Below are 57671 nucleotides of genomic sequence, written 5' to 3' on the forward strand. Positions count from 1 at the left end.
TCTTCAATTAAAAGTTTTTTGTCTTTCGACAGCTCAATGAATTCTGAATTTATTTAATATCTTTCGATATTGAATTGACTGTGCCGAAGCAACTTATAAATAAGTTACTTCTGTTGGTCACTCAGCTTCTCTTTCGAGAAATCACATTGAGACTCTAAATTTTTTGCTTTGCTTAGCGAACTAAGCTTGGCTGTTAGAACTCAATCTGTACGAGTGCCCACACAGATGATTGCTTTATATTGTTAAAGAACGTTGCGGTTAAAGTTAAACTTTATCTCGCTAGGGCTGCGCATACTACGCTTTCCTATTTTTTTGTCAACACTTAATTTTAAACTTTCTTAAAAATCTAAACTCAAGTTTTACTCGACTAACTGATTAACTCTTGCAGCTTAAGCGTTGCTGTCTGCCGTCTCAGTGGGGTCGCATTATAGGGCGCGGCGAATTTTACGCAAGCGTTTTTATCATTAAATTCGCATTTATTTTATACCCTCAAGATACCCAAAAGAAACTGACACCTTACCCACAGAAGCCTGTGGATAACCTCGTTTTTTTCATCGTTTCACTAAACTATCTGCTTTGCTTATGGTAAGTTGCCCGCTGTTTTTTAAACTCGTTCATTAGGCATATAACATGATAGATATAATAAATAGTATTAGTGGGCTGCTTTGGGGTCATATTCTCGTCTACCTATTAATAGCGGCAGGACTCTTTTTTACTATTAAACTCAAGTTCATTCAATTTGTTCAATTCCCCCACATGATTAAAGTCATGTTCAATTCTCGTCAGTGTGATAAAAACGGTATTTCATCTTTCCAAGCTTTTTGTACTTCCTTAGCCGCACGTGTTGGTACCGGAAATATGGCTGGTGTTGCTGTTGCACTGTATTTAGGTGGTGCTGGGGCTATTTTCTGGATGTGGCTAATTGCCTTAATAGGTATGGCAACGAGTTTTGCAGAAAGTACTTTGGCTCAAGCTTATAAGATTCGTGATGAACATGGTAACTTCAGAGGAGGCCCTGCTTATTATATGGAATATGGTTTGGGCAAACGTTGGATGGGGGTGATTTTCTCACTCTGTTTGATATTGGCATTTGGCCTAGTATTCAATGCAGTGCAATCTAACTCTATAGCCGCTGCATTTAAAGTCGCTTTTGACATTCCAAACTATGTTGTTGGTTTAGTACTAGTCGTTGGCTCTGGCATTATTATATTTGGTGGCCTGAAAACTATTTCTCGCTTTGCAGAGTTGGTTGTACCATTTATGGCATTAGCTTACTTACTTGTAGCTTTATATGTGTGCGCTATTAATGCAGAGCAATTACCGACTGTATTTATGCGTATTATTAATAGTGCATTTGGAATTGAGCAAGCGGGTGCCGGTGCGATTGGTTATGGCGTTATGCAAGCAATGATCCAAGGAATAAAGCGCGGCTTATTCTCAAATGAAGCAGGTATGGGTAGCGCAGCAAATGCGGCAGCGACTGCGACGCCAAATCCGCCCCACCCTGCCTCACAAGGTTATGTGCAAATGCTTGGTGTATTTATTGATACGGTTGTTATATGTAGTGCAACAGCCGCGCTGATTTTGCTCTCTGATCAATTAGTAGCTGACTCAGGTGTAACTGGTATTGCATTAACTCAGGCTGCTCTTGAAGAACATGTTGGAAGCTGGGGCACAATCTTTGTTGCGATTGCTATATTATTCTTTGCTTTTACCTCAATTGTTGCTAACTATTCATACGCAGAAACTAATCTATTATTCTTAGAGCATAATCATGAGCATGGTATGTTGATCTTTAGACTTATAGTATTAGGTATGGTGATGTTTGGCTCTGTGAGTGAACTGGGGTTGATCTGGACCTTAGCTGATATTTCGATGGGCCTCATGGCAATCGTGAATGTTATTGCACTGTTTATGTTATCAGGCGTGGTGATCTGGCTTGCGAACGACTACACCACACAGCGCAAAGCTGGCAAATTACCAACATTTGATCCAACCAAAAATACTCAGCTTGATCAAACCATCCCGAAAGGGATTTGGCATAAAAAGTAAATAAGCTTATTTACAATCAAAGAGGGAGTCTATGTGCTCCCTTTTTTTATCAAAATAATAATGCCTTAGTAGTTATTCAGATTTGCTATCACAAGCGTCTAATATATTCATCGCTAAAGCACGGCCCTTATTGAGTGCTTTATAAATCTGGCTACAGCTTCAACAATGCTTCAACAATGCTTCAACAATGCTTCAGCGAAGCGCCACACAGGAGTGTTGCTCTGAATCTATTGGGTATGCATGCGGCTGCAATTGGCATAGTGACGCTTTACTGTTCTCAGCATTGGCCATTTATCAAGCGTCACCACAAAAGTAAAGCCTGCTGCTTTTTATACCAATCTGCCAAATTATGTGATCTAATTAGCGCACAGATACTTATCTACTTTTACTGAATTGAACTTAAAAGAATCCAAACAACTTTTAGTTTTATCACGTAAAGAGCCTAATGCAAGAAAACGCATACGCCTGCTTGCTGTTTCATTATTCTTTGAGGGGGGAAACAGAACGAATATTGCTAAGCGGCCAAATACAGCACGCTGCAGTGTCAAAAATGGATTTCAAACTACCTTAACAATTGAGTTGGATACGACAACACTGTCTATCTAATCGTGTATTTAGTGGTTATGAAGAAATAGTCGAACAGGTTTCGCAAGCGTGGAATAAATTCATCTCCGTCCCTGATACGGTTAAAATTATATGCTCTAGAGATTGGATCAAATTTACTTAATCTTTATGCAGATTGGTATTAGTGTTAGTTAAGCTAATTTCTCTGGCATCAATCAACAAAGTGATTTGCGTATATTTTGGTATTAAGATTGTCCGTACGCGCTATGGATAAAAGTTAAACGCATACAAAAGCTATAAGGTGAAAGTTTAATTTAATAGATAGATAAGCAATTTGGGGTGTGTTTTTTTACGCTGTAGGTATAAATGAAGTAATAGTGAATATAAAGTGGTGCCCGAGGCCGGACTTGAACCGGCACGACTTGTTAGTCGAGGGATTTTAAATCCCTTGTGTCTACCAATTCCACCACTCGGGCATCGAGTTTGCTAATTAAAGCGTGTGGAGTAATTATTTGGAGGCGGAACCCGGAGTCGAACCGGGGTAAACGGATTTGCAATCCGGTGCATGGCCACTCTGCCATTCCGCCTAAATGTAACAAATAATTTGGAGCGGCACACGAGGCTCGAACTCGTGACCTCGACCTTGGCAAGGTCGCGCTCTACCAACTGAGCTAGTGCCGCATAAAACTTTGTCAGTAATTTGTACGTTGGTGCGCGACTATGTCGCGGTAAACGTTCTGGCAACTGAGCTAGTGCCGTATAATTAGATATAATTCTTTGTAAGAAATATTTTTTATCGCCCTTAAATTACCTTGGTTGAGTAATTTAAAGTGGTGCCCGAGGCCGGACTTGAACCGGCACGACTTGTTAGTCGAGGGATTTTAAATCCCTTGTGTCTACCAATTCCACCACTCGGGCATCGAGTTTGCTATTTAAAGCAAGTGGATAAAACTAATATGGAGCGGCACACGAGGCTCGAACTCGTGACCTCGACCTTGGCAAGGTCGCGCTCTACCAACTGAGCTAGTGCCGCATCATATTAATTCTAATTACTACATTTTTAAAAGTTACATTTGGTATATGTAACTAAACCACAAAGTGGTGCCCGAGGCCGGACTTGAACCGGCACGACTTGTTAGTCGAGGGATTTTAAATCCCTTGTGTCTACCAATTCCACCACTCGGGCATCGAGTTTGCTAATTAAAGCGTGTGGAGTGTTGATTGGAGGCGGAACCCGGAGTCGAACCGGGGTAAACGGATTTGCAATCCGGTGCATGGCCACTCTGCCATTCCGCCTCAATACTGGGTAACCTTTGATAAACTGGAGCGGCACACGAGGCTCGAACTCGTGACCTCGACCTTGGCAAGGTCGCGCTCTACCAACTGAGCTAGTGCCGCATAACGCATGTAAGTATTAATATGTTTCATCGCAACCTTGTCGCGGTAAAACATTCTAGCAACTTAACCAGTGTCACTTTGTTTATCTAGGGGGCTATGCCCTCTCAACACGGACGCATTCTACAGAGATTATTAAACGCGTCAATACAAAAAATGCTAGTTTTGAACTGTTTGATTATTTTTTATCTAAAACGGTGCGTTATTATACGTTTAGAGTCAATTTTTAGTCAATTCAGACCACGCTGCTATCAAATATTGCAGCATAGAAGTAACCGTTAAGAAGGTCGCAATGTAAAGTAAGCCATAACTTAAGTACATCATCCAACTATCGTATTGCCAAATGAGTCCAATAATAGCTAACATTTGCGCAGCAGTTTTAAACTTACCCATATTTGATACAGCTACATTACCACGCTTGCCTTGCTCTGCCATCCATTCTCGAAGTGCTGAGATAACAATTTCTCTGCTTATTATGATTAAAGCAGGAATAGTCATATACATTGATTGATAATAACTAGCTAAAGCAACCAATGCTGTACACACCATCACTTTGTCAGCAACAGGATCTAAGAATGCACCAAATGGCGTAGACTGCTCAAGCTTGCGCGCTAGATAGCCATCAAGAATATCAGTGATCGATGCAAGCCAGAAAATAAAAGCTGCAGCAAAGAAAGCCCATGAATAAGGCAGATAAAATACCACCAAAAAAATGGGGATAAGAAAAAGTCTAAATGTTGTGAGTGTGTTTGGAATATTCCACATAACTACTTGGGGATGTCTTTTTTTCTATATTCGCACGAAGGGCTAGCCCTTGTCATGCAAATGGTTAAATATCTTCTCAGCCATGTCAGAGCTGATCCCGGGTACTTGCTTTAATTGATCTATATTAGCAGCTTTTACTCCCTGCATACCCCCTAAAAATTTTAATAATGTTTGGCGTCGTACCGAGCCGATACCACCTATCTCTTCTAATAGTGATTGAGTGCGTTGTTTTTGCCGCTTGTTACGGTGCCCTGCAATAGCAAAGCGATGTGATTCATCGCGAATATGTTGGATCAAATGTAGCGCTGGTGCGTCTGAATCCATTGGGATTGTTTTCCGGCCACCATCAATTAATAGTGTTTCAAGGCCTGGCCTACGACTGGTGCCTTTTGCCACACCGACTAACAGCGGCATTTTTGCATGTGGCCAATTAGCAAAGTACTGCTCGGCACGAGAAAGTTGTCCTTTACCACCGTCGATAAAAATCACATCAGGAATTTTATCTTCGTCAACCAACTTGTTGTAACGCTTGTTTAACGCAAACTCCATTGCAGCATAATCATCACCTCCAGTGATCCCTGTGACATTAAAGCGTCGATATTCTTTATTATTCGGTCCTTGCGAATCAAACACCACACAACTGGCAACTGTGTTTTCTCCCATTGTATGGCTGATATCAAAACATTCCATACGATTAATATCATCAAGCCCTAACGTCGCTTTAAGTTGTGCGTAACGCTTATTAATCGAATCCTGAGTGCTTTGCTTCACGGTAATACTATTAAGCGCATTCTTATTAGCGAGCTGTAAGTATTGCGCACGCTCACCGCGTGTAACTGTTTTTAAAGTTACTTTGCGTTCACTCACTTGGCTTAATGCTTCACTGAGTACATCAACTTCATCAAGTGCAAATGGCAAAATAACTTCTTTAGCAATTCGCCCTGTTGCACCTGGCGCTAAATAATATTGCCCAAGAAATGAAGCCAGTATTTCTTGTGGCTGTGAATCTTTCGGTACTTTTGGAAAGTACGTTTTGCTACCGAGTACTTTATGATCGCGGATCATCAACAAATGAATGCCATTAAGGCCATTTAAATGAGCAAAACCCACAACATCCATTTCGGCATAATTACCTGATATTGATTGTTGCTCTTGCATTTTACGCAGTAGCATTATTTGATCGCGTACTTTAGCTGCCAATTCAAATTGCAAAGCGTGGCTCGCAGCTTCCATTTTAGAGATCAACGCTGCGATGACTTCATGAGATTTGCCAGTCAAAAATTTACGTACAAAATCAACTTGCTGATTGTATTCATCGTCACTCACTTCATTCACGCAAGGTGCAGAACAACGTTTTAGCTGAAATTGCAAACAAGGTCGACTGCGAACGCGATAATACGCATCTTCACATTGACGAACAGGAAATATTTTCTGCATTAACCGCAAACTTTCAGAGACAGCGCCAGCGCTTGGAAATGGCCCAAAATACTCGCCTTTCACTTTGCGGCTACCGCGATGAAATGCAAGTCTTGGATGTTTGTGAGCAGTTAATAAAATATACGGATAGGATTTATCATCACGCAGTAAAATATTGTAACGTGGCTGATATTTTTTTATTAAGTTATTTTCAAGCAGTAAGGCTTCGGTTTCAGTATTGGTTAAAGTGATGTCAATATCACTAATGTTACTGACTAAAGCGCGAGTCTTGCCATCCGTGACATTGCTACGAAAATAGCTACTAACACGTTTTTTAAGGTTTTTAGCTTTACCAACATAAATAACTTTATCATCACTATCAAGCATCCGATAAACGCCGGGTTCGCTTGATAGTGTTTTTAAGAAATGGGCGTGATCAAATTCTGCCATGGGGCAACACTAGTGGGCGCTGTCGATGTCGATCATCTTATGACGAATAGCCAAATGAGTTAGTTCAACATCACCACCCACATTCAGCTTTTCAAACATTCTATAGCGATAACTGTTCACTGTTTTAGAACTTAAATTAAGGCGTTCGGCAATGTCTTGCACCTTTTCACCTTTAGTGATCATTAACATGATCTGTAATTCACGTTCAGATAAACTCTGAAATGGACTTTCATCAGTACGACCCGTCACTTGCGCAAGGGCAATTTGTTGAGCTATTTCTGGTGCAATATAGCGTTGTCCTGCATTTACTGCGCGAATTGCATTGACCATTTCATCAGAGCCCGCCCCTTTGGTTAAGTAACCATGAGCGCCAATTTGCATCACTTTACTTGGGAATGGGTCTTCACAATGTACAGTTAACACAATAATTTTCACATCAGGGCAATAGCGACAAATTTTCTTGGTCGCTTCTAATCCGCCAATACCTGGCATATTCATGTCCATTAGCACAATATCAGGAGAATGCTGACGGCAAAACTGTACCGCTTCTTCACCTGTTTTAGCTTCACCAATTACTTTAAACCCACGAACATCATCTAAAATACGTTTGATACCCGTTCGTACGAGTTCATGGTCATCAACTAAAAGTACATTAATCAATGGGACACCCTCATATAACCTAACAGCATGTCAGTATGACAATTTAATTCGTCACACTAACACAGAAAATCTGAAACGATAACCCAATTATCGTTTCAGATAACTAATTTAAGATGGCGTTTTTTCACTGAAGCGGTCAACCCACAAGGCAATTACCCCATCACCGGTAACATTACAGGCTGTGCCAAAACTATCCTGAGCCAGATAAAGCGCTATCATGAGTGCCACAGCACCTTCATTGAAACCGAGCATGCTGGTTAATAAACCCAGCGCAGACATGACTGCCCCGCCCGGAGCACCCGGCGCGGCAATCATTACCACACCTAGCATCATAATAAACGGCAACATCCCAAATAATGATGGTACATCCATATTTGGTGATAAAAACATCACCGCCATCGCGCAAGTTACGATAGTGATCGTTGAGCCAGATAGATGAATAGTCGCACACAAAGGTACAGTAAAGTTAGCAACATCTTCTTTTACATTATTTGCTTTGCTTGAGCGTAAAGACACTGGAATAGTCGCAGCGCTTGACATAGTGCCTAAGGCTGTAAAGTAAGCTGGGAGCATATTTTTAATTAATTCAATTGGGTTGCGTTTTAATAAAATACCCGTACCGATATAAAGAATACTTAACCATACCCAATGCATTATTAATGCAGCAATCAACACCACACCAAACGTTTGTAAGGTATCAACAACAGTGCCTGCAACTGTCATCTCAGCAAACACACCTGCAATATAAAACGGTAATGCTGGAATAATAACTTTTGCTAGCAAACCATCAATCACATCGCGGCCCTGATCCGATACTTTTTTCAAGGTCTCTAGCTCTAATTGGCTCATACCGATGCCAAACACAAACGCTGTGGCAAGCGCGGTCATAACACCCATCAATGGTGGGATCTCTAAATCAATAAAACTTGCCACTTCGGTTGCTATTTCAGCTTCAAAGGTTAAACCGCCATCAAATAACGGAATAATTGCACTAACAACCATCACAGCTAATGTGCCTGCAATAATGGTCGAACCGTAGGCGAAACCAACGGTTTTACCTAACAAATGGCCTGAACCTTTTGGTAAACCTGCAATTCCTGATGCTATAAAAAATAAAATAATTAGTGGAATAGTAAAAGTGATCAGCTGACCAATTATTTCTTTTACCGTGTAAAGGAGTTCAACACCTGTTAGTGGAACATATAAGCCCACTAAAATACCGGCCAATATACCGGCAATTAATTTTAAGATTAACGTCATTGTCATCACTTCATAAATTTTGATGGGTGAGGTTTTAGCATGTTTTTAATTATATGTATCATAAAACCGCTCAACAACAGCCTGTTTGCACAAAATACAATCACTTTTAGCGTTAAACGCCCGTCTAATTTGTTCATTATAATATCAACTAGGCAATTCATTATGATCTAGCGCATATAAATTTTGGTCAGTATTTGTATCCCTAATAATCCTATGTCAGCATAACTGATAGTATTTTGGTCTTAATAACTATACTTACAAGCAGTCGCTGTTTTTATTTCATTCAGTTATAAGCCGAATAGATATATCTTATAGCCAAACTTTACTTTAGTTTTTTTAATTCAGCAGTAAAGTGTCACTATTACAGATCGATTACATAAAAATCGGTCACGATTGAATAAATTGCACCTAAGGGAACATTATGTCTACTTTTTTTGAAGATAACTCACTAAGCATCGGTAACACACCGTTGGTAAAACTTAATAGTGTTACAGGTGGGAATGTATACGCTAAAGTTGAGTCGCGTAACCCAAGCTTTAGTATTAAATGCCGCATTGGTGCATCGATGATTTGGGAGGCTGAAAAATCAGGTCAACTTACCAAAGACAAAGAGCTCATCGAGCCTACTTCAGGTAACACAGGTATTGCACTGGCATTTGTTGCAGCCTCTCGTGGTTACAAGTTAACGCTTACGATGCCAAACACTATGAGCTTAGAACGTCGTAAACTATTAAAAGCACTTGGTGCAAACCTTGTACTTACAGATGGCGCTAAAGGTATGAACGGTGCGATCGCTAAGGCAAAGGAAATTCAAGCATCAGCCCCTGAAAAGTTTATTTTATTGCAACAATTCGAAAACCCTGCAAACCCTAAAATTCACTTTGAAACAACAGGCCCAGAAATCTTTAATGCATTAGATGGTAAAGTTGATTTCTTTGTGGCTGGTGTGGGTACTGGAGGTACAATTACTGGTGTCAGCCGTTATTTGAAACTTGAAAAAGGCCTTAATGTAAAATCAATCGCTGTTGAACCAACTAATTCGCCAGTGATCAGCCAAACACTCGCGGGTGAAGAAATTAAACCTGGGCCACATAAAATTCAAGGTATTGGCGCAGGCTTTATTCCTGGTAATTTAGATCTATCAATGATCGATGGTGTAGAGCAAGTGTCTAATGAAGAATGTATAGCAATGGCTCATGAGCTGATGAAAAAAGAAGGTATATTAGTTGGTATTTCATCTGGCGCTGCGGTTGTTGCGGCAAAACGCATTGCTGAGTTACCTGAAAATGCAGGTAAAAATGTCGTAGTAATTTTACCTAGTGCAACTGAACGTTATTTATCAAGCCCACTTTTTGCTGAAGAGTTTTCAGAGCAAGAGCTGGTTCAATAAGTTTAAATAGCTTTTGAAAAAGGATGCAAACTGCATCCTTTTTTATTATTTATTGCATTCACATCACTAATTCTTACCGTAAACTTTACATCTGTCGTATTTCGTCACACACTAAATCATCACTAATAAATCTATTTATCTAATGAAATCATTTATAACTCTTTGCACTGCTACATTTTTACTGCTGTTAAGCGGCTGTGGAAATGAAGATTCACCAAAAGGTGAAAAAAATACCCCAGGAAATAGCGCAGCACTATTTTTTGATACACTTTATAACGAACAGGATCTGAGCAAAGCCACTACCATGGCCACACCTAAAATGGCGCGGATCATGAACTCTTATGGCACCTCAAAACAATTTGCCCGCAATTTAGTCAACATGCAATACGATGATGTAGTAATTGAAGTTGATATGACTAATATGAGTTTAAGAGAACAGTATGGCGATACAGCCAATATCAACCTTATTTTCACAGGCCACTTCAATGGTAATAAAGTTGATGATATGCGCAGCGTAAAAATGGTGCGTAAAAAAGGCAATTGGTATGTTGATAAAATCAATGCCGATCCTTTTGCACGCTAACGCTTTATATTAAATATTTAAATAGCTTAACAAGCCTTGCTCGCAGCAAGGCTTGTTAGTTTTCGCTATTACAGTTCACCTGGCTGATAATTATCTACCGCAATAGCCTGTTTGCGTAGGTTATTTGCAGCATGTAGCTTTTCGCCTTGCTCATCAGTTATTAACTGTTTTTCAAGCGCACTGTCGATTGCAGTTGCTATATCAGCATTACGGTTAAGTGTGCCGTCACGTTGCCATTTCTTCAATCGTTTGAAGGCGGAGCTGGTATCATGCATCGCCATAAACGCATTCTCCATCACACCAGTACCCGCTTTATCATCCACATAACATAAATGAGTTAAGCGGTTTCTAAATACCCCAGGTTGGGTCATATGCTCACAAATTGTTTGTGCAAGTTCATCACTTGGGCGCTGATAATGATTACCAAGCGGAAATACAATACGTTTTAAAATGAAGTTAATAACTGGGTTTGAAAAGTTTTTGAAAAAACCGTCAAATGCTTGGCCAATTTCAAACAGTGACAATTCAACCGCATATTTTACGAACGGAAGATCAGCTTGTTGACGCCCCTCGTCTTCAAAACGTTTTAATACACAAGATGCTAAGTATAAGTGGCTTAAGACATCCCCTAAACGCGCTGAAATCATCTCTTTACGTTTAAGCTCACCACCAAGTACTAACATTGCCACATCAGTGCTAAAGGCAAGTCCTCGGCTCATACGCCCTAACTGCTTATAATATGAAGCAGTCTCACCGCAAACGGGCGATTTTGCAAAATAGCTTCGCGTTAATCCATGTATAAAAGCCATACTCGCATTAGTAGCGGCAAATAAAATATGCTGCAGTAATAATGAATCAAATTCTTTTAACGCAAGATCGTCATCTTCCATTGCTGCGGCTTCCATTTCTTTGAGTACAAATGGGTGGCAACGAGTTGCACCTTGACCGAAGATCATCAGATTACGGGTTAAAATATTCGCCCCTTCAACAGTAATTGATACTGGAATGCCCATATAACCGTGCGCTAAATAGTTATTTGGCCCCACTTGGATCCCCTTACCCGAATGAATGTCCATAGCATCATTCATTACCGTACGGCCCATCTCTGTCATATGATATTTGGCAATCGCAGTCACCACTGATGGGCTTAATTTTAAATCAATGGCTCCGGCAGTCATTAAGCGGCATGATTCAAGACTATAGGTTAGTCCACCAATGCGAGCCAGCGCCTCTTGCACGCCTTCAAACTGCCCGATAGAAACACCAAATTGTTGACGTACCATTGCATAGGCCGATGTCATACGGGCACATAAATGCCCTGTTGCACTGCTCAATGCTGGTAATGAAATACCGCGCCCGGCACTTAAGCACTCAACCAACATCCGCCAACCTCGTCCAGCCCCTTTTTGACCGCCAATGATCCAATCAAGAGGAATAAATACATCTTTACCGTAGGTTGTGCCATTCATAAACGCCATATTCAATGGATAATGGCGCTCACCCGTTTCCACACCAGGGTGATCTGTTGGGATCAGCGCACAGGTTATACCTAGCTCTTTATGTTTACCAAGTAATCCATCGGGATCATACATTTTAAAAGCAAGTCCAAGAACCGTTGCTACGGGTGCAAGCGTAATGTAGCGTTTTGACCAATTTAATCGTAAGCCTACAACTTCTTGGCCTTCAAACTCACCCTTACACACTACGCCAGAGTCAGGAATACTGCCAGCATCAGAGCCTGCTTCAGGGCCTGTTAGAGCAAAACACGGCACATCATCCCCTTTCGCAAGTGAAGGTAACCAGCGCTCTTGCTGCTCTTTTGTACCATAATGTAATAGTAATTCACCAGGGCCTAAACTGTTGGGCACCATCACGGTGACTGCAGCTGTTAAGCTTTTAGTGGCGATTTTAGCTACGATGGTTGAGTTTGCAATTGCTGAAAACTGGCGTCCGCCAAATTTCTCGGGAATGATCAGCGCAAAGAAACCTTGGGTCTTTAGGTAATCCCATACTTCTTTTGGCAAGTCTTTATCTTTTTGCACAATATGATAGTCATCAAGCATTGCCAACAGTGTGTCCACTTCATTGTCTAAAAATATTCGCTCTTTTTCGCTCAACTCTGGCTTTGGGTAGCTGTGAAGTAGTTGCCAATCAGGATTGCCACTAAATAGTTCTCCATCCCACCACACGTCGCCCGCTTCCATCGCTTCACGCTCAGTTTGCGAAAGCGGCGGTAATACCTTTTTAAACATTTTAAATGTCGGGCGACTGACGAGATTTAAGCGGATATCTTTAACCGCAAAAATAACTATCACCAACACCAGTAACAAAATAAACACTGACATGGAAACTATCCTTATTAATTAATAAAACAGATTGACTTAATTATGACCGATCCTTTAATAAATACAATGCCACTGTAAACTCGCATTGCCTGAGCTAAAGAGTCGGTTATTGATAAACTTTGCCTAACACATAGACGCTGCTATCATCCTACCCGATAAATAACAAATATAAGGGTTAACATGACTACTCCACATTTTAAGCTCAGTTTGAGCGCAATAATGGTTGCCAGCACATTAGCATTAAGCGGCTGTAACCAAGAAGCCACTAACACAGTAACTCAAGCTGCAAGCCCTGCGCCGGTAACTGCAAAAGACGCGCAAGCCTTTTTAGATACGACAGAGCAAGAGCTCAGTGCTTTATATCTAGAATCAAGTCGCGCGGAATGGATATACGCTAACTTTATAACGCATGATACATCAGCCCTATCAGCTGAAGTAAATCGTAAAATGACCGAAGCGGTGGTTCGCCTTGCTAACGAAGCTGCACAGTTTGACTCTCTCGAACTTGATTATGACGCACGTCGTAAACTCGACAAATTAAAATTGGCACTGACTTTACCTGCCCCACAAGATGCAGAAAAAACAGCAAAACTATCACAGCTTGTGGCTGAACTTGGCGGTATATATGGTAAAGGTAAATATTGTAAAGACGATGGCAGCTGTTTAAGCCTAGGTGATATGACTGCAACAATGGCCACCAGCCGTGATTACAACGAACTGCTTGATTTATGGCAAGGTTGGCGCCAGGTATCAAAACCAATGCGTCCACTGTATGAACAACAAGTTGTATTAACCAATGAAGGCGCTAAAGAGCTTGGTTATGCAGACACTGGTGCAATGTGGCGTAGTAAGTATGATATGCCAGCAGATGATTTTGCCAAAGAACTTGATCGTATTTGGGGGCAAGTAAAACCATTATATGATTCGCTGCATTGTCATGTTCGTGCCAAGTTAGGTGAAAAATACGGTGAAGACAAAGTACCTCAAGACCAACCTATCCCAGCGCATTTATTAGGTAATATGTGGGCGCAATCGTGGGGCAACATTTACGATGTAGTCGCACCTGAAAATGCCGATCCTGGTTATGATGTAACCGCATTATTAGCCGAGCATAACTACGATGAACTTAAAATGGTACGCGGCGCTGAAAAATTTTTCACCTCAATGGGATTTGCACCTTTACCTGACACCTTTTACCAACGTTCGTTATTCACTAAACCTGCCGATCGTGATGTACAGTGCCATGCTTCAGCGTGGAATATAGATAGTAAAGACGACTTACGCATTAAAATGTGTATTCAGCGTACTGGTGAAGAATTCTCAGTTATTCACCATGAGTTAGGTCACAACTTCTACCAACGCGCTTACAATACCCAACCGCTTTATTATCAAGAAAGTGCTAACGACGGTTTCCACGAAGCCATTGGCGATACCATTGCGCTTTCGGTAACACCTGGTTACTTAAAAGAAATTGGTTTATTAGAGCAAGTGCCTGATGAATCGAAAGACATTGGCTTATTAATGAAGATGGCGCTGGATAAAGTTGCCTTTATTCCATTTGGTTTACTTGTGGACCAATGGCGTTGGCAAGTATTTTCAGGTGCAGTAACCCCTGAAAACTACAATAAGGCATGGTGGGAATTACGTGAAAAGTACCAAGGTGTAAAAGCACCTATCGCACGAAGCGAAGCTGACTTTGATCCAGGTGCAAAATATCATGTGCCAGGTAATACACCTTATACACGTTACTTCTTAGCGCATATTTTACAGTTTGATTTCCACCGTAGTTTATGTGAAATAGCAGGTAACAAAGAAGCCATTCATCGCTGCTCAGTATACAACTCTAAAGAAGCAGGTGAAAAACTCAATGCTATGCTAGAAATGGGTTCAAGCCGCCCTTGGCAAGAAGCATTAGCCACCGTAACAGGTAAACCTGAAATGGATGCAACAGCCCTACTTGATTACTTTGCGCCACTGCAAAAATATCTTGATGAGCAAAATAAAGGCCGTCAATGTGGTTGGTAAGTTAACTAGTTAAATAACAAAAATGCAAAAGCCCGCTCAATTGAGCGGGCTTTTTTAGTATTGCAGTACTAGTATTACAGTTTGATTAGAACTGTAAGCTTACATTTGCAAAGTAAGCGTCATAACCAGAATCATCCCAGTTATTGCCGTAACCCGCTTTTAAGCCAACATTTTTGTTGAAGAAATGTTGAGCACCAAAAGTGTAATCATCGTTTTTATTAAATGTAACAAACGCTGATGTCGCTTTAGTGAAGTAGTAATTAGAACCTAATTCCCATGAACTACCACTGTCGTCAGTATCTGAAATAGTACCTTCAACAGTTAGGTAGTTACCTTGCTTAAGATCCATGAAGTATTTAGCGTTCACAGCGCGGTAATCAAACTCGTCATCAGATGTTACAGTGAAACCGATGTAATCTGTGCTATTAAGTTTATGATCATAAGCAAGATCAAATATTACTGAATTTTCGCCATCTTCAACGTCAATGAATGTCGCTTTTAATAATAAATTTGGATTAAAAAAGTAACCTGCTGATACATTAAATACGTCTTTGCTTGAAACAGAATCAACATCAAGGTTGCTATATTGAGCACCTACCACAAAATTTTCAACAAAGTACTCACCACCGATAGTTGTTACATCGCTAAAGTCATTATCAATGTATGAACCATATACGTTGGTTTGCTTGTTAATATACTCAAATTGATCGTAAGGACCTAATGTTGCTTTTGGTGAGAAGTAATACGTTGAATCAACGCTCACTGTGTCGTTGCCATCGGTATCCATATATCCTAAATGGCTGATTGACTGATAGTTATCCGCAGCAGTCGCGGCACTAGAAAGAAGAATACTCGAAATAATAACTGCTAATTTTTTCATAAAAAGATTTCCCTATTTTACATTGTTTTATTGCTACAAGGTTTAACGTTTAACCGGTTGGTTAAGACGGGGCACATCCTAACGCGAGTAAACTGAATTGAAACTTAACTAAGTGCTTGTATTTTATTATAAAAATGTAAGTGGATGTAAGGAAGTGTAAAAAAAAGGTAGCGAATAGGAATGTTAATCGCTACCGTTTTAAAAGCTCAATTATGATCAAAGCGCGTACTGGCTGATTATCCGGTACACATCATTGATATTATCACCCGATTTAAAGTCTTTGCTGATCGGTGTTGGATCAGAGCCAACCCAAATTTTTAATTCAGCATCTAAATCAAAATGACCTGCACTTTCTTTACTAAACTTAGTTATTTTTGAATAAGCAATACTGATCATCTCTATTTTTGAGCCAGTGACCCCCTGCTTATCCAACAAAATTAAACGTTTGTTAGTAAAAATAAACATGTCACGTACCACTTTATAGGCCTTTTCAACTTGTTCACCTTCAATCAGGGTATTTGCCAATACTTTTTCTAAATCATCGTCATCAACTTCACTGGCATTACCCATTAAACCACTTAATAAACCCATTATATTTGCTCCTGTTTAAATATTTGATTTTCTAATGTATGCCCGTTTACCAATTGGCGATAACGCCAACCTTGCTGATAACAATGTTGCAGTATGGTGATATCAAATGGTGTCGCCGTTTTTTGGTACTCAATAACATATTCTTTAGCTTGACTCATATATACTTTAGACACATCTGCTAAGGCTTGTATTTTGGCTTCAACATCTGGGTAATGCTCGCTCAGTAACAATGTAATAAATCCAGACTCTAGTTCGCTATTATCACTGTGTGTTGGATGCTCTGTGAGCTTGCCTTTATCAAGGTGAAGTACATGTGAACATAAGCGTTCTAGTTCAGTTAAATCATGCGAGCTTAAAATAAAGGTAGCCTCACTGCTAAGATTCGCAACCACTTCGCGTACTTCGCGAGCATGAATAGGATCAAGCCCAGCGGTTGCTTCATCCAACATGACTATTTGTGGTTTCCCGATCAACGCTTGACCTATGGTGACACGTTTACGCATTCCATGTGATAAATCATCAGAACGCTGTTTAGCAACGTCAGCTAGTCCGACTAACTCAAGTACGCGGATCGCTTCTGCTTGGCTTTGCTTATTTGACAGCCCTTGTAGCTGGCCATAAAACGCCAGTTGGTGAGCGATACTAAAGCGCGGATCAAGTTGAGCATCTTGTGGTAACGCACTGAGCTTGCCAAACAATTCACTACTGCCGGGGTTATGCCCAATAATATTGAGCGTGCCTTTTGTTGGTAAAATATAACCGCATAACAAACTAAACAAGGTGGTTTTACCAGCACCATTTGGCCCAACCAATGCTACTGGCGCGCCTTGCTGGATCTCAAAACTTACCTGATCAAGGGCCAATTTATTACCATACTGCTTAGTTAAACCTGTTGCGTGTATTAGTGTGCTCATAGAGAACTCCTTGCAAAAATACGCTGAGCAATCGCTAGCATCACGGTAGTTTGTATTAACGCAATGCCAATGCTATTAAATATTCCTGCGTTTTGTCCTGCCATTTGATCAAGTTGTACGCCAGGGAAAACATAATCAAGCATTGCCAAAACGGGTATTTGCCAGCTTAAAATACTGACCACAATATTCCCGCCAGCAAAAAATAATACGGCAAGCACCACAGTTAAACGCGCTGAGCGTGCAAAAGTATTTAACAACGTCATTAGTGCTATAAAGGGCAAAACAGCAATTAATAAATAACAGAACAAAACAAAGCTGCGACTTATGCCACTGACTAATAATGCTGGATCTCTAAAGACCATAACTGCAACTGAAGCTACCAAGGTAACAAGTATTAATGCTGCTAAAATAAATACCTGTCCTAAAAAGCGGCCAAATAACATTTCATTTCGGGTAGCTCTAAGAGATAAAAAGCGTAGTGTTCCTCGTTGTTTATCACCAACAAGTTGGTCGCTACATAAAAACAAGCAGAAACTAGGAAAGCTATACAATGCAATTAACCAATACATTGCTAATTCAGCTTCAGGCCAATCGAGTAATTTACTCAGTCCAATAGCACCAAATACTTGTTGTGCTAAATCGGCTATTTGGGGCGAACTAATTAAGCTGACCGCTTGACCTATCGGATAGCGTAAAATCAATAACCAACAAATCGAAAATGCGGCAACAGCAAGTAAGCCGCGCTTGGTTAAAAATAATCTCACTAGTTCAAACTGGGCAATCTTTAATAATCGCTGAGGGTGGAGTTGCGTCACAGATATTCCTTATTAATCTATATACAGCTTACACTAAGGGCAAACGTGTTGAATTACTAGCAAAAAAAAGCCCGTATTAATACGAGCTTTGTAACAAATAATGTAGTCTTACTGATCCGCAGGCTACAAATTCTGTTGATATATGTCGAGTGCTTGGCTTAAATCAGCGATCAAATCGTCCACATCTTCAAGGCCTATATGTAAGCGGATCACTGGCCCTTGCGTCCAACCAGTTACTGAGCGTAAACCTTTCATAGTTAAGTTGGCAGTCACTAAACTCTCAAAGCCTCCCCACGAGAAGCCCATTTTAAAATGCTCTAAACTATCTAAAAAGGCATCAATCGCGCTTTGGTTCCCTTGTTTCATAACAAAAGAAAATAAGCCATTACTACCATCAAAATCACGCTTAAAAAACTCATGACCCGGACACGTTGCAAATGCTGGATGACGAATATGGTCAACCAATGGATGCTGCTCTAACCACTTCGCAACTTCAATCGCGGCTTTTTCATGCTGATTTAAACGTACCGCCATAGTGCGCAGGCCTCTTAACGCTAAATAGGCGTCATCAGCCGACGTACATTGACCAAGTAAATATGAATTTTCTCGTAGTGTCGGCCAGTATTTTTTATTGGCCACTGCCACACCCATCATCACGTCCGAATGACCCACAATGTATTTAGTTGCCGCTTGAATACTAATATCCACCCCGTGTTCAAGTGGGCGATAATGCAAGCCATTACCATAGGTGTTATCAAGCATGGTCATTACCCCATGCTCATTGGCAACTGCAACCATGGCTGGTACATCTTGAATTTCCATAGTGATAGAACCAGGCGACTCTAAAAACAGCACTTTGGTGTTGTCTTTGATCAGCGCTTTAATATCTGCCCCAATTGTTGGTGGATAATAAGTCGTCTCAACGCCAAAGCCAGCTAAAATTTTATCGCAAAAATCACGAGTTGGTTCATAGGCATTATCTACCATTAAGATATGATCGCCCGCTTTCAAAAAAGCCAATAGTGTGCTGCTAATCGCCGCTGCACCACATGGATAAAGCGCACATCCCTCACCACCTTCAAGCTCAGTGATCGCTTCTTGTAATGCAAAATGTGTAGTAGTACCACGACGACCATAAAAAAGTGTTTTATCGCCACGTTTTTTTGCCGCTTTTTTAAGCTCTGCCACTGAATCAAAAACAACTGTCGATGCACGTTGCACTACGGGGTTAACCACCCCATGAGTATATGCTTTTTTACGTCCGGTACTTACTAACAGCGTATTTTTATTGCTTTTTGTCGTCATCATTAATCCTTAAAATATTTCGTTCGAACATACTCTGCACTATGCTTAATCTTGCAAATTACACCAATAGTCGATTAAATAGCGCGAGATAGAATCAGCTCTTGGTAGCTTTAAATGCTCCCCCTCTTCGTGCCAATTGCCAAATTGAGCAAGCTCTTCACGGCTAAACCACTGCGCATCGTCTAGTTCGTCTTTATCAACCTGGATATCTTCCGTAACAGCTTCAGCGATAAAGCCCAGCATAATCGATGATGGAAATGGCCACGGCTGCGAGGCAATATACTGAACATTTTCAACCACAATGCCCGCTTCTTCCATCACTTCACGCGCCACCGCTTGCTCTAAGCTTTCGCCCGGATCAACAAAACCAGCTAAAGACGAATACATACCTGCTGCCCACACAGCTTGGCGACCAAGTAAACAGCGTTCAACACCATCAGCAAATGTACGCGTTACCACCATGATCACGGCCGGATCAGTTCGCGGAAACGTTTGGTGTTTACACCCATCATTACTACATAAACGTGAATGACCCGCTTCAACAAGCTCATTTTCGCTGCCACAACGTCCACAAAAACGATGAGTTGCATGCCAGTAACACAAACCTCGTGCCAGTGCAGCCATTGAGCCTTGCGCGATTTCCACTTGCACCCCAAAGCGGCGAATATCGACAAACTCAGCGTCACCTATCAGCTGGCTTAAGGCGGCTTCGTCTAGCTTGCTTACATCAAGTGCGAAATGACTGGTTTGCTGCTCATCTAAACCTAAAAATATCGCTTCGTTTAGTGCTAAGTGACTCACATCACTAAAGCTTAAAAAAGTCACAGCAATATTATTTATATCAAATAAAGTGTGATTGTTATTCACCAATAACCAACGGCTTTGCTCATTTATTTGTGCTGCCACCCATTGTTGCTCTTTACGTAGGTTTGATGCGCGGTTTAAAGGCATCTGGCTGTAATTTAGCATGCTTATCCTTGTTACTATTTAGATGGCTAAAACTACCATAAGCTTACACGAAACCCAATTTATTACTGACGTTGAAACAGCCAAAAAAAAAGCCCTGAAGGGCTTTTTAAACACACAATAAATTCTGTCGTAATTACAATGTAGCTAAATGAGCCTGTAATTTTTGATTTTCAGCTTCGATATGCTGATAAAACTCTAAATCTTCAAGTTTGCTTGCTGCTGCTTTATCAATAACAATCACAGCATCTTTATGTAACTGAAGCGCAGAGGCTGGACATTTAGCCATTAACGGGCCTTCAATCATAGCATGCACTGCATCAGCCTTATTTTCACCCGTAGCAAGTAAAACAACTTTTTTCGCCTCCAAGATCGTACCAATTCCCATCGTAATTGATAACTGTGGCTGATATTCATCAGCAGCAAAAAAACGGGCATTATCATCAACGGTTGCTTTAGTCAGGGTTTTTACACGAGTACGTGAACGCAGACCTGATGAAGGCTCATTAAAGCCGATGTGACCATTACGTCCGATGCCTAATAACTGTACATCAACACCGCCTGCTGCAACTATTTTGTCTTCGTATTCTTTGCATGCTGTAATTGGGTTTAGGGCATCCCCTGGCGGTACAAAGGTATTATCTTTGTTTATATCAATATGGCTAAACAATTGCTCATTCATGAAGTGGCGGTAACTTTGTGGATGATCGCCCGTTAAACCTAAGTATTCATCTAAATTAAACGTTGTTGCTTGTGAAAATGAAATCTCACCCGCTTTATTTTTAGCGATTAATTCTTGATATAACGCAACTGGCGTAGAGCCCGTTGCTAAACCGAGCACTGACGTTGGTTTTTTTTGTAATTGTGTTGCGAAAATATTTGCGCCATATGCTGCTACGGCTGCTGCATCATTTAAAATTACTATTTGCATATTAATTTGCTCAGTTATTAAATTAGTTGATGAAAAAATGGGACCTAAGTCCCAACCCCATGTGCAATCGGATTGGGCCTTAGATCAAACCAAACAGGGATACACTATTTGGTCAACACCATTATGACAACGCTGTCATTATTGCCATTCAATTTTAGTTTGTAAAGTAAAAGTGAATAAAAATTTACCTTTTTTACTGTGCTGTACATTAGCCAGCTAAACACTGACAAATATTTTGCGCTTATACATCCAATGTAATAAAAGCATTTGCACCAGCAAAAGCGCAACCACGCCAATCAGTGGCTGCCAATCGGTAGCTGCAGCTGTAATAAAGCCACCAAACACGCTATGGCTTATAAACTCCCAATTCACTAAGCTTGATGCCAAATAAATAATGATTGAGTTAGCGCCAATAATCACAAACGGATAAGCTAATTTTTGGCCATTGAGAATATCAATCACCGCATAAAACACAGCCAGTAATATTGCGCTCCATCCGACTGTGACTAAAACAAATGAACTGGTCCATAATTCTTTATTAACTGGAAACTGTAAATCCCAAAGCCAACCTAAGCAAACACTCACAACACCTGCAACAAATAATATGCCTGCTGTTTGCCATTCGCCAATCTTACTTGCTCTGGCGATTAGTTGTCCTGCAAATACCCCAAACATGGCATTCACAATAGCTGGTAGACTCGATAACACGCCCTCGGGGTCGACGGCTCTATTTTGATAACTAATACCGGGTAAAAAATGCGAATCAAACCATGTATTCCAACTCCCCTGTGCACTTAAATCACCAGCGTTACCTCCTGGTACAGGAATAAAACACATCAAGATCCAATACCCTAGCAGGAGAGCGATTGCTGTAAAGAGCTGTGTGCGAATACTGGTATGCCACACTAGCATTGCACAGAAAAACCATGCAATCGCTATTCGACCAAGTACACTCGCATAGCGTATTTCATCGAAGGCAAGCGGAATACCTGTGCCCCAACCATGGTTATACATCACCCCTAACCCGCACAATAGCAATAACCGCTTTAACGCTTTAGCATAAAAAACTTTTCGCTCTTGCCATGGCAGATGATCGATGCGTTTTGGTGCTAAGCCCATCGCCACACCTGATAAAAAGATAAATAACGGAAAAATCAAATCGTAAAATGTAAATCCATGCCATGCACTGTGTAGCGTATGCGCTTCAAATACCTGCCAACCGGTCCAACCGGTTAAAACAAATAAAGCGGCAAAAATAGATTGCCCACCTAAAATCCAAAACATATCCATGCCACGTAAAGCATCAAGAGATGCTAAGCGCTTTTTACTCGGCTTTGTGTCTGTATGTGCTGTTGTCATTATTTTTACTCTTAAATAAAAAGCCCGCGATACAACTGCGGGGTTTTTACAGGGAAACATTACACTGCATTACCTGCAATATAAGTTGCTTTTACAAACTGATGTTCATCGAGCACCACAAAGTCTGCATCAAAGCCATCAAGTAAACGTCCCTTTTTCTTGAGGTTTAAATATTCTGCTGGATACAGTGCAGCCATGCGTAAACTTTCACTGAGGCTTACATCCAATGTATTAATGGTATTACGCACTGCACTGGCCATGTCTAATACACTGCCTGCTAATTCGCCCGTACTTGAGTTTAATCTATCCCCAGTACGAATTACTTTGCGCCCGTCAAAAAAATCAAATTCCATATCATCGGTACCCACTGGTGGCATTGCGTCAGTGACTAACATAATTTTGCCGCGCTGTTTGGTGCGAATAGCTAATTGTGCAGACAATGGATGTACATGATGCCCATCAACAATTAAGCCACACCAGCTGTTATCATGCCAAAGCGCAGCGCCAACCACGCCTGGTTCACGCGATGTAAACGGCGACATCGCGTTATATAAATGTGTAAACCCATCGGCGCCAGCATTGAGTGCCGCCATTGTCGTTGTATAGTCAGCATTAGTGTGACCTAGTGATACTTTTACACCACACGCCACTAAGCGCTCAATATCAGCAATGCTGACATTTTCTGGCGCTAAGGTAACCATTTTGATACCTAAATCTTGACGCGCATAAATGGCAAATTCTTGTTCGCTAATTGGGCGAATAAACTGCTCACTGTGTGTGCCTTTTTTTGGAAAAGACAAATGCGGACCTTCAAAGTGAATACCTAATACACCCGCGACCCCTTCGCATATTGCTTTTGCTGTTGCATCAGCAGCTGCTTGCATGGTTTCAACTTTATCGGTGATAAGTGTTGGCATCAGTGCCGTTGTACCAAATTGACCATGCGCTTTTGCAATACGATCTAAGCATTGTGTGCTTTGCTCAGCATTAAAAAATGCCCCGCCACCGCCATTAACTTGTACATCGATAAAGCCTGGCGCAACTAAACCATCTAGCTCAATAACACTGCCTGTGGTGGAAGTTTCAAGATGAAAAACGCCATTTTCAACGCTGAATAATGCATTATCTAGAAATTTTTCAGCCGTGAATAAACGTGTCGCGCGATAGAAGGTTTTCATTACAGTGCTACCTTTTGGTCTTGCTCTAATACTGATTGCTGTGCAAAATAAATTGCGCCCATTTCAGGCGGTTGCTTTGGTACTTCAACGAGTTTTGCAATTGCTGGGTCAAGCCATTGATTTAAAGGCTCTGCAAGACCACCGATCATAGATAAACGCGGAGGATTGTTCTCTAATAAACGATGCGCTAACTGACTCACGTATTGCGCTCCGTCTTTTACAATGGCTAAAGCGATTTGATCGCCTTGGTGTGCTGCATCAAATACATAGCGAGCAAGTTTTGCATAGCTACTTGACGGTTGTCCGGCCATTTGCTCTGCAATGCCCATTGCTGTGGTGACATTAAAATGCTCTTTAACCACTGGCGTCATTATCGTGTGAGGACCTAAACCATCTAGCTCCATTAACACCGCTTTAATTGCCTCTAAGCCCATCCATGCGCCACTGCCTTTATCGCCAAGTGCAAAACCATGACCGCCGTAATTCACCGACTGCCCTTTTACATATGAAAAACCACATGAACCAGTACCCGTGATTATCACAGCACCATCACCGCCTTCATGAGCCCCGATACACGCCGTATGTAAGTCAGTAGTTAAAAACATTTGTTTAAATGGGTGCTCCCACTCTGTTATTTTTTCATATAAGTTCGGTAAATTAACACCCGCCAATCCTAAACCGGCATACACTTGATGAATAGACTCTAATGGCAAACCTGCATCGCGCATCGCCAATTGTGTAGATACCATTATTGACTCTAATGTGCGCTCCAACCCATGTAATGGATTCGCAGGGCCACCTAAACCTGTTCCTAATACCCCATTTTGCACAGAGTATATAGTTGCACGGCACTTAGTTCCGCCACCGTCGATACCAATATACAATTGGTCCTCATTCGCACTCTTAGCCATCATTTAACGACCTCTAACCTTCGTTTTATATTTGTATTAATCGCATGTTTTTTTATTATCTTAATGCGATTCACCCTCAACCCATGTTGAATTAATGTTACACAACAAATGACAGCGTTGTCATTAAGTTTTTTATAAAAAATCTCACATATCCCACATTTATCTCTAATTAACTGAATTAAATAAATAATTAATATCAATTAAATTAGTGTCGACTATCTTTTAACGTAATAATAAGGTTTAAAAATGACATTATTACCTAAAAAAACAACAAAAATAGTGATTTATAACACTATTTTCATAACTTAAATGGCCAAAAAACATAAATAAAAATGCAGAATATGCATTCAGTTTACCAAAAATAATAATTTAGTAAAGATTCACTGTCGATATTGGAATATTTTTTCTAGTGGTAGATTAAAAACAATCGCGATCTTAAAAGCGACCTCCAGCGACGGTGAATACCTTGCCGCTTCAATTGCGGCAATTGTTTGACGCGTCACCCCTACGACTTCAGCTAATTGCTGCTGCGTCATTTCATTATGCTGAAACCGTAATGCACGGATCGTATTAGTAATCGCTAACTTTGCCATTCTAACCTCTATATAATAGCCAAGCTTCGGCCCCAGTGCCGATTATCTCGCTCACCAACGCTGCGATTACTAACTGGTGAACCGGACTAATTGCAAACCCAAAATGTGGGTCAATCAGCATTGCAAACACCGCGTTCACAACGCCTAATTGTAAAATAAGTAGTGCAACACTTTTTGCTTTTAAGGCAATAGCCTGTTCACGTTCATCTTTCGCTTGATCCGCATATTTAGTATTAAATATCGCTAAGATAATGTGCATCACAATAAGCATTACAACGGTTTGTATCGTAAGTGATATCAACAAGCCACTTGCTAATAACGGATCCATCTGAGCTTCTGGCGTCATTGATAATACTGACTGCAAGTAATTAAACAACACAACCATGGTTATGCACATCTCAAGTAACCGCGATTTTTGTGTATAACTCATATCACCCCCTTATAATAATAAATTTGATGTTAAGTATACTTAACATTAATGACTATAAGAGTGGGCTCACATCATGTCAAATATTTTTAACATGATGTTATGTTTTTAATACATTAGTTTCAAAGTAACAGGGAATCATCAATGCAAAAAAACTGTGCCGCACTTTGTTTTAATGCATCAGCCGTCAGTCTATCAGCGCCATAGACGTCACACGGTACATTATAATGATGCTGTAAATGACCCAGTAATAAGGCAAAATCCCCGTCGCCGGAGAGTAAAATAACTTTGTCGAGGTTTTTACCTTGTTCTAGCATGTCGATGGTGATGCCGACGTCCCAATCGCCTTTTGCGCTGCCATCTTTACGCTGAATAAATGGTTTTAGCTTTACCTCAAAACCAATCGCACGAAGAATATTTTGAAATTGAGATTGCTTTTCGTCCCCGCGATAAATTGCATATGCAATCGCGCAGTCTATATCATAGTCATCACTGATTTTTGCCCAAAAGGCATTGTAATCAAAGTTTTTTCGGTAGCTCTCTCGACAGGTGTAATAAATATTTTGGACATCGACAAAAATCCCCACTCTCGGCTTTTTCGCCGTTGTACTATGTATCTCTTGACTCATGCGTTATCCCTTTTAAATTAATCACGCTACTGTAGCATACCCTGATTAATTTCAAGCCCTTGCATTTAGCTTTCAAGTAACCTAAATTAGTTACATTGAAGCATGTAACCAAAATTGGTTACTTTTCTTTATGTAACTTAAATCAAGGACATTTATGATTGCGGTGATCAGCGGTGATGTGATCAAATCACAACATATTCCAAAGCACGACTACGATGCGATGCTCTACCAGCTCGACCAAAGTTTGCGAGCAATTACTCAACGCCATCTGGGACAAAGTATTATTTATCGAGGCGATGCGTTTCAGGTGCAAATAAATCAACCAGCCCAAGTATGCCGTGTCGCAGTGCTGCTTTACTTACATCTTAAAGCCACCGGCTATGAAATTCGCCAAAGCCTTGCCATTGGTAAAATAGATAATGCTAGAGCCGATATTAAAACAGCAACAGGCTCTGCATTTACATTATCGGGGCGCGGTCTTGACGAAATCCATAACCAACGCTTTACTCTTAGCAGTATTGATGAACTCAAAAATGATGGCTTAACCCTTAATCTAGCTTTTATTGACGTGCTCCTGAGCAAAATGACACACAAACAAGCGAATGCCTTATATGTCTATTTAACCGCAGAAAACAATCAACATAGTGAACTTGCTAAACAATTAAAAACCAGTCGTGAGAATGTGACCAAGTTACTTAATCTTGCACATTATCAGTTGATCGAGCGTTTTTTAGACTATGCAGAGCAGGCCATTGCTAATGCCGTGATAGGAGTAAAAAAATGAGTTTTATGTTGTTATTAGTTGCATTATTTATCGGTCATATTTTAGCTGATTTTTATTGGCAGCCAATGAGTTGGGTTAATAACCGTAATACACGTCACTTTCGTGCTAAAAAACTGTACTTGCATGTGCTAGTGCACGGTCTAACTACAGCAGCAATTGTCAGCTGGTGGGAGTTTAGTTTTGGCTGGCAAGAGCTCTCGCGTATCGGTATTGCCACAGCTATTGTTATCGTGACCCACTACTTAATTGATTTAGCAAAATCATATTCAAACAAAGGAGTTGTGCCATTTATCATTGATCAACTTGCTCATCTTGTCGTGATACTACTACTGACTGTGTGGTTGAGCGACAACAGTGAATTTATTACCAGCATTTGGCAATGGCTGATAACCCCCACTACATTATGGGTGCTATGTGGCTATTTACTGGTATTGAGTCCCAGTGCAGTGTTCATTCGTATGATGTTAGAGCGTCTCACTACCGGGTTTAGCTCCACAGGAAGTTTACCAGCAGCGGGGCAAAGTATTGGCATGCTTGAGCGAGTATTAATGCTTACATTTATTTTGCTAGATCAGTTGGCTGGCGTTGGCTTTTTATTAGCAGCAAAATCGGTATTTCGCTTTGGCGACTTACGTGCCAGTAAAGATAAAAAACTCACCGAATATGTTATGCTCGGTACACTTTTAAGTGTCACCGTCACCTTATTTATTGGCTTAGCAGTTAATTATCTTAAAGCATTATAGAAATAAAAAGCATAAAAAAACGCGCCAGCTTAGGCGCGTTTTTTATCAAAATATTATTACGTGTTACTCACGCCATCATTACCAGAGCGACGACGTTGACCACTGCCACCAACAGATTGACGCTTAGCCCATGGGTTTTGTGTTTGCTCACCAGCGGCTTTAGCAGCAGGTTTTTTACCTGAGCCACCACGGCGTGGGCCGGTGCCATTACCGCCGTTATTATTTGGCTTTTTGCTATCAGACTTAGGTTTAGAAAAAGGCTGACCCGCTTTTTTAGGCTTTTTAGGTTTGATAGGTCGTGCATCAAGCTCTCTTTCAGGCACTCCTTTTGTTGGCTCAAAACCAGCTTCTTTTGCACGTGGGATCAATTCACCGATAAAACGTTCAATACCGTATAAGTCATCAGCATCTTCCGGTGTTACAAATGAAATTGCGTCGCCAGATGCACCCGCACGGCCGGTACGACCAATACGATGCACATAATCTTCATACACATTAGGCAAATCATAGTTAACTACATGTGGCAGTTCAACAATGTCTAAACCACGGGCAACAATATCCGTTGCCACAAGTACGCGTACTTCGCCACTTTTAAAGCCTTCAAGCGCTTTAACACGCGCGCCTTGAGATTTATTACCATGAATTGCAGCGCCAACAATATCATCGCGCTCTAACTGCTTTACTAAACGGTTTGCACCATGTTTAGTGCGGCTAAATACCAACACTTGTTGCCAATCATTAGTACGAATTAAATGACTTAACAAGGCGGTTTTACGTGCTTTATCTACCGCATAAACGCATTGGGTAACACTTTTTGCCGTGGTATTTTTTGCAGCGACTGAAATTTCGACCGGATCATTAATAAGCCCTTTCGCAAGCGCTCTAATATCGTCTGAGAACGTCGCTGAGAACATCAAGTTTTGACGTTTAGCCGGTAACTTGCTGATGATACGTTTAATGTCATGAATAAAGCCCATATCAAGCATACGGTCAGCTTCATCAAGCACCAACACTTCGAGGTTATCGAACTTCAAGGCATTTTGGTTATGCAAATCCATTAAACGACCCGGAGTGGCAACTAAAATATCTACACCTTTGCGTAAACGCATCATTTGCGGATTAATTTTAACACCACCGTACACAACAAAAGAACTGATATTAGAATGCTTAGCATACTCTTCAACATTCTCGCTTACTTGTAATGCCAGCTCACGGGTTGGAGTTAAAATTAAAGCACGAACTTGGTTAACCTTGGCTTTTTGGCCTGTTGATAAGCGCTCAATTAACGGTAAAGTGAAACCCGCTGTTTTACCTGTACCAGTTTGCGCTGCAGCCATAACATCCCGACCTTCAATGATCGCTGGAATGGCTTGAGCTTGAATTGGTGTTGGCGTTTCATAGCCCTTTTCTAAAACCGCATTAACTAAAGACTGTGATAAACCTAACCCATCAAAACTCATATTTTCTCTCAATAATTTTAAGGCCCAATCGGCCAATGGCGCATTATACCGATCGTACGCAATAATGCATGGTATATTCACGTTTGAAATAGCGTCAGCCAAATTTAACTAGCCACATCACACTATAACTCACTAAAAAAACACAACCTTAAAAAACAAAAAAGCGGCACTGTGGCCGCTGTTGAAAAGCTATCATCACTTGAGTGATGCTATTTAACACCTAACTCACGCAGACGCTCTTGTAAGTAACTGTCAGCAGTATAACGCGCTGATAACACCACATCTGGACGCGGGTGCAAAAATAACGGCAACGAAATACGTGACTTAGATGACGCTTTGCCAGTAGGGTTAATAACACGGTGAATAGTCGACGGAAAATAACCACCTGACGCTTCTTGCAACATGTCGCCAATGTTAATAATTAAACTGCCAAAATCGCATGGCACATCTAACCAACCGCCATCTGTTTTTTGTACTTGCAAGCCTGGCTCATTTGAAGCAGGTAATACCGTTAATAAATTAATATCACCATGTGCAGCAGCACGAATAGCACCAGGTTCTTCATCACCTGTCATCGGCGGGTAATGTAATATACGTAATAATGTTTGCTCTGAATCAGCAATCATATCTTTTAAATCGATAGAAAACTTAGCACGCACATCCGCTGGTGCTTCAGCTTGCACCCAGCTTAACAATGTCGCAGCAAACTCATTGGCTAAACGATAATATTCGCGAATATCTGCTTCTAACTGCGCTGGTACACGGCCTTTTGGATAAACATGAAAGTATTCTTTAATGTCTTTAACTGTAAAGCCTTTTGCAACTTCTGATACCGAAGGCGGAAAGTAGCCATCTTGAGTGTCTTTAGAGAATAAGAATTCATGTTTTTGTTCAGAATTAAAAAAATCCTGCCAATTTTTATAAATTGATTCAACAAGAGACTGTGGAATTGGGTGGTTTTTTAATACACCAAAGCCCGTATTTCTAAGAGACTCAACAAATTGAGCGGCCGCATCGCTCGCTTTATAATCAACGGTAGGTAATTGCATGTTCGTATCCAATGAATTAAGTTGTTAAAAGCCTTTGCTAATCATAGCAGTTGCTCCATTGTAGCGCTTCGCGAGCATAATAAAACGGGCAAAAAAACATAAGGACTTATGTCCTCTTTAGCTGGGTAAGCGTTTATTACTTGATGCAAATCAAAATGTTGCTATTGTGGATAAAACGCTAAAACAACTGTAATTATAAACGCACTTTAATGGTCTACTCTTCACTAACCTCTTTCATTAAGCAAAGGTAACCTATGCGCCAAAAAATTTCGTTCAAAAGTGGTGATTTAACACTCGCCGGTCAGCTTGAAACACCCGCCAGTGATATTAAGTTTTATGCCTTGTTTGCCCATTGTTTTACCTGTGGTAAAGATATCGCCGCAGCAAGTCGAATTAGCCGAGCACTCACTCAACAAGGTATTGCGGTATTACGCTTTGATTTTACTGGCCTTGGTAATAGCGATGGTGATTTTGCCAACAGTAATTTCTCATCAAATATCCAAGATTTAATTGCCGCGGCAGATCACTTACGTGAACACTTTAAAGCGCCACAATTATTAATTGGTCATAGTTTAGGGGGCGCAGCGGTACTTGCAGCTGCCGAACACATTGCTGAAGTACAAGCCATTACCACTATTGGCGCACCATCAGATGCGCAACATGTAGCGCATAACTTTGCCGCTCATCTTGATGAAATTAATAGCAAGGGCGAAGCCAAGGTAAATTTAGCAGGGCGAGAATTTACCATTAAAAAACAGTTTGTGGACGACATTGCCAATTACGACCGCAGCCATATCAGTAAATTAAAGCGAGCATTGTTAGTAATGCACTCCCCTATTGATGCCACGGTAAGTATTAACGAAGCTGAAAAGATTTACGCCGCTGCTAAACATCCAAAAAGCTTTATTAGCCTAGATAACGCCGACCACTTACTCACTAACAAAGACGATGCAGACTACGCAGCAGACGTTATAGCATCATGGGCAAAACGTTATGTGGATTTTGATAAAAACCAGTACAGTGCCAAACTTAGCAGCGGCAATGTATTAGTTGAAGAGAAAGATCATGTCTTTACTCAGCATGTAAGTACCAAGGATCATACTTGGCTTGCCGATGAACCACTAAGTGTTGGCGGTAATAATTTAGGCCCAGACCCTTATCACCACTTACTTGCTGGACTTGGTGCATGCACCGCGATGACTTTACGTATGTATGCAAGTCGTAAAAACTTGCCACTTGAACACATAAAGGTAGAACTGGACCACAGCCGTGATTATCACGCCGATTGTGATAACTGCGAGCAAACCGACAAACTCGAAGCCATCACTCGTAAAATCACCCTGGTGGGCGATTTAAGTGACGCTCAGCGCCAGCGCCTATTAGAAATTGCCGACAAATGCCCTGTGCATAAAACCCTGCATAACAACCCACTGATTGTAAGTGAGCTGGTTGATTAACAACAAACTTCCCGCTTAGGCATTTGATTTATACACCTGAAATTTGGTATTTTTATCATTTGCCTACCAACCACCTCCGCCACCTCCACCTCCTCCTCCGCCAGAAAAACCGCCACTACTGGAGAAGCCTGAACTCGACATAGAGGATGAAACACTTGAGTTTCCCAAAGCTGAATAACTCATTCCATCTACACAATTAAGAAATTCTGTCTGGTCAGAAAAACCACCTGAAAACCACATCGGTGTATATCTATAAGGATTGAGAGATTCTGAAATTTTCTTCTTTTTACGTCTTTTTTGTTTTCTAAATTGTCCTCTTTTAAACCTAAGAACATTATCAAATCGAGCACACCATTCATCATGCAAATCCAGCGAAATTGCATACGGTAAAAATTTCTCATATTCAGTTTCAGTGAGCAAGAGATCGTCTTCAGGCAGTTTTTTAGCGGATATATATTTTCGTATTTGCATTGAACTTACCAGTAATGGCTTCCCGTATTGGGAGGGGCCGCGATTTAAAGATAATGCAGTTATACTAAGTAACAATAAAAAAGCCATCGAGATCGACAACAAGGGTACAAAACTACAAAGAAGCCACATCCAAGGAAGCCAAGTAATACATATAAGTAAGCACTTTTTTTCCCACTGTGGCTCAACATTCTCATCAGTGTCCTCAAAAATACTTTCGTAAATAGCCAACCATATAATGCACACGGGAGCAGTCATAAGAATAACAAGCGGCCCCCACAGAATATCAGTCCAATCTGAAACGCCAAATATCAATTGTAAGCTAACAAATACCGACGACAGAGCAACAGTAAAAAGTGTGTATTTAATATTCCACGTAAAAATACTTGTCGCTTTTAAGTCTTTGCTAATCGCACTAGAAAAAAGTTTAAAGAGTTCTCGATTTTTCTTTCTATTTTCACGGCTAACTTGGTAACTCCCACCCTGTTTAATAACCCAATCGAGAATACATTGTTCATTTTTTGGTAAAGGAGTGTTTGGTAGGTTTGTCTTAAGTGATAATGTTAATGTATGGGTATAAAATGAACCTTCTTTAATACCACTATCAGAGGGGAGGTATTCATATTTTATGCCTAGATAGCCTTTAATAGCTAAGTGAGTGCTGGCAGAAGTTAAATCTCTCATTGTACTATTTGAAAAAATTGCGTGGTTTAATATGTAATTAATTATTGCAGGGCTAATTTCACTGGGCACATCAGTAATATCTGGAGTATCGACATTTTCATCTGGATATATACCAACCTTACGCCAAGACCAATAAACAAAACCACCCACCGTACCCAAAAACGTGATAAGCAAAATCCACTCTAAAAAATCCAGTAAAAATATAAAATAAAATACCGAAGGTTGATCTATTACATCTTTAGGAAGCGCGAGAACAATTGTCATCCCCTCCCCTAAACCTAAGTCTTGCGTAGCAGTAAACCTAAATTGATTTTGTACTGGATTATCAACAATATAATTATCTTCTTTCTCTGTGTAAGAGCCGGTATAGGCTTTGTATTTCAGGACGCTGGTTTGTTCTGGTAGGTTAACTACAACCATTGACTTCTCTATTGAAGTTGCCCATTGATGAGGAATGGCATTAAAATATAACTCATCATAATTTTCAAAAAACCGAATTTCATCTGATAGTTGATAAGTAATAATAAAGCTAGCAGGCCCATAATCTAACTCTTTTTTAGGATCACCTACTTTTATGATTGCGTTGCCATTTGAAATGGTTGCTTGATAAGGTATTGATGTATTATTTAACTGAGCACTTAGCATCTTGAAGCCAGCTAAATATTCACCACCATAACGGCCCTCAAGTAATAATGGGATTCGTCTATAAATACCATGCTTGAATATATAACCACCGGCCGTTATATCAAACTGCTCAGTGACTATTAGATTGCCATTAGGTTTTACATCAATTGTTACATGTAATCCCGCTGTTGAATCAGCCTCCCTTACTTCTGCATAAGAAGGCATCAACATAATTAAAAGTAAAAAAATTATGCTTCCTTGCAAAAAATATTTCATTGTTAATTTGCTCCTTTTAAACAACACTTATCTCTTCATTAGATGCTTAATATAATAAAAACTCTTTTATATTTTTTTTCACTTCATTTATTAAATCAGCAGGCCCACCATCATACATATCATTATGGCGTGAGTTCTCTATCGAAATCTGCGTAACCGGATACTGTGCTAATTCATCTTCATTGAGTAATACCTGATTATCCGCAGGGTAATCACTGCCACGAAGCGTTAAAACCCGAATGTTTTTATTGCGAGGTAACAACATACGCCGATGATCAAGCGTAATAATTTGACTCACTTGCTTAGGATAAATCGCCGCGTAAAGCGCGGCTATATCACCGCCATTAGAATGGCCAAATAACGTTAACCGCGTAAAATCATACTCTGGGTAGCGAGGGCTCAACTCGGTCACTAAAAATTTAAGAGTGACCACACCACGATGCCAGTTTTCCATACGAGTGGCCATATAAGGTGGCGTGCGGTTGAGCGCAGGATCGCTGTCTAATTCATGGGCTACAGCAATGGTTAAATAGCCCTTAGCTGTAAATATATCAGCCGCAAACTGATAGTCAGTATGCGCAATACCATATCCGGCATTAATAAATACCACAGGGCATTTTGTTTGTTGGCTACAATGCTCGTTATATGCTGGTAATGAAATACTGATCGGGATCGCGCGGTCACGCGCTTTATCAACAATCATTTCGCTGTTTGTTGCGGAACTGGCGACGGCACTGACTATGAGAAAGAAGAAGCTCACAAGGTACTTAAAAGGTAGTGGCATTAATTTGCTCGACTTATTTTATTTAAATTATAAAGTACTTTAAGCTTTTGAATATTAATTGCAATAAAACGAGGTACCTAAAACAGCAGAAGAGTTTTAAAGAAAAAAATAATTATTATAAATTTATGCGATAATAGTCGTATTGTCCTAACGTCTATTTAGAAAAGAACCTATCCATGAAATCATACAACAGCATCGAACAGCGTATCGATATTTTACAAAGCAGAATTGAAGCGTATCAAGATGAAATCAAAACGCTAGAAACAGAGCCAAAAAATAATAACGAGCGTATTATTTTCAAATTTATCGAAACAGGCAGCACCGGCAAGACTAAAGATTTTGTGCGTGAATTAGGCATTAAATCACCACGCGATAGTTTGTATTCATCAGGTGATGTATCAAAACTCATCAAAGATGGCGCCAGTGATATTTCCCCTGCATTACTTGAAATTGCCCGCGCACTTGCCAGCGCACGAAATAAAAATGGCCCTGCCTGCTAATTAAGCATTAGATTAGCCGTGTCATAACGGCTAATCCACCAGCTCGATATCTAGTCCGCTGAGTAAGTTTAACGCTGCAAAGCGCTCAAACTTAGCCCGGCTAACATTATTATTTTTAATATCAATATTAAAATGCATCGCACCGACAAAGTTTACTTTACTCAAGTTTGTTTGCTGAAACAGGCTATCTCTAAAATCAGTGTTACTAAAATCACTGGTAGCTAAATTAGCCTGTCTAAAATCAACATCTTTGGCAAAACAGTCCGTCATGATCAAGCCTTTTAACTGTAACTCATAAAACGAGCTATGACTAAGTTGGCAATTTTTAAAACTCACCGATGAAGTAAGTGACAATTGTGGCCAATTTACCTGCGCCCATTGAATACTGTTGAGCTTACAATCAACAAAGCTGACTTCTTCTAACGAACTATAACCCCAATTTAAATCGCTTAAATTACAGTTAATAAATTCACACTCAATAAAACGACAATTACTAAATTGACTATGACTAAAATCACATTCAATAAACTGGCACTGTTCAAACTCAATGTCACTAAAGCGCTGCGCGCTGGCAACACATTTTGAAAATTGCTGATCGAAATAATCGAACTCTTTAAACACTCGAATGCTTAACCTCTAAATCGTTTTTCAAAGCAAGAACTGCGATATAGATCAACCCAAAAATAGGAATAATCGCTAATAGCCCACCAATTACAGCAACAATAACCGGTGTTGTTGTTTTTCTTTTACCAAGGCGATAACTTATCCACGTAAAAAATGGGATGCATACTATAAATATCAAAGCCAAGAACTCACCAAGCAAAGTTGCACTAATACTCATTTACTATCCTTAATATATTTTTATTAAACCATTTTGATTACACCATAAAAAAACCCTTAAGCCTACACTTAAGGGTTTTAAATCAATAGTAAGATTAAGTGCTAATTAATCACTTATTCTGCTGATTTTTCAGCTTTTTCAACAACACTAATAGCAAGCTCTGTAAGCGAATCTGCATTTGCTTTACTTGGTGCGTTAGTTAACAAACACGACGCTTGGGTTGTTTTAGGGAAAGCAATCACGTCACGAATATTATCAGTACCACACAGTAGCATTGCTAAACGGTCTAAACCGAACGCTAAACCAGCATGTGGTGGCGTACCGTATTTTAACGCTTCAAGTAAGAAACCAAACTTGTCTTGCTGCTCTTGTGCATCAATACCTAGGATTCTAAACGCTGCTTCTTGCATATCTGTATTATGAATACGTACCGAACCACCACCTACTTCGTAGCCATTTAGTACCATATCGTATGCATCTGAAATAGCCGCTGCTGGGTTTGCTTCAAGTTCGCTTGCATTTACATCTTTTGGTGCTGTAAATGGGTGATGAACAGCATGCAATGTACCTTCGTCGTCTTCTTCAAACATTGGGAAGTCAACAACCCAAAGTGGAGCCCAGCTATTTAGATTAGTGATCTCTAAATCAAGGCCAATCTTAATACGTAGCGCGCCCATAGCTTCGTTTACTGTGTTGCGTTTATCAGCACCGAATAAAATGATGTCGCCAGTTTGTGCGTTAGTGCGTGCAAGAAGTTCGTTGATCACCTCTTCATTTAAGAACTTAGCGATTGGCGATTGCACGCCTTCAGCGCCTGCACCGCGGTCGTTTACTTTCATCCACGCAAGCCCTTTCGCGCCATAAATACCGATGAATTTAGTGTAGTCATCTAGTTGCTTACGCGAAAGTGATGCACCGCCTGGTACTGTTAATACAGCAACACGGCCTTTTTCATCATTGGCAGGACCAGAAAAAACTTTAAACTCGACGTCTTTCACTAAATCGGCAACGTCAATTAATGTCATTGGGTTACGTAAATCTGGCTTATCAGAACCATACAAGCTCATTGCCTCAGCGTAAGGCATGATTGGGAACTCGCCTAAATCCACGTCTAGCAATTGCTGCCACATTTCGCGGATCATTTTTTCTGTGATACCACGTACCTGAGCAGAGCTCATGAACGAGGTCTCTATATCGATTTGAGTAAACTCAGGCTGACGGTCAGCACGTAAATCTTCATCACGGAAACATTTAACAATTTGGTAGTAACGGTCAAAACCCGACATCATCAACAATTGCTTAAACAACTGCGGAGACTGCGGTAATGCGTAAAAACTGCCTTTGTGAACACGGCTCGGTACTAAATAATCGCGCGCTCCTTCTGGGGTAGCTTTTGTAAGTACTGGCGTTTCGATATCTAAGAAATTATTTTCATCTAAGAAACGACGCACAAAGCTGCTAGCTTTAGCGCGTAGTTTAATACGGTCACTCATTTCTAAACGACGAAGGTCTAAGTAACGATATTTTAAGCGACGCTCTTCAGAGTTTACCTGATTAAAATCAAGTGGCAACGGCTCTGAACGGTTGATGATAGTAAGGCCTGTGCCTAAAATTTCAACTTCACCCGTTGCCATATCTTTGTTGATTTGGCTGTCAGGACGTGCGCGAACTACACCTTTTAATTGTACGCAAAATTCTTGACGTAATGTATTCGCGGTATCCATTAAGCCTTCAACTTCAGGATCGAATACAACTTGTACTAAACCTTCTCTATCGCGTAAATCGACAAAGATAAGTCCACCAAGGTCACGTCGTTTGTTGATCCAACCACATAGTTCAACTTCTTGATCTACTTGAGTTTTATTTAGCTGTCCGCAGTATATAGAGCGCATAGTTTTCCTGTCAGTGTAAAGACGAATAGCCGCTTCCCCTAAGAATTGCTGTTTTTGAGGGAGAATAGCCACTATTTATAAATCATTTTAGGGGGAGCATTATACCCAAGTTACTTGAAAATGCGAGCTCGGCAGCAGCTACTATGCTTTCAATTTATAGATTTGATATACTAACCAAAACACACAATCAGTTAACCGTTTTATGTTGTATTTAGGGTGTCCGCAGTGGTCAAGTACCGCATGGAAAGGCAATTTATTATCAAGTCACTGCAAAAATGCCGATATGTTGCACGAATACGCACAGGTGTTTAATTCAGTCGAAGGCAATACCAGCTTTTATGCCGATCCTAGTGTTGAATCATTAAATCGCTGGCGTGATGCTGTCGGCAATGACTTTAAATTTACTTTTAAATTCCATCGACGCTTTAGTCATGAATTACAGCTTACTCATATCGATGACGAACTCACTGCATGGTTTAATTTATTCGAGCCAATATTGTCTCATGTTGGGCAGATCATGTTGCAGCTACCAAGTAGTTTTAGCCCCAAACAACTGCCGTTATTAGCACAGTTTATTGCCAAGCTCCCGACAGGTTTAAACTACGGCGTTGAAGTTCGCCACCCCGAATTTTTTAAGAAAGGCGCAGCCGAAATTGCCTTTAATCAGCTATTAATAGCAAACAATGTCAACCGTATCTCAATGGACACCCGCGCATTATTTGCAGTTAAGCCGAACACTGAAGCACTCATCGATGCCCAACAAAAAAAGCCCCATTTACCCGTGCATGCCATTGCAACAGGCAATCAACCTATGGCCCGCTTTGTGATTGCCGATTTAGATCATGACTATAAAAGCTATTACCAACCGTGGCTTAAAAAAGTAAAACAATGGCTTGATGAGGGTAAGCACCCGTATGTATTTTTTCATACTGCAGATAACCGCCAAGCACCATTATTAGCACGCGAGTTTTGCCAAGATTTAGGTTACCAGCACCCCGTGCTAAACCCTTTCACTGGTGAAAAAGAAGCCAGTCAAGCCAGCCTTTTTTGACTCGCGTTGAAAATTAATTAACTACAAAGAAGTATTGAATGAGTGATTTTAAACGCTATTTTAGCGGCTATCCAGAGCAAATTGTAACGCAAGTAATGCAGCTTATTGAAAATGATAAACACGGCGCGTATTTAACTAAAAAATACCCAAGCTCCCATAATATTACCAGTGACAAGTCGTTATACGCATACGCCACTGAGCTTAAAAAGCGCTATTTAAAAAATGCGCCACCGTTTGGCCGCGCCGCGTTTAAAAAACAAGGCGATATGGTCACTAACGCGCTAGGTACTCATACGTATCGTATGCAAGGTAAAACCCGCAAGCACGATTTAGCCATCAACAGTGATTTACTGCGTGCACCAGAGGAATTACTCAAAGCTTTAGTAGTACACGAGCTCGCCCACTTTAAGGAAAAAGACCACAACAAAAGCTTTTACGCCCTGTGCTGCCACATGGAGCCAAGCTACCATCAACTCGAATTAGATTTACGGATTTTTTGTGTACTAGTAGCTGAAGGTAAAAACCCTTACACATAAAAATAACTGAATCACAAAGTACATAGCCGTACAGTTAACATATAAATACTATGCAAGATGAGTACGGGAGATTTCTTCATTTACCCAATGTAGTAATTGCTTTATCGCTTTTGAAAGTACCTGATTTTGCCTCACTATATAACCTAAACTGGTAGTTGGAAATTGCGGTAATGCGGTCACTGTAGTAGTTAGATTTGCTTTACTGCGCAGGGAAAACTCTGGCACGATGGCAACGCCAAACCCCGCTTCAGCCCAATCAATTTGCGCATCGACACTGCCCACTTCCATCACCCGGTAATTTGGTAAGTTTAAAGATGGCAAGGCACTATCGAGCAAGTCTCGGGTTCGCGTATCATGGCCGAGTAAGATTAATGTTGGCGGCTCAGTCAATGTAACATTGTTATCGTTTTTGGCCTGCTGCCATAACTTTAAATGATTACCTAATGCACACCATTTTATCTGCTGTAATTGCGTAAAATGCAGCGGCTCACTTTCTTTTTGGGCAATCACAAACCCTAAATCAGCTTCAGCACTTTTAACCAATGCTGACGCTTGAGAAGACGTTGTATTGAGCAAAGTAAAGTCAATGCCAGGAAACTGGCGCTTAAAAAGCTGAAAAGGCTCAATCAACAATAAACGAGAAATTATATCACTGGCGGCAATTGTCAGTGTGCCTTGGCTGAGATCATTAATCGCATTTAAGTCAGATTGGCAAACCTGTAATTCCCATAAGGTTTTTTGTCCAGACTCTAATAGCCGTAAACCTGCTTGGGTCAAACTAAAGGGATTACGTTCTATCAGTTTAACCCGTGTCGTTTTTTCTAACTGCTTAATATGCAAGCTAACATTTGGCTGTGTCATATGCAGCGCATTGGCTGTTTTACCAAAGTGCTTTAACTCAGCCAATGTGACAAAAGTTTTTAACCAGTGAATATCTAGCATCTTTATGACCTTAATGGCGTGAAATCGATATGAAATTCTTATCAAGATAATAATTATAATTAATTTCTCTTATTTTAATAGAGCGCATACCATATTCGTTCAATCAATTTGGAGATTAAATTATGCCGTCAATTGTTGTTGTAGGTGCAAACTGGGGTGATGAAGGCAAAGGCCGTATCGTCGATTTTCTAGCTGAGAACGCATCTGCGAGCATTCGCTTTCAAGGTGGTAACAACGCCGGACATACCGTTGTGAATGACTTTGGTACGTTTAAACTACACCAATTACCAAGCGGTATTTTTAATCCTGATTGTATTGCAGTACTAGGCCCAGGCATGGTGATAAGCCCTGCGGCATTAAGCGAAGAAATAGCCGAAGTTAACGCCGCCGGTGTTGATGTAAAATTATTTATTTCTGATCGTGCAACGTTATGCTTACCATTACACGCCCTTGAAGATACCCTCGAAGAAGTGCGCTTAGGCGATGCCGCTTACGGCTCTACTCGTCAAGGAATTGCACCTGCATACGGCGACCGAGTAATGAAAAAAGGCATTTTAGTTGGCTGGTTAAATCAGCCAGACGTTTTATTAGAGCGTATTCAATTTATGCTGGATTGGAAAATGCCACAGCTAAAAGCCCTTTACCCAAGCTGTGATTTTTCACAAACAGCTGAACAAATGACTGAGTGGTTATTAGCTGTCAGCGCTCCTTGGCGCGAATTTATTTGTAATGTAACAGAGCCTTTAAAAGCACTGCAAAAGCAAGATGCTAACTTGCTGTTTGAAGCGCAGCTAGGCGCAGGCCGCGATTTAGTTTACGGCGAATACCCGTATACTACATCATCAAACGTTACTGCTGCCTATGCAGGAATTGGCAGCGGACTGCCAGCTTTGCGCCCTGAGCGTGTTATCGCTGTGGCTAAATCATTTAGCTCATCTGTTGGTACAGGTACACTCGTTACCGCCATGGCAGAGCAAGACAATTTTCGTGAAAGCGCTAACGAATATGGCGCAGTGACTGGCCGCCCACGTGATATGGGTTATTTTGATGCAGTTGCCACCCGTAACGGTGTTGAATTACAAGCAGCCACTGAAATCGCTTTAACCAAAATTGATTGCCTATCTGGCATGAAAGATTTAAAAATCTGCGTTGGTTATGCAGGCGATCACAGCGAGAACCCTATTTGGCCACAAACAGCGGCTTTAACGCCAATCTATGAAAGCATGCCAGCGTGGGATGAAGATATTACCGGTTGTCGTACCTTCGACAGTCTGCCTGCTGCAGCGCAGCATTATGTAGAACGCATCGAAGCACTGATGGGAGTACCTGTAAGTATGGTGTCTGTGGGCCCTGAGCGTGAGCAAATGATTATCCGCTAAACACTCAATTGCTATAACCCAAGTGGTTTTATAAACCACTTGGGTTATACGCTAGGCAATTGCAGATTTTCATCCACTATCTGAACAAAAATATTTTGAGTCAGTTATTCAAAAATATAAATCATTCCATCATAAAATAATTGATTGTCACCACAAGTGTATTTAAAGCACATTTAAACTCGATTTAACGCGTTCTAGTACAACGGTGGTTCTAAATGATTTGATATTATCGTTCTCATGAAAAAACTTATTACAAATCTCTTGAAAGCGCTGCATATTAGGCACAACTAATATCAGTACAAAATCGGCTGCACCCGTAACATAATAGCATTGCTGCACTTCAGGACCTGAAAAACGTTGCTTTAGTACCTCAAGCTCAGAAATATGTGTCCTGTTAACCTCCACTTCTACTAAAATAGTGATAACTTGATTTAGCTTATCTGGGTCTAAAATCGCCACATTTGATACAATATAACCATTTTCCCTGAGTTTATGGATACGGCGCTGCACCGAGGCGGTTGATAGATGTACCGCTTCAGCCAGTTTTCGAAGTGGAGTTTGGCAATCTTTCTGGACTAATTCTAAAAGTGCATAGTCATAGCGATCTAGTTTCATAATATCTCAAGGTGATAAATTTTCTCGCAAACAGTACTTTTTTAGAGCCCATTTATCAATGGTATTGAAATAAAATATACACACCTAATCTCTTCTATATACCGACTATGCAAAACTCTACTAAAACTTCATTGGGAGTTACTTTAAATATAATTTCATCAGCACTTTTTGCACTAATGTTTGCTTACACTTCACTGTTAAATGAACTTCAAGGTCAAGAAACATATGGTTGGCGGGTTTTATTTACGGTGCCATTTTTAACTGTTTTTATTCTACTAAAAGGTTACTGGCCACTAGTACTGGGCATATATACGAGGGTGCGATATGAAAAGTATTTTTGGCTAACACGGCTCCTTTCATCTTTTTTAGTTGGTGTACAATTATGGCTATTCATGTGGGCACCCGTAAATGGATATGGTTTAGCGGTTTCATTAGGCTACTTTATCATGCCAATTACTATGGTAATTATCGGACGGCTTGCTTTTCAAGAGCGTTTAACCCCGCATCAAAAAGTAGCATGTTTATTTGCTCTCATAGCTATTTTAAATCTATTAATTGTTTCTCAATCATTTTTGTGGCCGGTTTGGGTTGTATGCATAGGTTACCCTATTTATTTTTGGCTACGAAAAAAAACCAACACTAATAACATTGGTTGCACATGGGTTGATATGCTCTTGAGCCTTCCTATAGCCTGTTATTTTATCTTTGCCAATGGACAAGTTGTCACGGAGTTAACCGTAAATTTAACATTGCTTTATTTAGTAGTAGGCCTTGGGGGGATTAGTGCTCTAGCGCTTTCGTTTCAATCCCTATCTGCCCCCTATTTAAATTTAAGCCTTTTTGGTTTACTCGTTTATGTTGAGCCTGTGCTGCTATTAATAGTGGCGATTCTTTTAGGCGAGACTATCAACCAAAAGGATTGGCTTACGTACATAGCTATTTTGCTTGCGGTCGTCACATTAATTCTTGAAGGTATAAGAAAGTTACATTTAACTCATTATCGCTAACATTGCTTACTTCTTATATTGCAACGAGGTTTATCAGTAATCCCTTAAAGCAACCAACTCCCCACAAACCAAAAAGCGCAAGGTAAACTCGCGCTTTTGTTGTGTTATTTAAAGCTTAAAGCTTGGTAGCTTTATAAACCAAGTTCTGCCATAAAGTCGTCATCTAAATCACTTGCTTTAGCAGCATCATCAGCAGCTTTTTGTTTTTCTGCTTTATGCTTTGCTTCGTTTTCAATGATGTCATCTGGGTCAATAGCTTCAGCAATATCAAAATCGTGCAATTTGATAAACTCAGTTTTATCCATTGCTAATTCTAAATAAAAGATATTTTGTTTACTGGTGGTAAATGTCACGCGCCGTGCTTGCGGTCTATCCATCGTAGTATCGACCGAAATCTGTACTTGCTTATTGATGGCCATCATCTTCGGTTGATTTTGGGTAATTGAAGTATGTAACTGCTCGCGTACCTTTGAAGTAAAATCACCAACGATTTGGTTCATCAATTCACCGAGTACATTTGAGACGTCGTCCGATAAATGACTGTGAGCGAGTTCTTCTTCAGGCATCCCCATATTACGCATGTAATCATGATAAATCTCCATCGCCGCTTGCGAGGTGAAATTAGTAATTACCAGTCCTGTAAATCCGCCATCAAATAACACAAAACAACCGATATCAGGACGCATACAGGTGCGGGTTATTTTTTGTACCATTGCTGAGTAGCTAATACTATTACCACTTGCCGATGACAATACACTCGTTACAGAATGACAAAGGGTTGCCAATATATCATCTGTGCTGATCACTTTACTTTTGCTCATAAACTTCTCTTTTTCTACTTGTTATTCATTATTCTAGCCAAGCTACTGAAATTATCACTGACTATCCAGCATAAAATGCTAAAATAACCCTATTATTTTTCAAGAGACTGTTTGTGTGAACATAAAAGACAGCATTTATGCCACTGAGCAAGCGGTTAAAGACTTTAGCTTTGACCAACATGTAGTAGAAGTTTTCCCAGATATGATCCAGCGCTCAGTTCCGGGTTATGCAACCATTGTTAGTACGATGGGTAAATTGGCCGGTGAATACGCGCAAAGCAATTCAAACCTTTATGATTTGGGCTGTTCCCTTGGCGCAGTAACATTAAGCATGCGCCGTAATATCCGCACTGATAATTGCCATATTATTGCCGTTGATAATTCACAAGCCATGGTTGAGCGCTGTAAATTACATTTGCACGGCTTTCGCTCAGAAGTACCTGTTACAGTGACGCTTGGTGATATTAATGAGCTAAATATTGAAAACGCGTCAGTGGTCGCCATGAACTTTACTTTACAGTTTATTCCACCCGCACAGCGCCAAGCCGTGCTTGAAAAAATATACGCGAATTTAAAACCCGGTGGTGTATTGCTGTTAAGCGAAAAAATCAAAGGCGAGAACGAGCAATGCGATAACTTGCTGATTGACTTGCACCACGATTTTAAACGCCACAATGGTTATTCTGAATTAGAAATTAGCCAAAAACGTACCGCCATTGAGAATGTAATGCGCCCAGATACTTTAAATGCTCACCTTTCTCGACTTACCGATATTGGCTTTAGCCAAACCCAAGTATGGTATCAATGTTTTAATTTTTGCTCACTGGTAGCAATCAAGTAACAAATATAAAGAGTAATTCAATGTCTCAATGGTTTAACCAATTTTACGCCGCAATCGCACAAAGTCCGCTAAGTCACTGGCTGGAAACGCTACCTAGCCAATTAAAACACTGGCAATTAGAGGCCAGTCACGGTGATTTACCAAAATGGCAGAAAGTGTTAAAAAACTTGCCTGAAGTGGCGACCAAACACGTCAATATTATCGACAAAGTTGAAATTGGTGCCCCTGGCGAAATGACCGACGGCGAACAAAAACAAGTTACACACTTATTAAAACGAATGATGCCATGGCGTAAAGGCCCTTTCAGCCTACACGGTATTGAAATTGATACTGAATGGCGCAGCGATTGGAAGTGGGACCGTTTATTACCGCACATTGAGCCGCTAAAAGGCCGCACGGTTTTAGACATCGGCTGTGGCTCTGGCTATCACTTATGGCGGATGCGCGGTGAAGGCGCTGAGTTTGTGGTTGGCATTGATCCGTCTGATTTATTTTTATGTCAGTTTCAAGCCATCAAACACTTTAACCCAGATGAAAACGTGCATTTATTACCGCTAGGTGTTGAAGCCCTGCCTGAGTTAAAAGCCTTTGATACGGTGTTTTCGATGGGTGTGCTTTATCATCGTCGTTCCCCTATCGACTTTTTAGCACAATTAAAAGCGCAGCTTCGCCCAGGTGGTGAATTAGTGCTTGAAACCTTAGTCATTGAAGGCGATGAAAACACAGTACTCGTGCCCACTGACCGCTATGCGAAGATGCGTAACGTGTGGTTTATTCCGAGCACGGCAGCGCTAAAACTCTGGATGGAACGTGTTGGTTTTAAAGATGTGCAAGTGAAAGACTGCGCTATTACAACGCTTGAAGAACAACGTAAATCAGATTGGATGGAAAACGAGTCCCTGATCGACTTTTTAGATCCAAACGATACTAGTAAAACCATTGAAGGTTACCCAGCGCCGTTGCGTGCAATTTTGACTGCAAAGGCTTAATACTAAAGGAACTAGGTTTTAGGTGCTTGGAACTACCTAGCACCTGCTACCTAAATCTATTGTGTCATTATACGGACAAGTGTCCTTGTCAATAATAGTAAACTCATATTTGAACTAGCCGCGCCCTTGCAATTGTTGTAAAATACGCGCGTTTCTAAGCATACACATGCAAAACCATGCAACTTTTTTGAGGAAATCCTGTGAGCGAACAAAAACAGTCTCTAAGTTATAAAGACGCGGGCGTAGATATCGATGCCGGTAACGCACTTGTTGAGCGTATTAAAGGCGTAGTTAAAAAAACCCGTCGTCCTGAAGTTATGGGCGGAATTGGTGGCTTTGGCGCACTTTGCGAAATCCCAGCTGGTTATAAGCAACCAGTACTTGTTGCAGGCACTGATGGTGTTGGTACTAAGTTACGCTTAGCTATCGACCTTAAAAAACACGATACTGTAGGTATCGATTTAGTTGCTATGTGTGTAAATGACCTTATCGTTCAAGGTGCTGAGCCATTATTTTTCCTAGATTATTATGCAACAGGCAAACTTGATGTTGATACTGCCGCAGACGTAGTAACAGGCATTGGTAAAGGCTGTGAGATCTCTGGCTGTGCATTAATTGGTGGCGAAACTGCTGAAATGCCAGGTATGTACGAAGGCGAAGATTACGACATGGCTGGTTTTTGTACTGGCGTAGTTGAAAAAGCAAATATCATCGATGGCACAAAAGTAGCTGCTGGTGATCAACTGATCGCGCTTGCATCAAGCGGCCCGCATTCAAATGGCTTCTCATTAATTCGTAAAGTACTTGAAGTATCAAATGCTGATACAAGTGCTGAATTTGAAGGTAAAACATTAGGCGAAACTCTGCTTGAACCTACACGTATTTACGTTAAACCATTACTTGAGCTGTTCAAGCAGGTAGATGTTCATGCTCTTTCGCATATTACTGGCGGCGGCTTTTGGGAAAATATCCCACGCGTATTACCAGAGTCTGCAAAAGCAGTTGTTAAAGGTGATAGCTGGCAGTGGCCTGGTATTTTCAATTGGTTACAAGAAAACGGTAACATCACCACCCACGAAATGTACCGCACATTTAACTGTGGTGTAGGTATGGTATTGGTTGTGCCTGCTGACAAACTTGAGCAAAGCTTAAGCATCTTAAAAGAGCTTGGCGAAAATGCTTGGCACCTTGGTGAGATCCATGATGCTAAAGCTGGCGAAGAGCAAGTAGAAATCCTAGGCGGCCGTGATTAATGGCCCCTGCTCGTCTAGTAGTCTTAATTTCAGGTAGTGGCTCTAATTTACAAGCCATCATTGACGCCTGTAATAACGGCGAGATAAATGCAAACATAGCGGCTGTTATTAGTAATAAAGCAGACGCTTATGGCCTTGAGCGAGCAAAGCAAGCGGGCATTGCAACAGCAGTGCTCAGCCATAAAGATTTTGACTCGCGCGAAGCCTACGATGCGCAATTAATGAACGTTATTGATTCTTTTGCACCAAATCTAGTTGTATTAGCTGGGTTTATGCGTATTCTTACTCCTAACTTAGTGCAAAAATTTAAAGGAAAAATGTTGAACATTCATCCTTCTTTGTTGCCTAAGTACCAGGGGCTGAATACCCACCAAAGAGCAATTGATGCAAAAGATGACATTCATGGCGTAAGTGTGCACTTTGTTACTGAAGAGTTAGACGGTGGTCCTGTCATTCTTCAAGCCAAAGTACCCGTGCTGGCAGATGATACTGCTGACACATTAGCAAAACGCGTGCATGCACAAGAGCATATAATTTACCCTTTGGTGGTCAAGTGGTTCAGTGAACAACGACTTACTATGGAAGCAGATTATGCAGTTCTTGACAAAAAACAACTTCCTGCACACGGCGCGCACTACCCAGAATAAAAAACTAAGTGCCTTGCTATTGTGTGCGGGCACTTTATTACTTCCTACTAGTTTAATTGCTGGTGAACTTACTCAATTTGAAGCTAACTATGATATTTTGCGCAAAGGCGAAAACCATGGTCAAGGCGTCCGCACATTAAAAAAACTAGCAGATAACAGTTACCAAGTTAGCTACCACAGTGATATTGAGTGGATGATATTCTCAGATTCACGTAAAGAGACATCAAATTTTACTTTCAGCGACAAAAAAGTCACGCCTGTAAGTTATAGCATGATCCGCACAGGCACAGGCCCGGATAAAGAATATACACTGCAATTTGACCACACTAAAAAAATCGTAAACAGCAGTGAAAGTAAATACCCCATTGAATGTGAGTGGTCTGAGCAATTTCAAGACTCAATTTCATATCAAGTACAAGTGCGCGAAGAATTAAAAATGGGTAAAACCAGCTTTTCGTACCAGCTAGTTGATAAAAAAGGCAACTGTCGTGAGTATAACTTTGAAGTCGTTGGTAAAGAGACTATTTCCCTACCAATCGGTAATATCGAAGCGATCAAAGTAAAACGCTTATATGATAATGATAAACGCCAAGCGCTTGCATGGTTCGCCCCTGAAATGGATTACATGCTAGTTAGGATGTGGAAAGGCGAAAAAGGCGTAGAACAATTTGAAGTACAACTTAAGTCGTTCACGGTAACCAGCCCAGTTGCATTACCTGAAGAAGTTAAAAACGAAATAACACCGGAATAAATTGCTTGCAAGACGAAAGGCTCAAGTGTGACGATCATAACTTGGGCTTTTCAGCTTATAACCACATTAATTAAGTTCAAACGTTAAAACTGACGGCTAAATTAACTCACCCATTTTAAACAACGCAAATTCACCTGGTTCCATTTTTTGCCAGCGCTCATCGTTGGTCAGTGGCCGAGTAGCGATCACCGTTACGACATCATTTGGCGTAGTTTCTTGTTGAAAATCTACCACCATATCTGCATCAATTAACGTAGCCTTACCGAACGGCGCACGGCGGGTGATCCAATGCAAATTATTAGTACAATACGCTAACACATACACACCATCAGTCAGCAACATATTAAACACACCTTTTTCACGTAAAGTATGTGCAAGCTTTGCCGCATAACGAAACACTGACGCCATATTAGCTGGACGTTTAGGGTATTTTTCACGAATTTGATCGAGTAACCAACAAAACGCCAATTCACTGTCGGTATTACCCACTGGCCGATAATATTCAGGTTTTAAATCATGATAATTCGAAAGCTGACCATTATGCGCGTAGGTCAGCTCCCTGCCCCACAACTCACGGGTAAAAGGATGCGTATTTTCAAGACAGACACGGCCACGATTACCTTGGCGAATATGGCTAATCACCGAGACACTTTTAATGGGATAGGCCTTTACTAACTTGGCAATTTCAGACTGACAGCTAGGCTCAGGATCTTTAAAAGTACGACACCCCTTCCCTTCATAAAAAGTAATGCCCCAGCCATCTTTATGCGGACCTGTGTTACCACCGCGCTCTAACAGCCCTGAAAAACTAAAACAAATATCTGTAGGCACATTCGCCGACATGCCAAGCAACTCACACATAAAATAAATTAACCTTTCAAAAATTTTTATACTTTTAAAATACTACTTTTTAAAAAGCGTAAACCCGTAACTTAGGCCTTAGCGGCATTGTTAAACATAAGCAAGGGCAAGGCAAGCAAGAAAACAGCTTAATTTTTTCTCAAATAAATCATACTGACGAATCACACATTTATCCGTATGCTGATGTGCACAGATTACAAATTAACAGTCACTGATATTTTCACTAAGCTACTTGATAATTATTCACTCTAGCGCTACTCTAACTAAAGGTGGTCTGACCTCTATTAAGGATTGAATACATGACACTCATATTTACACTTGGTTTAATCGTGCTGCTCAGCATCGCGAGTTACCACAGAGCGAGCTGGAATACTGCCCTTGGCGTTTCCATCGCAACACTTGTCATTGGTACCTTTGCAGGTGCATTTGGCGCAATTAGCTGGTTGATCTTCTTGATCATTGCAGTGCCATTGTCTGTTACTGGCATTCGTCAGCAATATATTATTAAACCTATTTTTGCCATGTTTAAAAAAGTTACTCCAACTATGTCTGAAACTGAAAAATCAGCCATTGATGCGGGTACAACATGGTGGGAAGCCGATCTTTTTTGCGGCCGTCCTGATTGGAACAAATTACACCAATACCCAATGCCTAAATTGACAATCGAAGAGCAAGCCTTTATCGATGGTCCAGTTGAGGTGGTATGTAGTATGTTGGACGACTGGGAAGCAACTCATGAGTTAACCGATTTACCACAAGATGTTTGGCAATACCTAAAAGATAATAAATTCTTTGCCATGATCATTAAAAAAGAATATGGCGGCCTGCAATTTTCTGCCTTTGCACAATCGTGTGTACTGCAAAAGTTAACCAGTAAATCTACCCTGCTTTCATCAATTGTAGGCGTTCCTAATTCATTAGGTCCGGGCGAATTGTTACAGCACTATGGTACTAAAGAACAAAAAGATCATTACTTACCTCGCCTTGCTAGTGGTCAAGAGATCCCATGCTTTGCCTTAACTTCACCAGAAGCAGGCTCTGATGCCAGCGCCATTCCAGATTATGGTGTGGTATGTAAAGGTATGTGGGAAGGCGAAGAAGTCATTGGTCTTAGCCTAACATGGAACAAACGTTATATTACGCTAGCGCCTGTTGCGACAGTATTAGGTCTGGCGTTTAAACTACAAGACCCAGATGGTCTACTAAGCGATGTTAAAGAGCCAGGTATTACTTGTGCACTTATTCCTACAGACATGCCAGGTGTTGAAATTGGTCGTCGTCATTTCCCGCTAAATGTACCATTTCAGAATGGTCCTACTCGTGGTAAAGACATTTTCGTACCGCTTGATTACATTATTGGTGGACCAGAAATGGCCGGCCAAGGCTGGCGCATGCTGGTTGAATGTTTATCGGTTGGTCGTGCTATTACATTGCCGTCAAACTCAACGGGTGGTATTAAAACAATTGCACTTGCAAGTGGTGCATACAGCCGTATTCGTCGTCAATTCCGTTTACCTATTGGCCAAATGGAAGGTGTTGAAGAGTCACTAGCAAAACTAGCAGGTTATGCGTACAGCTCAGATGCGGCTGTTAGCATGTCAACTGGTGCGGTTGATTTAGGCGAAAAGCCATCGGTTGTTTCGGCAATCATTAAATACCATTTAACCGAGCAAATGCGTGATTCAACCAACCATGCAATGGATGTTCACGGCGGTAAAGGTATTATGCTTGGGCCAAATAACTATTTAGGTCGTGGCTATCAAGGTGCACCAATTGCCATCACTGTTGAAGGTGCAAATATCTTGACCCGTAATATGATTATTTACGGTCAAGGTGCCATTCGCTGCCATCCATTTGTACTGACTGAATTGGGTGCCTGCGCAATCGAAGATCGTGAAGAAGCGCTAGCGGTATTTGATAAAGCGTTAATGGGCCACATCGGCTTTACTATGTCTAACCTTGTACGTACTAAGTGGATGAGCTTTACCGGAGCCCGTTTTGCAACTACGCCATTTAAAGACGAAACAGCTGAGTTTTACCGTACTGCGTCACGCTTTAGTGCGTCACTTGCATTGATGTCTGACATTAGCATGGCTGTATTTGGTGGCTCACTAAAACGTAAAGAGCGTATTTCCGCTCGTTTAGGTGATTTGCTTAGTTACCTTTATTTAGTGTCTGCAACGCTGAAACGTTATAACGATGAAGGCCGTAAAAAAGAAGATTTACCGCTTGTACAATGGAGCTGTCAAGATCACCTTTACCACTGTCAACGTGCACTTGCTGATTTAATTAACAATATGCCATCAGCTCCGCTTCGTGCAGCACTTAAGTTGATGTTGTTCCCGTTCGGTCGTCCAGTTCGTAAACCGACTGATAAACTTGAGCATAAATTAGCACAAATTTTACAAGTACCTAGCGAAACACGTAACCGTTTAGCAAGCTACGTATACTTAACAAATGAACCACTTAACTTAGTTGGTCGTCAAGAGCAAACGCTTAAAGACGTGCTAGCTGTTGAACCTTTATTTGATAAGGTATGTCGTGAAAAAGGCGTTAAACTGCCTTTCTTCCAGCTTGATAAAGTTGCTCAGATGGGACTTGAAGCGGGTATTTTAACGCAAGCAGAGGCTGATCAGCTAGCAAGCGTTGAAAAAGCACGTTTAGATGTTATTAACGTTGACGACTTTGACCCTGCAGATTTATTAGCAGGCAAAGCTGCACGTAATAACACGGCAAAAAAGGCGAATGCTGCTTAACATATTAAGTTAACACAGCCAACAGCCCGCCTGTTGTGATCATCCAAACCAGCGCATAATGCGCTGGTTTTTTTTGTGCTATATATAATTGTAATGTACCCCAGCCAACACTCAGGCTCAGTAATAGCCACTCTATTTGAGCGACAAACAACAGATAGCTGCTAAGTGTTATCAAAAAGAACAAGCAACTTGGCATAAATTGGCTGATAAAAAACAGCCGCGATTGGTTATTTGCTTGAAAAAATAGCTGGTACTTATCATGTAGCTTGCCACAATCAAATTGCAGTGAGCTGGTAAACAACACCATAAAAGCGGCGGCTATCACACTAAATATAGCCTCTAAATCAGCACGCTCATTGAGCAAAGTAGTGATTGCCATAAATACACACAACAATAAAGCCACTCGCCATACTAGTACCCTGCTATGTTGCATAAAAAAGCTCAGCCAAAAAGTAGATAATGCATTGACCGATAACCGGTCGCTCAGCGAAAATGCTGGCAACAACATGCTCAGCGCAAATAATATAATAAAGCCACAGTGATAGGCTAACGGCGCTATATTAATCGGTAGCAAGACTAAAATAGCAGTAAATACTAAGCCATATATTAATGCTCTTGGCTTGTACAAACACAGTACACCGAGGCTAAACTGCTGTAACATAAACAGCACAAAATGGGGTGCTCGTAGCCACTGTGAATAGTTTAAATCCAGCGCAATTACAGCACTTGCTAGCAACCAGCCATTGCTTAAAACCAATAGTTTTATATCCATTAACTTAAGCCAGTTTGACCTTACAATAGTGCGTTGAAAGAGCCGCTGCTGACTATTTTGAATGGCTGATTTCATTGCACTGAGCATCACGCTTTGCAGTAATAGATACAGCCACGCCATTTGAGCGCCATATTGCGGCGCATCTATGCTGTCGATGATTTTGCCCAGACCTAAAAATAACAGCAAAATCATTCCAAGCATGGCTGAGCCAAGTACCACTAAAAATAATAAGCCGAAGTTTTTAAGTTGCTGTAGTAGTTGTGCCAGCTCAATTTTATAGGCCTGATAACGATACTGCATAAATGAGCGATATTGTGCAATCTCAAGCTTAATACCTAGCTTGCTCATAAGAGGACACACTCAAAGCCATGCTCGATAAACGGCGCCGGCTCATGGCAAGTGATAATGATTTGCCCATGCGCTTTATCTGCTAAATAATTATCTAGTAAACCAAGTAAATATATAATGCTGGCTTGATCAAGTGCCGCACAGGGCTCATCTAGTAACAAATACGGCGCACCGCGCATTAACGCTAAAATTAATTGGCACTTTTTTTGATTACCCGATGACAACGCATCAAAACGAGTCGCTAAAAAATCTGAAAAATTAAAGCCGCTGATAAGCGCTGTCGGCCAATCGCAGCCTAAACTGCTAACCGTTAAATTGATAATTTGTTTCGCGGTTAAAAACTCAGGCAGCGCGATGCGATCACTGGCAATTGCTACCTGTTTATAAGGCTCAGACAACACCTTGCCTGCAAATAATATCTGTCCACTTTGTGGTTGCTCAAGTCCAGCAAGCATCATTAGCAGCGTGGTTTTACCTTGACCGTTCGGCGCTTCAATACATACCCTCGGTGCTGTAAAGCTGATGCGATAATCTTTATATAGGATGTTTTGGGCAAATTGCTTGTGTAAACCACTAACTTCAATCATCACTTTCCTTTTATATGAGAGAGCCTTTTATATGAGTGAGTATTATAACGTAGGCTGTATTTTTAACGATACAGGCTTTGTAACACTTTGTTGCAGTTAAAATCAGCTAAAAACTTGCGTTAAAATAGGGTTAGGGCAACACTAAAACCGGTAAAAATATGATTAGATAACAATAAACCAAGGAATGTACTATGAACAAAAAATTGCAATTTGCCGCACTCGCCTGTGCAATCAGTATTGCCTTGAGCGGTTGTAGCCAATCAACCTCAACAACAGCCGTCACCACAGTACAGTCGCAGCAAACTCAGCAAGTTAGCACCTATAATGCTAAAACCTTCTTTGATACCACCGCAATTATGGGCAGTAGCTTTTCACCCAATGGCGATAAAGTACTGGTAAGCTCTGATGAAAGTGGTATTTACAGCTTGTATGAAGTAGATGCAAAAACAGGCAACAAAACCCGCTTAACCAATTTTCAGGATAGCACCTACCCTGTCCGTTACTTCCCAAATGATGAAAGGGTCCTCTTTACCAAAGATTCTGGCGGCAATGAGCGCTTTCACGTCTACGTCCGTGAACTTGACGGGTCAATAACAGATTTAACCCCCGGCGATGAAACCCGCGCAAGCTTTGCAGGATTTACAGAAGATAGCAGCGAGTTTTTTATTACTAGTAACCAGCGCGATGCTAAATTTATGGACTTATACCGCGTTGATAGTAAAACCTATAAAATCACCCCTGTTTATCAAAATACGCTTGGTTTAGATGTCGGAGCAATCAGCCCCGATGGCCGCTATATCGCACTATCTAAAAATAACACCAATAAAGACAGCGACACATTTATTCTCGATACCTATAAAAAGACCCTCAAACCACAGCTAATTTCAAAACACAATACACCAGCTCAATACACGCCTGAAACCTTCTCTGTTGATAGTAAATACTTATACTACTCAACGGATGCTAAAGGCGAGTTTTCACAAGTGTGGCGTTATGAGTTGGCCTCAGAGGAGCATAGCCCTGTATTAAAATATAATTGGGATGTCAGCTTCATTTATTTTTCTAAATCAGGGCGTTATCAAGTCAGCGGTGTCAATGCCGATGCCAGCACTAAAGTCACGGTGATTGATACCCAGTCAGACAAAGAGATTGCGATGCCTCAGTTACCCGCAGGTAACTTACGTGGTGTTAACTTTTCTGCAGATGAAAAAAGCATGGCGTTTTACTTAAATTCAGATACCTCGCCAAGTAACCTGTTTGTCTGGCAAGTGGGTAGTGATAAGGCACAGCAATTAAGTAATACTTTAAGCAAAGAGATAGATCAAAATGATTTAGTTGAAAGTACCATAGTGCGCTTTAAAAGCTTTGACGGTTTAGAGATACCCGGCGTACTTTATAAACCCAAGCAAGCCAGTAGCAATAATAAAGTGCCAGCGCTAATTTGGGTGCACGGTGGCCCAGGTGGCCAAAGCCGCACTGGTTACAGTGCAATGCAACAACATTTAGTCAATCATGGCTATGCTATTTTTGCGGTTAATAACCGTGGCAGTTCAGGCTATGGTAAAACCTTTTTTCATTTAGATGATAAAAAACACGGCACCGACGACTTACAAGACATTGTTTACGGTAAAAAACACTTACAAAGTTTAGATTGGGTCGATGCAGAAAAAATCGGTATCATAGGTGGCAGCTACGGTGGCTTCATGACCGCAGCAGCGCTTGCTTTTGAGCCTGAAGAATTCAAAGTGGGCATTAATATTTTTGGTGTCACCAACTGGGTAAGAACGCTCAACTCAATTCCACCGTGGTGGGAAAGCTTTAAAAAAGCGTTGTACGATGAAATGGGCGACCCTGCAACGGACGGCGAGCGTCATCGTGCAATCTCACCGCTATTCCATGCTAAGAATATCACCAAACCATTAATGGTTATTCAAGGCGCCAACGATCCGCGCGTATTACAGATAGAAAGTGATGAGTTAGTTGCCGCAGTGAAAGCCAATGGCGTACCGGTCGAATATGTATTATTTGACGATGAAGGTCATGGTTTTAGCAAAAAAGAAAACCGTATCAGTGCCTCCAACGCGTATCTAAACTTTTTAGATACCTACTTAAAAGAACGCTTTGGCCCACAAGGCTAATATATTAAAGCTGACTAGAAGTTTAATTATAAGCCTGTAATTCTGATCAAGATTGCAGGTTTTTTTATGTTCTTTGTCAAGTTCAGATAAGATAACTGATAACTGATAGCTGATAGCTGATAGCTAAAGTATGTTTTATTGCAATAGGTATACAAGGATTTTATAAGCTTGTTATTGAGGAAATAACAAGTGGCGGAGTGGACGGGACTCGAACCCGCGACCCCCGGCGTGACAGGCCGGTATTCTAACCAACTGAACTACCACTCCGCAGTGGTATGTGCATGGGGTAATGCACTTACTAATTTTATTACTGATATCAAGTGGCGGAGTGGACGGGACTCGAACCCGCGACCCCCGGCGTGACAGGCCGGTATTCTAACCAACTGAACTACCACTCCGCAGAGATATCATTATACTTGTTATTACTTAATTTGTTGGCGGAGTGGACGGGACTCGAACCCGCGACCCCCGGCGTGACAGGCCGGTATTCTAACCAACTGAACTACCACTCCAGCATACAAATTTTGTAATATAACATTGTTTAAATAGTTGGCGGAGTGGACGGGACTCGAACCCGCGACCCCCGGCGTGACAGGCCGGTATTCTAACCAACTGAACTACCACTCCAGCGCATATTTAAACTGTTATTTTTTCTTATTGGCGGAGTGGACGGGACTCGAACCCGCGACCCCCGGCGTGACAGGCCGGTATTCTAACCAACTGAACTACCACTCCATAATAAGAATATGTTTTACAACCATATGTTGTGTAAGTGTTGGCGGAGTGGACGGGACTCGAACCCGCGACCCCCGGCGTGACAGGCCGGTATTCTAACCAACTGAACTACCACTCCAGCGTGTACTTACAAATTGTCGAAAATTGGCGGAGTGGACGGGACTCGAACCCGCGACCCCCGGCGTGACAGGCCGGTATTCTAACCAACTGAACTACCACTCCACATTTTCGTTGCTGTCTGAGTCTCCCCTGACAGCGGCGTGAATAATACGAACCAACCCCTACTTCGTCAAGGGCTTTTTTGTTTTTTTACAGGTTTTTTAGTCATCTGACATCGAAAGGTTTAAAATTTCACCGGATCTATCACTTTTTGAACCATTTTTGTCGAGTTCTTTTTTTTCATTACTTTGCGGCTCATTTTCAACTGCTGTTTTTTTCTTCAAAAATGGTAAGTTGATTTTCGGCATGATTGATTTTTTCTGCACAAATACACGAATTGCTAACCAACCCAACAGCAAAACCAGTAAATTCCCGCCAACAATTAAACTAATAAATGTAATTGTTGCCATTGATTCGGCTTCCTTAGCAACTCTTTCTATTTCTTGTTGCTGTGCTGGGGTAATAATTGGTGCTGGTAATTCAGGCACCACTTCAATTGGCCGCTCGATTTCAAATT

51 protein-coding genes and 15 tRNA genes (1 of these 66 running past the window's edge) are annotated in these 57671 nt (G+C 40.9%); 19 read left to right on the top strand and 47 right to left on the bottom strand.

What is annotated here, in order from left to right:
* Positions 1 to 630 precede the first annotated feature (630 nt).
* Positions 631 to 2052, top strand: coding sequence for a sodium:alanine symporter family protein (locus H5186_RS11670; protein ID WP_182740048.1), 1422 nt, complete (start codon positions 631 to 633; stop codon positions 2050 to 2052).
* A gap of 953 nt (positions 2053 to 3005) precedes the next feature.
* Here the strand turns inward: H5186_RS11670 and H5186_RS11675 are convergent.
* The 12 genes from H5186_RS11675 to H5186_RS11730 form a co-directional block, all read right to left on the bottom strand.
* Positions 3006 to 3092: transfer RNA gene (locus H5186_RS11675), tRNA-Leu, on the bottom strand.
* A 37-nt stretch (positions 3093 to 3129) separates the two neighbouring features.
* Positions 3130 to 3203 (bottom strand) — tRNA-Cys (locus H5186_RS11680).
* 18 nt (positions 3204 to 3221) lie between these two features.
* A tRNA-Gly gene (locus tag H5186_RS11685) sits at positions 3222 to 3297 on the bottom strand.
* Between the two features lie 150 nt (positions 3298 to 3447).
* Positions 3448 to 3534, bottom strand: a tRNA-Leu gene (locus tag H5186_RS11690).
* Positions 3535 to 3573: 39 nt separating this feature from the next.
* Positions 3574 to 3649 (bottom strand) — tRNA-Gly (locus H5186_RS11695).
* A 66-nt stretch (positions 3650 to 3715) separates the two neighbouring features.
* Positions 3716 to 3802, bottom strand: a tRNA-Leu gene (locus H5186_RS11700).
* A gap of 36 nt (positions 3803 to 3838) precedes the next feature.
* A tRNA-Cys gene (locus H5186_RS11705) sits at positions 3839 to 3912 on the bottom strand.
* 26 nt (positions 3913 to 3938) lie between these two features.
* Positions 3939 to 4014 (bottom strand) — tRNA-Gly (locus H5186_RS11710).
* A 216-nt stretch (positions 4015 to 4230) separates the two neighbouring features.
* Entirely contained in the window at positions 4231 to 4776 is a 546-nt protein-coding gene (gene pgsA, locus H5186_RS11715) for a CDP-diacylglycerol--glycerol-3-phosphate 3-phosphatidyltransferase (RefSeq protein ID WP_145242294.1), read from the bottom strand.
* Positions 4777 to 4818: 42 nt separating this feature from the next.
* The gene (gene uvrC / locus H5186_RS11720; RefSeq protein ID WP_145242296.1) at positions 4819 to 6642 is read right to left on the bottom strand and encodes an excinuclease ABC subunit UvrC; all 1824 of its coding nucleotides are present in this window, start codon (positions 6640 to 6642) and stop codon (positions 4819 to 4821) included.
* Between the two features lie 9 nt (positions 6643 to 6651).
* Positions 6652 to 7302, bottom strand: coding sequence for a UvrY/SirA/GacA family response regulator transcription factor (uvrY, locus tag H5186_RS11725; RefSeq protein WP_016707677.1), 651 nt, complete (start codon positions 7300 to 7302; stop codon positions 6652 to 6654).
* Between the two features lie 108 nt (positions 7303 to 7410).
* On the bottom strand, positions 7411 to 8562 hold the full coding sequence (locus H5186_RS11730; protein ID WP_145242298.1) for a dicarboxylate/amino acid:cation symporter: 1152 nt from the start codon (positions 8560 to 8562) through the stop codon (positions 7411 to 7413).
* Positions 8563 to 8983: 421 nt separating this feature from the next.
* On the opposite strand from H5186_RS11730, the gene cysK reads away from it, so the two are divergent.
* Both cysK and H5186_RS11740 read left to right on the top strand, forming a co-directional pair.
* On the top strand, positions 8984 to 9952 hold the full coding sequence (gene cysK, locus H5186_RS11735; protein ID WP_182717978.1) for a cysteine synthase A: 969 nt from the start codon (positions 8984 to 8986) through the stop codon (positions 9950 to 9952).
* Between the two features lie 142 nt (positions 9953 to 10094).
* Complete coding sequence (locus H5186_RS11740) at positions 10095 to 10535, top strand: hypothetical protein (protein ID WP_182717977.1); 441 nt, start codon at positions 10095 to 10097, stop codon at positions 10533 to 10535.
* 68 nt (positions 10536 to 10603) lie between these two features.
* On the opposite strand, the gene H5186_RS11745 is transcribed toward H5186_RS11740, so the two are convergent.
* Complete coding sequence (locus H5186_RS11745; RefSeq protein WP_182717976.1) at positions 10604 to 12880, bottom strand: acyl-CoA dehydrogenase; 2277 nt, start codon at positions 12878 to 12880, stop codon at positions 10604 to 10606.
* A 180-nt stretch (positions 12881 to 13060) separates the two neighbouring features.
* On the opposite strand from H5186_RS11745, the gene H5186_RS11750 reads away from it, so the two are divergent.
* Complete coding sequence (locus tag H5186_RS11750; protein WP_149982965.1) at positions 13061 to 14905, top strand: M2 family metallopeptidase; 1845 nt, start codon at positions 13061 to 13063, stop codon at positions 14903 to 14905.
* A gap of 85 nt (positions 14906 to 14990) precedes the next feature.
* Here the strand turns inward: H5186_RS11750 and H5186_RS11755 are convergent, their stop codons facing one another.
* The 13 genes from H5186_RS11755 to H5186_RS11815 form a co-directional block, all read right to left on the bottom strand.
* Positions 14991 to 15785: a putative porin gene (locus tag H5186_RS11755; RefSeq protein WP_182794484.1), complete on the bottom strand. Its 795-nt coding sequence runs from the start codon at positions 15783 to 15785 to the stop codon at positions 14991 to 14993.
* A gap of 216 nt (positions 15786 to 16001) precedes the next feature.
* Positions 16002 to 16376 (bottom strand): PH domain-containing protein, encoded by a 375-nt coding sequence (locus H5186_RS11760; RefSeq protein ID WP_182784947.1) that lies wholly within the window; start codon positions 16374 to 16376, stop codon positions 16002 to 16004.
* Positions 16376 to 17290: an ABC transporter ATP-binding protein gene (locus tag H5186_RS11765; protein ID WP_182784945.1), complete on the bottom strand. Its 915-nt coding sequence runs from the start codon at positions 17288 to 17290 to the stop codon at positions 16376 to 16378. The genes H5186_RS11760 and H5186_RS11765 overlap by 1 nt, the downstream gene beginning before the upstream one ends.
* Positions 17287 to 18105 carry an ABC transporter permease subunit gene (locus tag H5186_RS11770; RefSeq protein WP_182717973.1) on the bottom strand — a complete coding sequence of 273 codons (819 nt, stop codon included), beginning with the start codon at positions 18103 to 18105 and terminating at the stop codon, positions 17287 to 17289. Before H5186_RS11770 ends, H5186_RS11765 begins: the two co-directional genes overlap by 4 nt.
* Before the next feature lie 123 nt (positions 18106 to 18228).
* Complete coding sequence (locus tag H5186_RS11775; RefSeq protein WP_182794519.1) at positions 18229 to 19410, bottom strand: cystathionine beta-lyase; 1182 nt, start codon at positions 19408 to 19410, stop codon at positions 18229 to 18231.
* Positions 19411 to 19455: 45 nt separating this feature from the next.
* A complete protein-coding gene (nudC, locus tag H5186_RS11780; RefSeq protein WP_182784943.1) occupies positions 19456 to 20379 on the bottom strand; it encodes an NAD(+) diphosphatase in 924 nt (307 codons plus the stop codon).
* 133 nt (positions 20380 to 20512) lie between these two features.
* Complete coding sequence (nagB, locus tag H5186_RS11785; RefSeq protein WP_149982959.1) at positions 20513 to 21307, bottom strand: glucosamine-6-phosphate deaminase; 795 nt, start codon at positions 21305 to 21307, stop codon at positions 20513 to 20515.
* Positions 21308 to 21523: 216 nt separating this feature from the next.
* Entirely contained in the window at positions 21524 to 22666 is a 1143-nt protein-coding gene (gene nagX, locus H5186_RS11790; protein ID WP_182794485.1) for a transmembrane glucosamine N-acetyltransferase NagX, read from the bottom strand.
* A gap of 59 nt (positions 22667 to 22725) precedes the next feature.
* Positions 22726 to 23844, bottom strand: coding sequence for an N-acetylglucosamine-6-phosphate deacetylase (nagA, locus tag H5186_RS11795; RefSeq protein WP_145242321.1), 1119 nt, complete (start codon positions 23842 to 23844; stop codon positions 22726 to 22728).
* The gene (nagK, locus tag H5186_RS11800; protein ID WP_149982958.1) at positions 23844 to 24758 is read right to left on the bottom strand and encodes an N-acetylglucosamine kinase; all 915 of its coding nucleotides are present in this window, start codon (positions 24756 to 24758) and stop codon (positions 23844 to 23846) included. Before nagK ends, nagA begins: the two co-directional genes overlap by 1 nt.
* Positions 24759 to 25135: 377 nt before the next feature.
* Entirely contained in the window at positions 25136 to 25348 is a 213-nt protein-coding gene (locus tag H5186_RS11805) for a helix-turn-helix transcriptional regulator (protein ID WP_149982957.1), read from the bottom strand.
* Position 25349: 1 nt separating this feature from the next.
* Positions 25350 to 25778 carry a hypothetical protein gene (locus H5186_RS11810; RefSeq protein ID WP_182794486.1) on the bottom strand — a complete coding sequence of 143 codons (429 nt, stop codon included), beginning with the start codon at positions 25776 to 25778 and terminating at the stop codon, positions 25350 to 25352.
* A 119-nt stretch (positions 25779 to 25897) separates the two neighbouring features.
* A complete protein-coding gene (locus H5186_RS11815; protein WP_179959226.1) occupies positions 25898 to 26404 on the bottom strand; it encodes an NYN domain-containing protein in 507 nt (168 codons plus the stop codon).
* A 154-nt stretch (positions 26405 to 26558) separates the two neighbouring features.
* On the opposite strand from H5186_RS11815, the gene H5186_RS11820 reads away from it, so the two are divergent.
* Positions 26559 to 27188 (top strand): hypothetical protein, encoded by a 630-nt coding sequence (locus H5186_RS11820; protein WP_182794487.1) that lies wholly within the window; start codon positions 26559 to 26561, stop codon positions 27186 to 27188.
* A complete protein-coding gene (locus tag H5186_RS11825) occupies positions 27185 to 27931 on the top strand; it encodes a DUF3307 domain-containing protein (protein WP_149982955.1) in 747 nt (248 codons plus the stop codon). The genes H5186_RS11820 and H5186_RS11825 overlap by 4 nt, the downstream gene beginning before the upstream one ends.
* A gap of 56 nt (positions 27932 to 27987) precedes the next feature.
* Here H5186_RS11825 and H5186_RS11830 read toward each other — a convergent pair whose 3' ends face one another.
* Together H5186_RS11830 and H5186_RS11835 are read right to left on the bottom strand one after the other, a co-directional pair.
* Positions 27988 to 29391 carry a DEAD/DEAH box helicase gene (locus tag H5186_RS11830; protein WP_182732235.1) on the bottom strand — a complete coding sequence of 468 codons (1404 nt, stop codon included), beginning with the start codon at positions 29389 to 29391 and terminating at the stop codon, positions 27988 to 27990.
* Between the two features lie 209 nt (positions 29392 to 29600).
* Positions 29601 to 30440, bottom strand: a complete 840-nt coding sequence (locus H5186_RS11835) for an isopenicillin N synthase family oxygenase (RefSeq protein ID WP_145242335.1) — start codon at positions 30438 to 30440, stop codon at positions 29601 to 29603.
* Between the two features lie 254 nt (positions 30441 to 30694).
* Here H5186_RS11835 and H5186_RS11840 point away from each other — a divergent pair, with 254 nt between their 5' ends.
* Entirely contained in the window at positions 30695 to 31897 is a 1203-nt protein-coding gene (locus H5186_RS11840) for a bifunctional alpha/beta hydrolase/OsmC family protein (RefSeq protein ID WP_182761635.1), read from the top strand.
* Between the two features lie 63 nt (positions 31898 to 31960).
* On the opposite strand, the gene H5186_RS11845 is transcribed toward H5186_RS11840, so the two are convergent.
* On the bottom strand, positions 31961 to 33949 hold the full coding sequence (locus H5186_RS11845) for a DUF2207 domain-containing protein (protein WP_182767675.1): 1989 nt from the start codon (positions 33947 to 33949) through the stop codon (positions 31961 to 31963).
* A gap of 46 nt (positions 33950 to 33995) precedes the next feature.
* The gene (locus H5186_RS11850; RefSeq protein ID WP_182717964.1) at positions 33996 to 34733 is read right to left on the bottom strand and encodes an alpha/beta hydrolase; all 738 of its coding nucleotides are present in this window, start codon (positions 34731 to 34733) and stop codon (positions 33996 to 33998) included.
* Positions 34734 to 34909: 176 nt separating this feature from the next.
* On the opposite strand from H5186_RS11850, the gene H5186_RS11855 reads away from it, so the two are divergent.
* Positions 34910 to 35233 carry a hypothetical protein gene (locus H5186_RS11855; protein ID WP_182717963.1) on the top strand — a complete coding sequence of 108 codons (324 nt, stop codon included), beginning with the start codon at positions 34910 to 34912 and terminating at the stop codon, positions 35231 to 35233.
* 30 nt (positions 35234 to 35263) lie between these two features.
* Here H5186_RS11855 and H5186_RS11860 read toward each other — a convergent pair whose 3' ends face one another.
* The 3 genes from H5186_RS11860 to aspS all read right to left on the bottom strand — a co-directional run bounded on the left by H5186_RS11860 (position 35264) and on the right by aspS (position 37966).
* Complete coding sequence (locus tag H5186_RS11860; RefSeq protein ID WP_149982949.1) at positions 35264 to 35854, bottom strand: pentapeptide repeat-containing protein; 591 nt, start codon at positions 35852 to 35854, stop codon at positions 35264 to 35266.
* Entirely contained in the window at positions 35847 to 36074 is a 228-nt protein-coding gene (locus H5186_RS11865; protein WP_149982948.1) for a hypothetical protein, read from the bottom strand. The genes H5186_RS11860 and H5186_RS11865 overlap by 8 nt, the downstream gene beginning before the upstream one ends.
* A 113-nt stretch (positions 36075 to 36187) precedes the next feature.
* Positions 36188 to 37966, bottom strand: a complete 1779-nt coding sequence (gene aspS / locus H5186_RS11870) for an aspartate--tRNA ligase (protein WP_182794520.1) — start codon at positions 37964 to 37966, stop codon at positions 36188 to 36190.
* 202 nt (positions 37967 to 38168) lie between these two features.
* Here aspS and H5186_RS11875 point away from each other — a divergent pair, with 202 nt between their 5' ends.
* Together H5186_RS11875 and H5186_RS11880 are read left to right on the top strand one after the other, a co-directional pair.
* Entirely contained in the window at positions 38169 to 39017 is an 849-nt protein-coding gene (locus H5186_RS11875) for a DUF72 domain-containing protein (protein WP_149982947.1), read from the top strand.
* A gap of 38 nt (positions 39018 to 39055) precedes the next feature.
* Positions 39056 to 39553 carry a M48 family metallopeptidase gene (locus H5186_RS11880; RefSeq protein ID WP_149982946.1) on the top strand — a complete coding sequence of 166 codons (498 nt, stop codon included), beginning with the start codon at positions 39056 to 39058 and terminating at the stop codon, positions 39551 to 39553.
* 48 nt (positions 39554 to 39601) lie between these two features.
* Here the strand turns inward: H5186_RS11880 and H5186_RS11885 are convergent, their stop codons facing one another.
* Positions 39602 to 40495, bottom strand: a complete 894-nt coding sequence (locus H5186_RS11885) for a LysR family transcriptional regulator (RefSeq protein WP_145242350.1) — start codon at positions 40493 to 40495, stop codon at positions 39602 to 39604.
* 122 nt (positions 40496 to 40617) lie between these two features.
* On the opposite strand from H5186_RS11885, the gene H5186_RS11890 reads away from it, so the two are divergent.
* On the top strand, positions 40618 to 41874 hold the full coding sequence (locus H5186_RS11890; protein WP_182794488.1) for an adenylosuccinate synthase: 1257 nt from the start codon (positions 40618 to 40620) through the stop codon (positions 41872 to 41874).
* Positions 41875 to 42036: 162 nt separating this feature from the next.
* Here the strand turns inward: H5186_RS11890 and H5186_RS11895 are convergent, their stop codons facing one another.
* Entirely contained in the window at positions 42037 to 42489 is a 453-nt protein-coding gene (locus H5186_RS11895) for an Lrp/AsnC family transcriptional regulator (RefSeq protein WP_182794489.1), read from the bottom strand.
* Between the two features lie 107 nt (positions 42490 to 42596).
* On the opposite strand from H5186_RS11895, the gene rarD reads away from it, so the two are divergent.
* Complete coding sequence (gene rarD, locus H5186_RS11900; RefSeq protein WP_182717959.1) at positions 42597 to 43496, top strand: EamA family transporter RarD; 900 nt, start codon at positions 42597 to 42599, stop codon at positions 43494 to 43496.
* A gap of 131 nt (positions 43497 to 43627) precedes the next feature.
* On the opposite strand, the gene H5186_RS11905 is transcribed toward rarD, so the two are convergent.
* Complete coding sequence (locus tag H5186_RS11905) at positions 43628 to 44317, bottom strand: DUF3334 family protein (RefSeq protein ID WP_145242354.1); 690 nt, start codon at positions 44315 to 44317, stop codon at positions 43628 to 43630.
* A 115-nt stretch (positions 44318 to 44432) separates the two neighbouring features.
* Here H5186_RS11905 and cmoA point away from each other — a divergent pair, with 115 nt between their 5' ends.
* The 5 genes from cmoA to H5186_RS11930 all read left to right on the top strand — a co-directional run bounded on the left by cmoA (position 44433) and on the right by H5186_RS11930 (position 48798).
* The gene (gene cmoA / locus H5186_RS11910) at positions 44433 to 45158 is read left to right on the top strand and encodes a carboxy-S-adenosyl-L-methionine synthase CmoA (protein WP_145242356.1); all 726 of its coding nucleotides are present in this window, start codon (positions 44433 to 44435) and stop codon (positions 45156 to 45158) included.
* Between the two features lie 20 nt (positions 45159 to 45178).
* Positions 45179 to 46147, top strand: coding sequence for a tRNA 5-methoxyuridine(34)/uridine 5-oxyacetic acid(34) synthase CmoB (gene cmoB / locus H5186_RS11915; protein WP_182717957.1), 969 nt, complete (start codon positions 45179 to 45181; stop codon positions 46145 to 46147).
* A 200-nt stretch (positions 46148 to 46347) separates the two neighbouring features.
* Positions 46348 to 47400 (top strand): phosphoribosylformylglycinamidine cyclo-ligase, encoded by a 1053-nt coding sequence (gene purM, locus H5186_RS11920; RefSeq protein ID WP_145242360.1) that lies wholly within the window; start codon positions 46348 to 46350, stop codon positions 47398 to 47400.
* Positions 47400 to 48047: a phosphoribosylglycinamide formyltransferase gene (gene purN, locus H5186_RS11925; RefSeq protein ID WP_145242362.1), complete on the top strand. Its 648-nt coding sequence runs from the start codon at positions 47400 to 47402 to the stop codon at positions 48045 to 48047. The genes purM and purN overlap by 1 nt, the downstream gene beginning before the upstream one ends.
* Entirely contained in the window at positions 48001 to 48798 is a 798-nt protein-coding gene (locus tag H5186_RS11930) for a DUF3108 domain-containing protein (RefSeq protein WP_404675521.1), read from the top strand. Before purN ends, H5186_RS11930 begins: the two co-directional genes overlap by 47 nt.
* Positions 48799 to 48894: 96 nt before the next feature.
* Here the strand turns inward: H5186_RS11930 and H5186_RS11935 are convergent, their stop codons facing one another.
* A complete protein-coding gene (locus tag H5186_RS11935; RefSeq protein WP_149982940.1) occupies positions 48895 to 49659 on the bottom strand; it encodes a class II glutamine amidotransferase in 765 nt (254 codons plus the stop codon).
* 299 nt (positions 49660 to 49958) lie between these two features.
* Here H5186_RS11935 and fadE point away from each other — a divergent pair, with 299 nt between their 5' ends.
* The gene (fadE, locus tag H5186_RS11940; protein ID WP_149982939.1) at positions 49959 to 52415 is read left to right on the top strand and encodes an acyl-CoA dehydrogenase FadE; all 2457 of its coding nucleotides are present in this window, start codon (positions 49959 to 49961) and stop codon (positions 52413 to 52415) included.
* Between the two features lie 4 nt (positions 52416 to 52419).
* Here the strand turns inward: fadE and H5186_RS11945 are convergent, their stop codons facing one another.
* Positions 52420 to 53535 (bottom strand): DUF6136 family protein, encoded by a 1116-nt coding sequence (locus H5186_RS11945; RefSeq protein WP_182794490.1) that lies wholly within the window; start codon positions 53533 to 53535, stop codon positions 52420 to 52422.
* Entirely contained in the window at positions 53532 to 54122 is a 591-nt protein-coding gene (locus tag H5186_RS11950) for an ATP-binding cassette domain-containing protein (protein ID WP_182794491.1), read from the bottom strand. The genes H5186_RS11945 and H5186_RS11950 overlap by 4 nt, the downstream gene beginning before the upstream one ends.
* 191 nt (positions 54123 to 54313) lie before the next feature.
* Here H5186_RS11950 and H5186_RS11955 point away from each other — a divergent pair, with 191 nt between their 5' ends.
* A complete protein-coding gene (locus H5186_RS11955; protein ID WP_182784928.1) occupies positions 54314 to 56260 on the top strand; it encodes a S9 family peptidase in 1947 nt (648 codons plus the stop codon).
* Between the two features lie 190 nt (positions 56261 to 56450).
* On the opposite strand, the gene H5186_RS11960 is transcribed toward H5186_RS11955, so the two are convergent.
* The 8 genes from H5186_RS11960 to H5186_RS11995 form a co-directional block, all read right to left on the bottom strand.
* A tRNA-Asp gene (locus H5186_RS11960) sits at positions 56451 to 56527 on the bottom strand.
* 54 nt (positions 56528 to 56581) lie between these two features.
* Positions 56582 to 56658, bottom strand: a tRNA-Asp gene (locus H5186_RS11965).
* A 37-nt stretch (positions 56659 to 56695) separates the two neighbouring features.
* Positions 56696 to 56772 (bottom strand) — tRNA-Asp (locus H5186_RS11970).
* 38 nt (positions 56773 to 56810) lie between these two features.
* Positions 56811 to 56887, bottom strand: a tRNA-Asp gene (locus tag H5186_RS11975).
* Positions 56888 to 56918: 31 nt separating this feature from the next.
* Positions 56919 to 56995, bottom strand: a tRNA-Asp gene (locus H5186_RS11980).
* 41 nt (positions 56996 to 57036) lie between these two features.
* A tRNA-Asp gene (locus H5186_RS11985) sits at positions 57037 to 57113 on the bottom strand.
* A 27-nt stretch (positions 57114 to 57140) separates the two neighbouring features.
* Positions 57141 to 57217, bottom strand: a tRNA-Asp gene (locus H5186_RS11990).
* A 98-nt stretch (positions 57218 to 57315) separates the two neighbouring features.
* A protein-coding gene (locus tag H5186_RS11995; RefSeq protein WP_404675522.1) for a TIGR03503 family protein crosses the window boundary here: on the bottom strand, positions 57316 to 57671 show its final stretch. 988 nt of this gene lie beyond the right edge of the window; 356 of the gene's 1344 nt are visible here — the last part of the coding sequence; the start codon falls outside the window, past its right edge — the gene reads right to left on this strand; the stop codon is at positions 57316 to 57318.

Origin of the sequence: Pseudoalteromonas sp. SG41-2, from assembly GCF_014164535.1 — a bacterium.
Classification (GTDB): Bacteria; Pseudomonadota; Gammaproteobacteria; order Enterobacterales; family Alteromonadaceae; genus Pseudoalteromonas; species Pseudoalteromonas rhizosphaerae.

Bases quoted from the DNA above. Each gene is read 5' to 3' on its own strand.
- H5186_RS11815 (WP_179959226.1), bottom strand. From the start codon at position 26,404: ATGAGTCAAGAGATACATAGTACAACGGCGAAAAAGCCGAGAGTGGGG.
- H5186_RS11875 (WP_149982947.1), top strand. From the start codon at position 38,169: ATGTTGTATTTAGGGTGTCCGCAGTGGTCAAGTACCGCATGGAAAGGC.
- H5186_RS11845 (WP_182767675.1), bottom strand. From the start codon at position 33,949: ATGAAATATTTTTTGCAAGGAAGCATAATTTTTTTACTTTTAATTATG.
- H5186_RS11810 (WP_182794486.1), bottom strand. From the start codon at position 25,778: ATGAGTTATACACAAAAATCGCGGTTACTTGAGATGTGCATAACCATG.
- H5186_RS11950 (WP_182794491.1), bottom strand. From the start codon at position 54,122: ATGATTGAAGTTAGTGGTTTACACAAGCAATTTGCCCAAAACATCCTA.
- H5186_RS11935 (WP_149982940.1), bottom strand. From the start codon at position 49,659: ATGTGTGAGTTGCTTGGCATGTCGGCGAATGTGCCTACAGATATTTGT.
- H5186_RS11745 (WP_182717976.1), bottom strand. From the start codon at position 12,880: ATGTCAGTGTTTATTTTGTTACTGGTGTTGGTGATAGTTATTTTTGCG.
- nagX (WP_182794485.1), bottom strand. From the start codon at position 22,666: ATGACAACAGCACATACAGACACAAAGCCGAGTAAAAAGCGCTTAGCA.
- H5186_RS11895 (WP_182794489.1), bottom strand. From the start codon at position 42,489: ATGAAACTAGATCGCTATGACTATGCACTTTTAGAATTAGTCCAGAAA.
- purN (WP_145242362.1), top strand. From the start codon at position 47,400: ATGGCCCCTGCTCGTCTAGTAGTCTTAATTTCAGGTAGTGGCTCTAAT.
- H5186_RS11825 (WP_149982955.1), top strand. From the start codon at position 27,185: ATGAGTTTTATGTTGTTATTAGTTGCATTATTTATCGGTCATATTTTA.
- H5186_RS11775 (WP_182794519.1), bottom strand. From the start codon at position 19,410: ATGACGACAAAAAGCAATAAAAATACGCTGTTAGTAAGTACCGGACGT.
- H5186_RS11750 (WP_149982965.1), top strand. From the start codon at position 13,061: ATGACTACTCCACATTTTAAGCTCAGTTTGAGCGCAATAATGGTTGCC.
- fadE (WP_149982939.1), top strand. From the start codon at position 49,959: ATGACACTCATATTTACACTTGGTTTAATCGTGCTGCTCAGCATCGCG.
- H5186_RS11880 (WP_149982946.1), top strand. From the start codon at position 39,056: ATGAGTGATTTTAAACGCTATTTTAGCGGCTATCCAGAGCAAATTGTA.
- H5186_RS11670 (WP_182740048.1), top strand. From the start codon at position 631: ATGATAGATATAATAAATAGTATTAGTGGGCTGCTTTGGGGTCATATT.
- H5186_RS11850 (WP_182717964.1), bottom strand. From the start codon at position 34,733: ATGCCACTACCTTTTAAGTACCTTGTGAGCTTCTTCTTTCTCATAGTC.
- H5186_RS11760 (WP_182784947.1), bottom strand. From the start codon at position 16,376: ATGGGTTTATTAAGTGGTTTAATGGGTAATGCCAGTGAAGTTGATGAC.
- pgsA (WP_145242294.1), bottom strand. From the start codon at position 4,776: ATGTGGAATATTCCAAACACACTCACAACATTTAGACTTTTTCTTATC.
- H5186_RS11820 (WP_182794487.1), top strand. From the start codon at position 26,559: ATGATTGCGGTGATCAGCGGTGATGTGATCAAATCACAACATATTCCA.
- H5186_RS11890 (WP_182794488.1), top strand. From the start codon at position 40,618: ATGCCGTCAATTGTTGTTGTAGGTGCAAACTGGGGTGATGAAGGCAAA.
- aspS (WP_182794520.1), bottom strand. From the start codon at position 37,966: ATGCGCTCTATATACTGCGGACAGCTAAATAAAACTCAAGTAGATCAA.
- H5186_RS11885 (WP_145242350.1), bottom strand. From the start codon at position 40,495: ATGCTAGATATTCACTGGTTAAAAACTTTTGTCACATTGGCTGAGTTA.
- uvrC (WP_145242296.1), bottom strand. From the start codon at position 6,642: ATGGCAGAATTTGATCACGCCCATTTCTTAAAAACACTATCAAGCGAA.
- H5186_RS11805 (WP_149982957.1), bottom strand. From the start codon at position 25,348: ATGGCAAAGTTAGCGATTACTAATACGATCCGTGCATTACGGTTTCAG.
- rarD (WP_182717959.1), top strand. From the start codon at position 42,597: ATGCAAAACTCTACTAAAACTTCATTGGGAGTTACTTTAAATATAATT.
- H5186_RS11740 (WP_182717977.1), top strand. From the start codon at position 10,095: ATGAAATCATTTATAACTCTTTGCACTGCTACATTTTTACTGCTGTTA.
- nagK (WP_149982958.1), bottom strand. From the start codon at position 24,758: ATGATGGCTAAGAGTGCGAATGAGGACCAATTGTATATTGGTATCGAC.
- H5186_RS11835 (WP_145242335.1), bottom strand. From the start codon at position 30,440: ATGCAATTACCTACCGTTGATTATAAAGCGAGCGATGCGGCCGCTCAA.
- H5186_RS11945 (WP_182794490.1), bottom strand. From the start codon at position 53,535: ATGAGCAAGCTAGGTATTAAGCTTGAGATTGCACAATATCGCTCATTT.
- nagA (WP_145242321.1), bottom strand. From the start codon at position 23,844: ATGAAAACCTTCTATCGCGCGACACGTTTATTCACGGCTGAAAAATTT.
- cysK (WP_182717978.1), top strand. From the start codon at position 8,984: ATGTCTACTTTTTTTGAAGATAACTCACTAAGCATCGGTAACACACCG.
- nudC (WP_182784943.1), bottom strand. From the start codon at position 20,379: ATGCTAAATTACAGCCAGATGCCTTTAAACCGCGCATCAAACCTACGT.
- H5186_RS11855 (WP_182717963.1), top strand. From the start codon at position 34,910: ATGAAATCATACAACAGCATCGAACAGCGTATCGATATTTTACAAAGC.
- H5186_RS11905 (WP_145242354.1), bottom strand. From the start codon at position 44,317: ATGAGCAAAAGTAAAGTGATCAGCACAGATGATATATTGGCAACCCTT.
- cmoB (WP_182717957.1), top strand. From the start codon at position 45,179: ATGTCTCAATGGTTTAACCAATTTTACGCCGCAATCGCACAAAGTCCG.
- H5186_RS11765 (WP_182784945.1), bottom strand. From the start codon at position 17,290: ATGAGCACACTAATACACGCAACAGGTTTAACTAAGCAGTATGGTAAT.
- nagB (WP_149982959.1), bottom strand. From the start codon at position 21,307: ATGCAAATAGTAATTTTAAATGATGCAGCAGCCGTAGCAGCATATGGC.
- H5186_RS11865 (WP_149982948.1), bottom strand. From the start codon at position 36,074: ATGAGTATTAGTGCAACTTTGCTTGGTGAGTTCTTGGCTTTGATATTT.
- H5186_RS11830 (WP_182732235.1), bottom strand. From the start codon at position 29,391: ATGAGTTTTGATGGGTTAGGTTTATCACAGTCTTTAGTTAATGCGGTT.
- H5186_RS11840 (WP_182761635.1), top strand. From the start codon at position 30,695: ATGCGCCAAAAAATTTCGTTCAAAAGTGGTGATTTAACACTCGCCGGT.
- H5186_RS11730 (WP_145242298.1), bottom strand. From the start codon at position 8,562: ATGACGTTAATCTTAAAATTAATTGCCGGTATATTGGCCGGTATTTTA.
- H5186_RS11755 (WP_182794484.1), bottom strand. From the start codon at position 15,785: ATGAAAAAATTAGCAGTTATTATTTCGAGTATTCTTCTTTCTAGTGCC.
- H5186_RS11955 (WP_182784928.1), top strand. From the start codon at position 54,314: ATGAACAAAAAATTGCAATTTGCCGCACTCGCCTGTGCAATCAGTATT.